Here is a 57,671-nt window from a genome sequence, read left to right on the forward strand (position 1 = left end):
GATATGATAGGGTTCTTGCCACAACTAATGCGAACAATTTTACACGCCGGACCAGGTTTGTCTTTTGTAAAACCACTAGGTACTCTTGGCGATAACAAACAGACTTATTTGAATCTTTTAGGAGGTTTAGAAATTCATTATGCTATAAAGGAACGATTATCAATTTATACCGATATTAGCTATATCTATGGATTAACGTCTTTAGATGATTACAATCCTGCACTAGACGGACTAGGAGCATTTAATGGAGATATTTTGAATATATCTATTGGCCTGTCCGTGTCATTAAGTGGATGCCAATATTGCGATTGAAACTATGGGTAAAGAAAAAATAATATTAGGGATTGATCCAGGAACCACTATTATGGGATTTGGTCTAATAAAGGTGGTTGGTAAATCCATGCAATTTATGCAACTCAATGAGCTTCAACTAAAAAAATATGATGACCACTACCTTAAACTAAAATTGATTTTTGAGCGTACTGTAGAATTAATTGACACCTATCATCCAGATGAGATTGCTATTGAAGCTCCTTTCTTTGGGAAAAATGTACAGAGTATGCTAAAACTAGGCAGGGCTCAAGGTGTTGCAATGGCAGCAGGTTTATCACGCGAAGTTCCGATTACTGAATATTCACCAAAAAAAATTAAAATGGCAATCACTGGCAATGGAAATGCGAGTAAAGAACAGGTTGCTAAAATGCTACAGAGTTTATTGAAATTAAAGGAATTGCCAAAAAACTTAGATTCAACAGATGGGTTGGCAGCTGCGGTGTGTCATTTCTATAATCAAGGAAGAGTTAGTGTTGGTAAGAGCTATTCAGGATGGTCTGCTTTTGTAAAGCAAAATGGTGATAGAATAAAATAATTTCTTTGGAACTACAAATAATACCTAAAATAATTTTCATTCTTAGAATTGGGTTTATATATTTTGTCGCGAGAGAGTTTTACCTATCCAGATTTAAGGGGAAAAAGAACAAATATGTTTGGTTTATTATTATCGCTTTTTTTGGTTGTTTTGATTACTTATTTCATCTGGCGTTCAAAAGAAGACTTGTTTTAAAAAAAGGTTTAAACCGCAATTCAATCCTCGATAAAGTTTAATTTAACTTAATGGCTGGTATCTATATCCATATTCCCTTTTGTAAGCAGGCATGTTATTATTGCGATTTTCATTTTTCTACGTCATTAAAAAAGAAAAATACACTTATTAGTGCACTTATAAAAGAACTAAAACTGCGCAAGGATGAATTAAAGGAAACACCTATTGAGACCATTTATTTTGGTGGAGGTACACCGTCAATTCTTTCTAATGAGGAGTTACAATTATTAATTGATTCGGTTTATGAAAATTATAAGGTTATTTCATGCCCAGAAATTACATTAGAAGCCAATCCTGATGATTTACATGAAGATCGAATAATTGAATTATCAAAAAGCCCAATCAATAGGTTGTCCATTGGAATCCAATCTTTCTTCGAAAAAGACCTTAAACTAATGAATAGAGCACACAATGCCGATGAAGCAAGAAGCTGCATTGAAGTGGCAAAAAAGTATTTTAGTAATATCTCTATAGACTTAATTTACGGTATTCAAGGTGCAACGAACGAGCAATGGATAAAGAACATTGAAATAGCACTAAATTTTGAAATATCTCATATCTCCAGCTATGCACTCACAGTTGAGCCAAAAACTGCATTAGCATCATTTATAGAGAAAGGAATAATTGAAGATGTAGATGATGAACAGGCACACCAACAGTTTTTGATATTAAAAGATAAACTAGAAGAGAGGGGATTTGTTCATTATGAATTGTCAAATTTTGGGAAAGAAGGTTTTTTCAGTAAAAATAACTCTGCCTATTGGCAGGGAAAATCTTATTTAGGTATTGGTCCGTCGGCACACTCTTTTAATGGGACTCAGCGAGGTTGGAATGTAAGAAACAACACCAAATATATTAACGCATTAAATAAGGATGAGCTTCCAATAGAAATTGAAATATTAACCTTAACTGATCGCTATAATGAATATATAATGACCGGTTTACGGACTATTTGGGGCGTTTCATTAAAAAAGGTCGAGGAAGATTTTGGAAAATTATTTAAAGACTATTTAATTGAGCGAGCAGATATTTTTATAAATCAACATTTGTTGTATATTGATGATGGGCATATACGTGTCTCCCGAAAAGGACAATTTCTGAGTGATGGAATTTCATCAGAATTATTTAAATTAAACTTAGCGTGATTGCACAAATACTATTCAACTCTAGAAAACTGAAAATTGATCTAACCCAACCATTAGATATTTCTATACCAATACAATCAAGTGATAAAAATGTAAATGCCTGGTATATTGGACCACCTAAAATAGCACCAGAAATATATAACGGTACCACAATTAGTGTAGAAGAAGGTGCTTCGGTAAATTTTAATACGATCACTTTTAATCCTCATTCTCATGGTACTCATACGGAGACAGTTGGGCATATTACTAAAGAAAAATATTCAATAAATGAACATTTAAAACAATTCTTCTTTTTAGCTGAATTAATTAGCGTAGCACCAGAAAAAAAAGATGAGGACTATGTAATTTCAGCAAAGCAATTGCAATTTGCAATAGGCAATAAGAAGCGTGATGCGATAATTGTTAGAACTTTACCAAATACTAGGGAAAAAACATCTAAACAATATTCACATACAAATTGGACCTATTTTGAAGAAGATGCTATAAAACTTTTGGTGCGTAAAGGAATTAAACATCTACTTTTTGATTTGCCAAGTATAGATAAAGAAGAGAATGGTGGTGAATTGAGAGGTCATAATGTGTTTTGGAACACTAATGGAAGGTTAAGAAAAGACGCCACTATTACTGAGTTTATCTACGTTTCTAATAAGATAGAAGATGGTATTTATATGCTTAATTTACAAATTGCACCTTTTGATAATGACGCTTCTCCAAGCAAACCTATCTTATATAAAATTTTAGAATAACAAATGTGACGATACCTTAAAAGTAAGTGTCCTAATCATTATATATGGAAACATTTTTAATAATAATCATTAGCATATTAGTAACCTTAGGCATTGTTACAATTTATAGGCAATGGCGGTCAAAGCGCATAACAAACGCTCAATCTTTGTTGCTCTTAGATAAAGTAAAACGTGTCTGTAAATTTATTACCGTAGAAGGTGATTTCGCAGAAATTTATCATTACGAGGATGTAAAAGAGAAGTTTCTAAAACTTATTTCTAGTAAGAAGAAAGCACTAGTAGTAATAAATGCAAAAGCACACGTAGGTTTTGATTTTAGCAAGGTTAAAATGGCTACTAATACTAAGACTAAAACAGTTGTGCTTTCACACTTTCCTCAGCCAGAGGTATTGTCTATAGAAAGTGATATAAATTATTATGATAAGAAGGATGGTATGTTCAATAAGTTTAATGCTTCGGATCTAACAGAATTGCATACACAGGCCAAGGAACATATCAGAGAAAAAGTACCTGAAAGTGGTCTTTACAATGTTGCGAGAAAGGAAGCATTAGAAGCCATTCAACTTATAGAAAACTTGGTACAGACCATTGGTTGGACCTTGGACTATTCGGCTATAAAAATAGAAAATAAGGATAGTAAACTCCTAAAATGAATATAGAAGATTATAGAGATTATAGCATCGCAAAAAAGGAGGTGACTGAGCACTTTCCTTTTGATGATGATGTGCTAGTTTTTAAAGTCTGTAATAAAATGTTTGCTTTGGCGTCACTGTTAAAATGGGAAAAGGGAGAGGCCTTTATTAATCTAAAATGCAACCCGGAGTATGCACAAGAATTAAGAGCTGAATTTGAGAGTATTAAACCTGGCTAACATATACATAAACAACAGTGGAATAGTGTATACATTTATACAGGAGAACTACCACAGAAACTCATCTTTGATTTAATTGATCATTCTTATGATATGATTTTACAAAAGCTTTCCAAAAAGGATAGAGATAATTTATTTTACTTACCTAAATTTTTTAAAAGAAGGTTAGTTGACAAATAACGATTTCAATTGTTGATTCAACGAAAATTACAAATATCGGGGTAGTTCAACATTAGATTTGTTTAACGAAAATTAATTAATCTCTTAACTCTAGAAAGCTAAATCTGTTTTTGTTATAATATCGTTTATGAATTAAAATGACTGGCAATAGAGGCTTTTTTATTAGGATGTACAGTTAGGTGATTAAATCAAAAGATTTATAGAAAAATGCGACAAAAACCATCACAGAATATGTTATAGTCAAAATCTTCATTCAAGTACTAAATTAATTAAAATTTTAAGGCATTTAGATTTTATATACCAACTAGAACAGTGCATAAAAACTTCCGAAACAACAATATTGAATAAAAAAGTTTTAATAGAATTTGAACTAAATAAAATGAAAATTCAATTATCTGTTCTCAAGTTAGTAAAGTTGCTTAGTAAATCAGAAACAAAAGCCCCATAAAAATGTCTTTATTTGTAATTACTTATCGGCATCCGGTTACTATACAACGACACTAAAAATCCAATAATCGAATGTTAATGGTAATTTGACTCCTTTAAGTTAAATTAGATGAACCAATTCAACAGTTTATTATGAAAAATTTAAATATCTTGCTAATAGAAGATGATATGATTGAAGTTATGAAACTAGACAGAGCAACAAAATCACTTGGGCTCAATCATAAAATTGAAAAGGCAAATAATGGAGAAGAGGCGTTGCAAAAGTTACAATATAAAGATAATTTACCTGATATTATTTTGTTAGATTTAAATATGCCTAAGATAAATGGCGTTGATTTTTTAAAGATTCTTAAGTCAGATGAGAACCTCAAGTATATACCAATAATTATTGTAACTACATCAAGCAACCAACGTGATTTATTGGAGTGTTATAAAATTGGAATTGCAGGTTACGTGTCGAAACCTTTAAAATATGAAGAATATGTTTCTAAAATTGATAAATTATTGGCATATTGGAGTATAAATGAATTGATTAAAACATAATGAAAGGTATAATATTTACTGAATTTTTAGATCTCGTTGAAAAGAAATTTGGTATTGGTATGGTCGATAAAATTATCGCTCAGTCTGAGTTGAAATCTGCTGGGGCATATACTGCAGTGGGCACGTATGATTTTGGGGAGATGTTACAGTTAATGACTCATCTTAGCCATAATACAAGTCTGTCAATTGATGATTTACTTTTGGTTTATGCTGAGCATTTGTTTCATGCTTTAGTAAAATCTTACCCTGACCTGATAAGTCATTATGCTGACCCAATGACCCTATTGGCCTCTATTGAGAATCATATCCACATAGAGGTGAAAAAAATATACCCTGATGCTGAATTACCTACTTTCGTTGTAGAAGATTATAGTAAGGATAAAATGACTATAGTTTACAGGTCTGATAGAGCTTTATATATGCTTAGTAAAGGCTTAATGCATGAAACCTTTAAGTTGTTTGATGTACCAGTACAGATTGACTTTGAAAAATTGAATGATAAAGGTACAGAAGTACGGTTTTTCATTGAAAAGAAGGCATGGACCAGAATACAATAGACATTCTAAAACGTGCACTTCAGCGTGAGCGGAGGTCAAGGAAACAAGCTGAAGAAATTCTAGAGGCAAAGTCTGCTGAACTTTATTCTGCTAATAAGTTATTAGAGGCTTCATATAAGGAGTTGGAAGGACTATATTCACAAACCTCTTCACAATTACAGGGAGTTTTTGAAAGTATTGCAGATGCTTACGTTATTATGGATCTATGGGGTAACATTATCAAGATGAATCAAAGTGCTGTTAGTCTTTTGGGATTTAGGAGTAAAAAAGATGAGGGTCAATTATTGGAATTAGTCTCTCCTAGTGATGCTCACTTAGTTAAACCAACTTTTAAAACACTACTAAAAAAAGGAATTGTAAAAGATTTGAAGATTAATATAATTACAAATTCAAATGAGCATAAGTTAGTACATATAAATTTAAGTACAATCTATGAAAATGGGAAAGCAGTTGGAGCACAAGGAATTGTGCGAGATATAACATCTGAAAACAAATACCAAAATTTAATTGAATATGAAAGAAAAAAGTATAGCAGTATCATTGCTAATATGAATTTAGGTTTAATAGAGGTTAATAACAATGATGAAATATTGATGGTAAATCAAAGTTTTAAGGATATGTCGGGCTATGAGGAGCATGAATTATTAGGTCGTAAGTGTTCGAATATTTTCTTAGATGAGGAGGCTAAAATTAAGATGGCTAAGAAGATTAAAAAGAGATATTCTGGTAAATCAGATTCTTTTGAGATCGAGATTACAACAAAAAGTGGTGAATTGAAACAATGGTTGGTTAGTGGAGCACCTAATTATAATGATAAAGGTGAGGTTGTAGGATCTATAGGTATTCATTTTGATCTAACTGAAGCGAGGAGTAATTTGGATTTGTTACAACAAAAAACAGAGCAATTGGATATTATTTTTGAAAATGCATCTATGGGTATTGTACTCAGTAGAAATGATACTATTCTGAAATGTAATTCAACATTTGCTCAAATGCTTAATTATGAACAATCAGAATTAGAAGGCAGTCATTATTTATCCATTACTACGGAAGAAGATAGACTTAAAAGTCAGAGTTATGTAGCTCGTATGGAAAAGGGTGAATTGGACAATTTTACTTTAAACAAAAGATATTTAAAAAAGGATGGTTCTAAAATATGGTCAAAAACAATCGTTACTAGTGTTAAAGGTCCAGGAAATTTACCTTACCACATAGCACTTATTGAGGATATTACAGATGAAAGAAATAAGTCTTTAATATTTAAGATGTTAAATAATCTAACCACTTCAATTTTAGGTAAAATTGATATAAATGAAATCGCTTGGGAAATTGTTAATATTTTGGCAAATTATCTAGAATCCAGTGATTGTATTATCTATGTTGTTGATTGGGAAAAGAATTGTTTAGAACAAATTGCGGCATATGGTAATAAAATAGATAAATCTAAAAATATAGTTAATAAATTGACTATACCAATTGGAGAAGGAATAGTTGGACGTGTAGCTGTTACAGGGAAATCAGAATTAATAGGAGATACAACTAAAGACCCAAATTATATAACCGATGATAAACTAAGAATGTCTGAGATTACTGTGCCAATCATAAGAAACAATAAAGTAATCGGTGTTATCGATTCAGAATATGAAGATAAAAACTATTTTAATTCTGAGCATTTAAAAACTTTAGAAAGTGTAGCTAGTATTGTCGGAATACAGTTAGAAACAGCTGTGAATATACGAAAAAGAGAAAAAGCAGAGGCTATAAATAAGGAGTTGCTAAAACAATTAACTAATAGTAATAATGAGCTTCAGGAATATGCACATGTAGTGTCTCATGATCTTAAATCTCCATTAAGAAGTATTGATGCTCTTATTGCTTGGTTAAAAGAAGATAATAATGATAATTTGGATGAAACTAGTCTTAAAAATTTATCCTTAATTGAAATCACTCTCGAAAAAATGGAGCAATTGATAACAGATGTTCTTAATTATTCAAGTGTATCAGAGATTAACAGGCAAAACGAAATTTTTAGTTCTCAAGAATTAGTTGATGATGTACTAAAGATATTATTTATTCCAAAACATATCAAAATCCATATTAGTAAAGATCTTCCAATTATTAATGGAGATAAAACCAAAATTCAACAAGTTTTTATAAACTTAATAAGTAATGCAATAAAATATAATGATAAGGAGGAAGGTATAATAAAAATTAATACTGACGAAACATCAAGTCACTACCTGTTCTCTGTATCAGATAATGGTATTGGAATTGATGAAAAATATCATGATAAAGTTTTTAAATTATTTCACTCGCTTGAAACAAGACATGATTCAACAGGTATAGGCTTATCTGTGGTCAAGAAAATAGTTGGTTTACACAACGGGCAGATTTGGCTGGAAAGTGAATTAGGTATTGGCTCAACTTTTCATTTTTCAATAAAAAAATAGAAATGGAAAAACCTAATTTATCATATATCTGCAGTATGTCTGGTGGAAATAAAGAATTTGAGCAAAAACTCATACAGATAATCAAAAATGAATTTCCAACTGAAAAGAAAAAATATTTAAATTATCTAAAGGTCGGAGATTATAAACGGGCTGCCGAAAAAGTGCATAAGATTAAACATAAAATTAGTATTTTGGGACTTGCAAAAAGTTATAGGCTTACAGTCAATTACGAAAATAATTTAATTGACAATAAAACAGTGGGACAAAAGGATTTTGAGGATGTTTTACAAATTATAACTGATTTTTTAGAGACGCTTTAATTTAACTTTATGAATTCTATTATTATTGATGATGAGGCTACAGCAAGAGCTATCATATCGCAACTTTGCACTAACATTACAGAATTAACTGTTCTAGAAGAATTTCCTAATGCAATTCAAGCTATAAAGTATTTAAACCAAAACGATGTAGATCTTATTTTTTTAGATATTCATATGCCAGATTTTACAGGTTTTGATTTCATTGATTCTTTAAAAAATCCTCCAAAAATTATTCTAACAACGTCTGATTCTAATTTTGCAATCCAAGCTTTTGAGTATGATTGTATTGTAGATTATCTCATAAAACCAGTTGGCTTGGACCGGTTCATGAAGGCTATTGAAAAAGCAAAATCAATTAAATCCGCAATTAAAGTCAAAACTGCATCAGGAAAGGTAGAAACCAGTTCTGGAAATGACCTTTATGTAAATATTGATAGGCGTCTAATAAAAATAGACGTAACAAGTATTTATCTTGTGGAGGCAAAAGGAGATTATATTCATGTTAAAACGGAAAACAAAAACTATACTGTTCATTCTTCTTTGAAAAAAATAGAGGAGAAGTTACCGGGTAATCTATTTCTCAAAGTACATCGTTCTTACATAATTAATGTAGATAAAATTATTGATATTGAGGATAACAGTGTATTGATTAAAAAAGACGTAATTCCTGTTAGTCGTTCTAAGCGACCAGAGTTAATGAAGCGATTAAATTTACTGTAGAATTACCATTAGTCGACACTTAAAGGTAAACCATCGATATGTAAAGGTCAAACATCTAATACCAGAAAATAATTATAAGACTTCATTTAAATTTAAACTTATTTTCCTGAGAATGGTATTAATAGCAAAAAAGAGGCTTTAGAGAAATCTATAGCCTTTTTGGTTTAATTTGTTATATAAAGAGTATTTAACTTTCAGACCAGATTTGGTTTTTACTACCCTCAGATTTTCCAAGCTTTTTAATATTACTAACTTTCTTTACTGAGGTAATATTTTTCTTTATTGTTTTAAAACTGGATTTTTATTCAATACACGCTATCGGCATTGATTTGTGAAATGAACATTAATTTATTCTCACAAAACAAAATATAAATGCTCATTCGTCTATACTAATTGTTTGTCTGTCGAAATTTGACAAACAAAAAGTTTCATCGAATCTAAGTTTGTCTAAAAATTAATCATAAAATAATTTAATTATGAAAATTGCAATAGTAGGTAGTGGATACGTTGGATGAGTTACAGATGGGACAATATTTCCGTGCTCTTTTTAAGGTTTATATAGGCTATAATTAAACGAGAATAATGAATATGATAGTGTTCGGATTTGTGGGGATAATTTACCTTTTTATCCCACTTCTATGACATTTGATTCTAATCAAGATTTATGGTTGGCTAATAATGGTTCGAGTTCAGATTTAATCATAATGGATGCAGTAACAGGTGGCTGGGAATATGTATATGGCATTAACGCAAACAACAAAAATGATTTTGGAAGAACAATTAATGATTTAACCACTTTTAGAATTTTTTCAAATGACCCCAATTAAACTGATATTGATGGTGATGGTATTGTTGATAATGATGATACTTATCCAAAGGATCCTGATGCAGCTTATGAAGTTTTTACTCCTAGAAAATATGGTAAGGGTAGTTTTGTATTTGAAGACTTGTGGCCGTCTGGTGGTGATTATGACTTTAATCATGTGGCTTTAAATCATAAAGAAATAGCATTATTGAACTCAGATAATTTATTGGAACATACAAGCACGGCGAAGCTCGGTGAGTCTCCATTCAAACCATTTTTAATGGCTAATAAAGTAAGAGAGTATGAAATTCACCGTCCTTATAATACAACAACTCATCTGGGTCAAAATTTAGTAGAAATTAGTGGAATGCATGTAGATGCTGATGGTAATTATATATCCGATATTGGTTATCCTTAGGCATTAAGTATAATTCATGATTTCGAAGAACCTAAGGAATCAGTAAGAATTTATGATGCCAATAACTTTTTTAATGATTGGGCTACTTCTAGAGGTAATAATCATAAAGATTGGTACGAGGATAATCCAGGAAATAGAAATGTTAATTTACTAAAAGATTAATTGTTTGTTTTTGAAAAATATTTTTACTGAAATATAGAATTTATAAGATTAATCTTTATCCTTGGTCTTTTTATTAAACAAAAATCCTAAAGGAAAAATGAATACTAAAAACAAATACTTGCCAGTTGCGATACCATAAATTGTAATTAAGGCAAGGATAGTAAAAAGTGTTATTTTGTAATTATATTTCATAAAATATCAATTGCTTGTATGTGCAGTTTATCGACAAAAACGGTATGCTTACTCAACTAATCAAATCAATATTACAGTTTGTCGATTTTATCCTACTCCCTTTTTAAATTATTACGATATTTAAGTATTCCCTCGAAAGATTATTAGCACCGAATTTACTGATTAATAGCCCTAAATTAATATTAATGAATTAACAATTATGTATTATGGATTTACAAATTACTAGTTACAATAACCGCTATAGAATCAAAGGGACTTTAAACAAATTAAGTTTGAAGACGTTCAATACTCACTTCTCAAATATATTTCATAAGCTTGATGATGTTATCATTAATATCGAGCAAATTGAAAGTATTGATAGAGCAGGTGTCATGGCTCTCGCAAAACTTCATAATGAATCCATTAATAGATCAAAAAAATTATCAATTATCGGTTTAGGTTGTAAAGAATTATACGATCATTTTAAATCTGAAGAACAAACAAATACAGCTTCATTACCTACGGGTTCTATTGTTGCTGCCTAATTAATTTATAGCTTTTTAAATGTAAAGTGCAGTACAGTCCGCTTTTGGTGACAGATAAGTGGCTTTATTGCACTTTATTTTTTAGCAAGACATATCGGCAACTATTTTCCATTCTCTATTTATTTGTTTAAAAATTATTATGAATATGCCTTCTGCATCACCTATTTCACGCTTTAAATGGTACTCTCCCATTACCCAATAGTTATTGCCTTCAATTATAGAAATATCATTAATAACAAAGTTTAGAGTTCCTGTTTCACGCTTTGTTGGATATCTCTTTTTATAGTTTGCTAAAGTTTGATCCCAGCCTAATGTTAAGCCACTTGCACCATAAAACTTTAATTGGTCGCTTTTCCAATAACCATCCATAAAACCTTCGAGATCATGTTTATTCCATGCAGTTACTTGCTTCTCTAATACAAGTCTAATACCGGCTTCGGCTAGTTCATAGTCTGTAGATTCTTCAGCAGTAGAGTTGATATCAGCTTTTACACTAATACAGCTTGTAAATAATAATGTAATAAGAAGACTGTAGAGTAATTTCATAAGATTGAAGTTTTATTTCAATCCTAAAAATAACAACTAATTACTTAAAGTGCAGATTTTTGATTTTTAAAAAATGAATCGGCTTGCAGTTGCATAAGTTCTCGCGCTTTTTTGCGCTTATAGTTCGTTACCTCTTCCTCGTCTGCGATTTCTGTATATACCTTGTTGTTAATATCATTATCGGTTTTAAGAAGCAATTTACGTTCTGCAACCTTTCGAATGGTCCAAGTTTTTACGGTAGTCTCTACATCTTCTAGCCTAAAGTCATATTCACCTTTTGATGAAATTAGTTTGGCGAAAATGGGAGAGGTTTCAATAGCTAAAAACAGCAAGAAAATAAAAAATGAGGGTAACCATGGTAATTCGCCTAAAGCATTGACACGTGCCATTAAACCATCAAAATTATCTATAATTGGTTGCGAATCGCTAACATTTGCCTTGTATTCGCCTTGTAAACTAAGTATTTCACTTTCTAAAGCCGTTATCTTGGCCTTATTATCAGTTTTTAATTGCTGTAATTCTACTCGTGCAGCATCATGCTTTTCACGTTTTTCTTTGTAAACAGGACCTTTACCCAATAACATTGTGCCAGCAGTACCTTCTGCCTCAGAAATGAATGTGTCATATAAAGCATTGACTTCTGTTTCTTTAGTATCTACTTCTGATTGTAGCATACTAATCTGACTCTGTAAATCTGTAATTTTTGGATTGTATTGTTCAGCTATTTGATTTTGATTAGACAGTGTCAATTCGTTTTTTTGTTCTAACAAAACCTGATTGATTTCTTTTTCGAAAATTTTCAATTCTAAAGGCTTGGAGATAACAACGGCTATAATAATAGCTAAGAGAAACCTAGGGGTGGCCTGAAGAAATTCATCTATGGCACTATCACGATTTTTAATCGTCGATATGATATACCGATCTAGATTAAAAATTAAAAGGCCCCAAATGAAACCAAAGAAAATGGATGTGAATAAATTATCAAATACGGTATAAAGGGCATAACTCGCAGCGATTGCAGCCATTAAAGCTGTAAAGAATACTGTAGCTCCAATACCTGCATATTTATTTTGTTCGCCACTAGAGCATTCCTCTAAAATTTGGGTATCCGCTCCTGAACAAAGGATAAAGAAATTTTTGAGCATGATGATTTTGATTGATGTATAGGATATTAGAACGCTAAAAATGCGATAATGTTACACTTTTGGAAGAAATTTAGTTTTTAAGGTCAATAAGTTCATTTGATCAAATGCTTATATTTGAATGATGCCAATAAAAATAATATAAGTTATGCACAGAACAATACTTTTAATCATAGTATTAACATTAAGCGTAAGTTCAGCTCAGTCGCAGTCTATTCAAGACTTAATGAATCAGGTGAATACCTCGAACCTAGATGCTATGATTAAGGAATTGAGCGGTGAAGAGGCTGCCATAATTAATGGAACTAATCAGACGATAACGAATCGCGTACATAGTAATAATGACTTGGCAACAACATATATTCAGGAACGTCTTGAGGCATTACCCAACCTTAGCGTTGAGATTCAAAATTTTAATTCTACAGGAAAAAATGTTATAGCAACACAATTGGGTACAACAAACCCTGAAAACATTTATATGATATGTGCACATTATGATTCTGTAACGACCTATTGTGCAGATGATAATGCCACAGGTGTTGCGGCAGTTATTGAAATTGCAAGAATTTTATCAAGCCAATGTACTGATAACACAATCATTTATGCATTATGGGATGAAGAAGAAATAGGCTTGTTAGGTGCTAACTTTTATGCACAACAAGCAGCAGATGAATCTGGTGGAAATACTAGAGATAATATCTTAGCCGTAGTTAATATGGATATGATTGGTTACGACGGTGATGCACCAGGAACGCTTGGTGATAATGATTTTGATATTGATGTAAGAAACGTGGCAAATTCTATTATTATTAAAGACGATCTCCTTGATATTTTGAACAGTTATACCTTTGACCTAAACCCAATTGTTGTAGATCCAGGGACTACGGCGAGTGATCATTCTCGATTTTGGAACCAAGGCTATTCGGCAGTTTTAGTGGGTGAATCTTGGGAAACAAACGATCAAACTCCAGACTACCATACATCAAATGACAGGTCTGAAGATATTGATTTACCGTATATGACCGAACTTACAAAGTTGGTATTGGCCTATACTGCTACTAAAGCAAATCTAATAGCAATTGATAATACGGTAACTGAAAATCCAACCAGTCTAGTTTCTAATGAATCCTCTGGATCATATCAGTGGTATAACTGTGATACTGATTCACCAATCAACGGAGCGACATCTCAAACATTTTCACCAACTGTAGATGGAAATTATTCAGTTGAGGTTAGTAATGGTGATTGCTCAGAAGTTAGCCCGTGTGTTTCATTTACGGCATTGTCAACAGATGAATTTGCGAGTAATGAATTAAGAGTTTATCCAAATCCTGTAACTTCACTACTAAAGATTGAAAATTATTTTGAAGCAGATTTAAGAATTACAATTAATGATATCTCTGGTAAGGAGATAAACGTCATCAATTCTAGTCTTCCCAATATCACAGTTGATTTCTCATCCTTGCCAAAAGGGGTTTACTTTATAAATTTTAATACGGAATCAAAATCTTCCTCTTATAAAATAGTTAAGGAGTAAAATCAGCTTTTTAATTCAGTGTAATATTTGTAGAACCATGGAATGGTTTCAATTCCTTTGAGGTAATTTCCAATACCAAAATGTTCATTTGGCGAATGTATGGCATCACTGTCTAAACCAAATCCCATTAATATGGTTTTGCTACCAAGTTCTTGTTCAAACAAGGCTACAATTGGAATACTCCCTCCACTTCGCTCAGGGATTGGTGTCATACTAAATGTTTTTTCATATGCCATGGAAGCGGCTTTGTAACCATCAAAATTCGTTGGAGTGACATAACCTTGGCCACCATGATGTGGCGTCACCTTAACCTTAACACCAGCTGGAGCAATATTTTCAAAATGCGATTTAAAAAGTTCTGTGATTTCTTCCCAATCTTGATGTGGTACCAGACGCATTGAGATTTTTGCATAGGCTTTACTTGCAATAACAGTTTTAGCACCTTCACCAATATAACCTCCCCAAATACCATTTACATCTAACGTAGGACGTATCGAGTTTCGTTCGTTTGTTGTGTATCCTTTCTCACCATAAACAGCATCAATATCTATAGCCTTTTTATAAGCATCTAGTGAAAAAGGAGCCTTAGCCATTTCAGCGCGTTCTTCATCAGATAGATTTTCTACCTTATCATAAAAACCTGGTATTGTTATATGATTATTTTCATCATGAAGTGAAGCAATCATTTTGGTTAAAATATTGATAGGGTTTGCCACAGCACCACCATACAAGCCTGAATGTAAATCTCTATTAGGACCTGTCACTTCAACTTCAACATAACTTAAACCTCTAAGACCTGTTGTAATAGATGGAATGTTTTTAGCGATCATTCCGGTATCAGAAATTAAAATGACATCATTTTTTAGTTTTTCTCTGTTTGAAGCCACAAACTTCCCAAGATTGGCACTACCAACTTCTTCTTCACCTTCTATCATAAACTTAACATTACATGGCAATTCATTTTGCGATGTCATATATTCCATGGCTTTCACATGCATATATACTTGTCCCTTATCATCACTGGCACCGCGTGCAAAAATAGCACCTTCAGGATGAAGTTCTGTTTTTTGAATTACAGGTTCAAATGGTGGTGAATTCCAAAGGTCAAGAGGGTCAGGTGGTTGTACATCATAATGACCATAAACAAGTACTGTTGGTAAATTCTTATCAATTATTTTTTCGCCATATACGATAGGATAACCGTCGGTTTCACAAATTTCTACATGGTCACAACCAGCTTTTTCTAAACTGGTTTTTATAACTCTAGCAGTTTTCAAAACATCATCTTTATATGCAGAATCTGCACTAATTGAAGGTATTTTCAATAAATCGATAAGTTCATTTAAAAAACGGTCTTTGTTGTCCGAAATATATGATTGAATAGATTGCATAATTGTTGTTATGGTTTATAACAAAAATAAGAAATCCAGCACCAATATTTTCTTAATTGAAAGCTATTTGAATATTGAAAGTATTGTTTATATTTGCAATCCTAATTTGCGGGCGTGGTGGAATTGGTAGACACGCTAGACTTAGGATCTAGTGCCGCGAGGTGTGCGAGTTCGAGTCTCGCCGCCCGCACCAAGTTAGAAAAAGCTTCTCATTTTTGAGAGGCTTTTTTATTTTTTAATTCAACGCGTCGCATAGGCATGCCATCAATTAAGGCAAACAAATCTCCTTTTGGTGTATAACTCAGTATTTGTTTCCCATTTATTAGAATTCAGTTGATATTTTGAAGGCGTAATTTTAAATAAAATTAATTTGCGTTCTACTAATTCTTGTAGGTCCTTTTCTAAAGTATTTATTTGTTTATTGAAAATTTCTGAATCCTCATTTTTAGAAATTATAAGTATAATTCGATTCTTCCATTTATAGTCATCTACATTTTGACCGAAAACTTCCACAGAAGAAATTAGTGAAATAATAATCACCAATATAAAAGTAGTTCTATCAATATTGCAAGACCCTTTATTCATCAAATGCGTTAGTATAAAAATTGATACCTTCTGTAGCCTTTCCCGAATGGTCGAATAGTGTAGCATTATCCCAATGAGAACCTTGAGCCCATTGTGTAAAACAGTTAGTTGAAACCCATGCTGGCTCCCAATAAACCAATCCTTGACCACCAGCAGTCTTAACAATGTTATAAAGCTGATTTAAATAATCTAGTTGTCCTTGTCCTGAAGCAGGAAAGTTATTTGTTAGCGCATCTTCTCCCAAAATATTGTTCGCACTATCTGCATTGTCTAAGGTAAAGGGGTAGGCCGTCTCCACAATCATTAATTTTTTATGATATGTATTAATTAAAGTGCTTAAAGGAATATGTACTTCATTTAGTTCATATTGAGACCAGATAGGATAGTACGATAGGCCAATCCAGTCAAAATCTGACACACCATTTGACGTAGCTTCCTCAAACCACCATAGTCCATTTTCAGGCTGTGCAATGTGCAACATCACTTCGATGTTCTTATTTCTTACGCCAGAAATATCACGTACGGCCTGTATTCCTTTATTAATTAAGTGTGAATTTCTTTGCCAATCTAAAGGGTCATTTTCTTCATCCTCCTGCAAAATCATCGTATTAATTTCATTGCCAACTTGTACAATATCTGGCAACAAGTCCTCCTGGGATAATTCATTTAAGGTGTTGTATGTATAATTATACAGGAGTTCACCTAAAGCCTGAGTATTATTAACCTCACTTTGCCAAGCTCGCGGGATTAATTGCCTAGAAGGATCTGCCCAAGTATCACTATAATGAAAATCTAGTAAAACTTTCATATTTGCGTTTTTAGCACGTTGAATGGCTTTTTTTACATCACTATAATTAGAATAATATGTCCAATCAGGATTGTGCCATAATCTTAATCTAACTAGATTAGCACCCATTTGCTCAAATATAGAATAGACTTCTTTTTCATCGCCATCTTGGTCTTTATAGATTGCACCACAATCCTCCAATTCATTTACATATGAGAGGTCTGCGCCAAAATAAAATTCTATTGAATCATTCTCAGAGTTATTATTCTCTTCTTGATTTTCACTTTCACACGATGCACAAGAAATAACAAGAAATGATACTACAAATAATTGAATTATACAGAAAGTAGCGTGACGCATTAAATGATGAATTATAAAATTATTTGATTAGTACTTTCGCTAATTTAAACAAAAAAGACCTCTAAAATAGAAGCCTTTTAAAATCAATAAAATTAAGGAGATTAGAGTTTTACTAATTTAGTTGTCATTAATTGATTGTTGCTATTTTCAACTTTAAGTATATACATTCCACTGTTTAAATTAGAAATATCGAATATATCAGTACGTGTAAATGAACCATTAAATTTCTTTACCATTTTACCTGATAAGTCATAAATTTCAATCGTGGATACATTCATATTTACACTAAAAGCTGATGCTGTAGGATTAGGGTAAATACTAAATTTTGTAAATGACTCATCGTCAATACTTAATGAAGCTACAGGTTGATTACCAAGAATTCTAAATTGACCTGCAGGAATTGAAATTGACGTTGTTGAATTGTCTACTGTTGTACTTCCTGTGTTATCCATTAAATCATACCATGTTGAAGTAACACCTCCAGGGAAACTTGTGCTAATGTTTTGAGATGTTAAATCAAAGTTTGCCAAAATGATAACGTTACGTAATTCTGAAGTTGGGATACTCGTATCAAAAATATCAATACGAGGAGTGAAGCTTCCTGAATTAATTGTGTAATTGCCTTCAAAAACAGGCATATTAATTTTTAAAGCATGCAGTCTGGACCAATCATCATAAATCTGACCTCTAATGGCATCTGAAAGCCAGTTATTTGTCCATTGAGGTTGTGGCTTAGTATCTAATTTACAATCACCAATACCATCACCATCATCACCTGGGAAGTTGGTAGTGCCATTATTACAAGTGAAAATTGAATTTTCCATACCGCGTTCTCCAAAATGCCAAATCATCTTTGGTCCTGGTACCATTACTGATACAGCACCTAGTGCAGACATCCGTGACAAGGCGGTATTTAAATCTTGCACATTATGACTTCCATTACTAGTATTTCCAAAAGCCAAATTTTTATACATTAGACGTTCTTCATCATGACTCTCTGGGTAGCCAACAACACGTGGGCCATTGAATGTTGATCTCGATTCATGACCAATACCATCAATATTTTTATTTCCATTTTGACCCATAGTTAATTCATTATAAGGATCTGTCATTTTCCCCCACATCATTACACCTTTTCCTTCAGCCAAACGGTAGTTTGCCCACTCTTTTTCTTCATTTTCACTTCCCAGGTGCTCAAAAATAGAATAGTGGTCAGGATCAATAGCCCATATATGATCAATGTATTCTTTGAGCACGTCAATTCTGTCCTGCTGGTAATTTTGAGTACAATCAAAATCACCATCATAAGTACCGTCACCACAGTTTTGGGTAAATCCTTTAGTTAGGTCCCAACGGAATCCATCTATTTTATATTCTTCAACCCAATATGCTATGACTTGTTTGACATAGTCTCTAGTAAAGGTAGAACTGTGATCAAAATCATTACCTACACTAAAAGCATGTTGTGGAAAAATATTAAAGTATGGATTTTCAGTTGAAGGACCACCCCAACCATCACCATCTGGATCGTCCATCCACATACGTACTAATGAATTTCTACCAAAGGCATGGTTAAAAGCAATATCTAAAATAATCGCTATACCATTTTGATGGCATACATCTACAAGCTCCTTGAATTTATTTGGTGTACCGTAATATTTGTCTAATGCCATATGGAATGCTGTGTTATAACCCCAACTTTCGTTACCTTCAAATTCCATAACTGGCATTAATTCAATAGCATTAATATTTAAATTTTTAAAGTAATCTATCCGATCTATAATATCTTGATAGTTGCGGTTAGTATCAAAATCTCTTACTAAAACTTCATAAATAATCAAGTCCTCTTCATTAGGCTTAACAAAGTTAGGTACCTGCCAATTGTATGGTGTTTGTCCAGTCTGTAAAACAGTGACTTCTCGCTCTTGTCCTTCTGGATAAGTTGGAATATTCGGGTAAGAACTATTAAGAATAAATGGATCATCAAAAGGCGATAGAACTAATGTTGAATAAGGATCTGCAACCTTAACTAAACTAGGGGAGTTTGCTATAGGACTTGTGTCAAAAACCCAATATTGATAAGTTTCTATTTGTCCATCTGTTAACCCATTTAGTTCCAACCAAAATTTATCAGAGGAAGGATCTTTTTTCATCACATCACTATTACCTGGTGTATAGTTGTTCCAGCTTCCAGCTACTTGAATAAAATCTTTATCTGGAGCTGTTAAAACTAAAGTGGCTTTAGTATGATCAGCGTCATAATTTATTCCATCTAATAGTTCTGAAGGAAGTGCTTCTTCCGTTACTGTAGGTATCACAAAAACCTCTAATGTGGCTTCTCCAGATTCCGAATTATTAGGAGAAGGAGGCCTACCTACAACTCTGACAATTCCGTATTCTGTAATATTAGTGATTTGGCCATTGCAACTCGGGAATCCACAATTACCTGTATCAACTAAAATATCATTAAAGTAAATTTCAAATGAGCCTTGCACCGTAGTTGCACCTTGAAAATTGATATATGATAATATGGATAAATTATCTCCTGAATTAATGAAAACTTGATCAGTTGAAGGATTGATAATTTCAATAACTACACGTCCTACATCTTGAAAATTATCACTGCTTTGATTACTTCCATCTTGGGATTTTATTAGGAAACCAATTGTCGCTATATCAGTATTATTGAAAAAATCAGTTGGTAGACCAAAATCATAAGTATATGTACCGTCACCATTATTGGTGAATTTTGCAGTTTCTGGAGAATTACCAAAGTCATTTCCTGTTGCTGTTGGGTTATTAAATTGAGTACCGTTTTTATCTATATGCCAAGCCCATAAGTAAATTTCTGAAACGCCCCATTCTGCGGAAGGATCAAAATTCGAAACTGTGAGGGTAACGCTCTCATCTTCATTAAAAAATTGAGGATTCCATGTAAAAGTTTGTGCACTTATTAAGTAGATACTAAAAAAGAAAACAAAGGTTATTTGATATTGGAGATTTTTATTCATAGTATAAAAGTTAAAAAGGCTATGTCATAAAAACATAGCCTTTATCAATTTAAATTAATTGTATTTAGATTGTTAGGCTACTACTCTAAAGTAATTGTTTTATTCAAGGTATCTATTGTAGTGTAGTATTGCCCTGTTGTACCAATAAATCTAAAGTTAGAGTCTCCATCTTGTGCATTTTCAAAGTTTACATCGATTGTATAACCTTCACCTTCAAAATGAGGGTAATTTAATCCTGAACCCCAATCTGTAGCAGTTGTAAAGAATCTAAAGTTAGCATCACCTTCAGCCAGATAATTAACCCAACCAGAATATATACCATCTCCTTCACACATTAATTGTACTGGAGTGTCCCAAGACCACCCTGCATCGGTTAAACCAGCGCCAACAGCCCACATTTGATCTAGGTCACAGTTACCCTGTGGTGTTGGGTCATCAAGTGTGATAGTCTTATTTAAGGCATCCACAGTTAAGAAATACTTACCAGATGGCCCAGTGAATAAGAAATTGTTGTCACCATCCATAGCATCTTCAAACATTGGGTCTATTGTGTATCCTTGATCTATAAATCCTGGGTAGTTAATACCAGATCCCCAATCCGTTTCGGTTGTGAAGAATCTGAAATTACCATCTCCATCAACGTTATTTCTTAAGTCAACATTTACAGTATATATATTTGTTCCTGTACAGACAGCTTTTTGAGGTGTTGCCCAATCCCAACCTGTAAATTTAACTGCTGCTCCAACCATGAAGTATTGATCTAAATCACAAACAGCTTGTTCTTCACCAGTTACTTCTAACATTACTAAATTTAGTACTTGTGATGCACCAAAATTTTCTAATCCACCATCTCCAACAAAAGATCTCAGTCTAAAGTGAACCTCACCTGTGCTTGGTGCAGGTGTATTCGGGTCTGAATCCAATCCAAGCTGTGCAGCATAAGAAAGCATGTCTCCTATGGTAATTGAAATTTCATTACCTGTTGTTGCACCAATGGTTTCAGAATCCGTAAAATCCCCTGAATTAGACTTCTGTAATTGATAGGTAATATTTGTTGGGACATCTACATCAGCATTATCCCAAGTGAAACGCTCCGCTAAATTAGCTGCTGTTTGGGGTGTCAATAGATATTCAGCAGAAAAGTTATTTGTAAAAGACAAATCTCCATTATTATCTGTTGTAAAAACTACATCATCTTCCGTTTCACAACTATTAAAGCTTATTAAGGCAAAGATGAAAAGGCCTAAAATTGAAATTTTTTTCATTTTTATTTATCGTGTTAATTAGTATCCTGGGTTTTGAGTTAAATTGGTATTAATACCTAAGTCTGTTGCAGGTATTGGCATAAGATCTCTAAAAGAGTCAGTAGTAGTTCCTTGAGGCACATTACCTTTCCATTGCCAAATACCTTGGTCTGAAAACTCACCAAATCTGATTAAATCAGTTCTTCGATGTGCTTCAAAGAATAGTTCTCTTGAGCGTTCATCAATAATGAAATCTAGAGTTAAATCAGATTCAGAAATATTACCACCTGCATTTCCATAAGCACGTTGTCTTATTTCGTTGATATAATCAACTGCAGTACTGGTAGAACCACCACCACCTCTTAAGACGGCTTCTGCATACATTAAATAGGCATCAGCTAATCTAAACATTGGGAAATCAATATCTGTATGATCACCAGAGGCGTCCGAACCAGGATTACCGTCTACATCTACATTTCTGTATTTTGCAACTGCATATCCTTGATTAAATGGACCTACTTCTTCGATATCTTTATTCTGACCATCAGTATATAATAACTCACGTCCATCTACAGAATCAATGGAATATATCAATGTATTTACATCAAGAGTTACTTTATAAGTACCTGCCATAACGGGAATATTAGGCCCATCTTGAGAAAGCGCATTAGGATTTGTGCTACTTGGGTCAAGACCATAGTTTAAAGACCAATCATTGTTAAATCTAAACTTCATTTCTCCATCAATGAAAGTAATGTACCCTTGGTATACGTTAGTATCAATCTCTGCCATCGGAATGTCTGGGCCATCCCATCCATTAGGAGTGCCACTACCAATAAGCCCCCAATCAGACAAAGGTCCGATGGCACTTGTAGCGACAGCTGGATCAAAATCATCTAAACTAAATTGATCCACAAAGGTTGGAGTTGTTCTTACACCAAACCAACCACCATTAATACCAAAGTCAGCAGGATCCATTGTTCCTCCAACAGGTGCATGTACTAAGAACGTCATACCACCAAAAGCTTGGGTTCTTAAACCATCAAAAGGAATGGTGAAAATAACCTCGTCTTGTGCACCATTAGAATCATTATCTGCTAAGAATGAATGATAATATGGAATTTGAGGAATAGTATATCCTTCACCAATTATATTGTTTACTTGAGTAATAACGTCAGCATAACGAGATGCACCAGTGTAAACCTCGGCGTTCAAGTATATTTTTGCTAAAACCATCTGAGCCGCAGCTCTATCTGCTCTACCATATTCGTTTTGACGTGGCGCAACCATATCATCCAGAATATCTAATAATTCTGTTTCGATAAAATCAAATAAATCAGCACGTTGAATCTGCTCAGGTAAAAATGCTCCTGTTGGATCATCTTCTGTTACAAATGGTGGATTTGCAAATAAATCCATAGCGTGCCAGTAAGTCAATGCCCTCATAAATCGAGCTTCGGCTCTATAGGTTTGAATTTCTGTTCTTAAACTAGCTTCAACCCCTCGGCTATCTAATTTATCATCCGTAGTTTGTCTTAAGAACTCATTACACAATGTTACTTGATACATTAATCTTGTATACATTGTTCTAATAAATTCATTACCTGACGTCCATACTTGACCATGTAAGTCTTGAATTGTACCGTCATTCCAACCAATAATCGCCTCATCAGTTGTAAGTTCTTGCATTTTCCAATATAATCTTAAATAGTTGGAAAATCCTTCATCTAAACCAGCGAGATCAGGCGCACCTGCAGGTCCTTGCTGTCCACTTAAAGATATACCCGCATAAATTTTTGCTAGAAACTGCTCATATGCAGCAGGATCTTCAAACGCAGAATCGGCAGTAAGACGCTCATCTTCTGGCTGTAAGTCTAATCTATCTTCACACGATTGCATAAAGAATGCAAGTGTGATGATAAATAATAAACTTTTAATTGTTCTTAACATCATAGCTCTGTTGTTTATATAATTATTCATCATTTTTTAAAAGGTAAAATTTAATCCTAATACAACATCTCTAGTACGTGGATAGAAATTGTTTTCTATACCGTTTCCTATTTCTGGATCTAAACCATCATATTCAGTAATAACAAATAGGTTAGTAGCTGTTAATGATGCTCTTAACTTAACTTTTTCAAATGGAAGCGTATATCCAAGAGAAATATTATCTAATCTCACAAAATCGGCACGTTGTATGTATGCATCTGAGAATAAATTCTGTCCTGTGAAATTTGTGTCTAATACACTATTGTGTGCATTGGCATTATAACCTGGTTGCCCAACAATAGCATTTAAGTTACCTCGGTCTGAAGCGACGTTATTATAAACGTAGTTTCCAAAACTTCCTCTAAATGTGAAATTTAAATCTAAACTTTTATAACGGAAGTTATTAGTAAATCCAATAAATGCATCAGGTGTAGCTTTTTTGTAAGCTTGTCTGTCTGCTTCAGTAATTTGGTTGTCACCATTTACATCAACATATGCACCCTCAATTGGGTTTCCATCATTGTCATAAACTTGTCTAAATACAAAGAATGTAGAAGGGTCGTATCCTGGTTTCCAGATTTGAATATTGTTACCAACACCACCTGAAATTCCTCCTGTTTGTATAAAGAAATTAGGATCATCACTTAAGCTTAACTTAGTGATTTCTTGCTCCTGGAATGTAACATTAAAGTTGGTATCCCAACCAAAGTCATCCTTTTGAGCAATAATTCCATTTAAACTAAACTCAATACCCTTACTTGTTATAGCACCAACATTTGTTGTGATTAAATCTGTAAGGTTAGAACCTGCAGGAACAGGTACAGTAGCTAAAAGGTCTTCAGTTTCTCTATAATAAGCATCAACTGTACCAGTTAATCTATTATTGAAAAGTCCAAAATCTAAAGCGACATTATACTGAGTTGTTTCTTCCCATTTTAAATTTTCATCAAATCCTTCCGGTCTTAATGTTTGAATAAAAATAGGTTCGCCATTTACATCAGTACCAAACTGAATAAATGCTGAATTATTTCTAGAAGGTGTGTAAAGTCCTAAGTAACCGTAATTCTGTCCAATTTCTTGCTGACCAGTTACACCCCAACCAGCTCTTACTTTTAAGTTAGAGAAGAATGAATCTTGCATAAAATCTTCATTCATAACTTTCCAACCTAAAGAAACACCTGGGAAAGAACCCCAACGATTATCGTCACTGAATCTTGATGAGCCATCACGTCTAAAACTAGCTGAGATTAAATACTTGTCAGCTATATCGAAACTTGCTCTGGCAAAATAAGATTCTAAAGCATTTCTATTAATGTCAGTATCAATTGTTATATTAGGACCAGAGGTGTTATCTATATTAGACTGAATATAAAATTCTTGGAAAGCATGACCAGCAGTAATATCTAACGTTGTGTTTATAGATTCAACATTTTTCTTGTAGTTAAAGAAAAAGTCTAATGCTGTGTTTCTGTTTAGTCCGTCTGAAAAACCTCTAAAAGCAAATGCATCTGGATTATTTGGATTTGCAGGTCCAAATCTATATCCATCATTTTCAGCATAATCTATACCTGCGTTAAGATTGAATTTTAAATCCTTTAAGAACCAGAATCTATAATCAACATTAAAGTTAGAAATAACTCTTTTTATAGTTTGTCTGTCATTAGTGTTTTCTAATGTGAAAATTGGGTTTGCAGGTGCCAAAGGTGCTCCTAATTGAGTGTAATCACCATTTTCATCGAACACAGATTGAGTCGGATCAAAAGCTACTGCCTGTCCAATTGCGCCACCATCTGCATAGTTGTATTCATCTTGAATTCCTTTTGCAACAAGGGTCAGCTTTAAATCATTATCCAGGAATCTATGTACAAAGGATGTATTGAATCCGTTTCTTTCATATAGATCTCCTAATAACGGACCTTCTTGAGAAACATGGTTAAAATTAACTCTAAAGTTAAAATTTTCGTAACCTTTTGAAGCTGTTATATTATGAATTGCTCCAATACCTGTAGTATATATTTTATCCTGCCAATCCGTATCAGAATTACCAAAAGTGGCTGGATCTACACCATTGTCTTCTGCCAGTTGTTTGTATTGGCTTGCATTTAAAACATCAACCTTGTTTGTTATTCTTCTGGTTGAAGCTTGTAAACTATATTCAAATTGTAATGGCTGGTTGGTCGTCCCCTTTTTAGTTGTAATTAGGATTACACCGTTAGAAGCGCGAGAACCATAAATTGCTGTAGCAGATGCATCTTTTAAAACAATAAAGTCTTCAATGTCTGCTGGGTTAATTGCATTTAAAGCATTTCTACTTCCTTGTGATCCACCACGTTGATCAATTGGAAGGCCGTCGATGACAATTAATGGATTGTTAGTAGCGGATAAAGATGCGCCACCACGAATTCTAATTTCTCCACCTTCACCTGCAGCACCTCCACCACTTGTTATACGAACACCAGCAGCTTTACCAGCAATAAGTTGTTGCGGCGCTACGATTGCACCACGGTTAAACTCTTCATCGCCTACTTTTTCGACTGCACCAGTGGCATCTTGTTTAGTAGTAGAACCATAACCGATAAGTACAACTTCGTCCAATTGAGCAGCATCTTCTACGAGAGCAACATCAACTCTAGATTGTCCGTTGTAAACAATTTCTTGTGTTGTATAACCTAAATAAGAAACCACGATGGTTTCTCCTTGATTAATCTCTAAAGTGTAGTTTCCATCAAAATCTGTGGAAGTACCCCTAGATGTGCCTTTAATAATGACATTTACACCAGGTAAAGGCATTGCGTTTGCTTCATCTGTTACTGTACCTGAAACGGTTGATTGTGCCATAAAAATTGTGGGCACCATTAAAAGGCAAAACAGTAAAGCATTAAAGATTGTTTTCATACAGTATTTTTAAATTAATTGCTTTAGTTAATTGATTTATATTTTCACTTCTCGTGCTAAATCTATGTAAAATTACCGTTGTAGCGATGTTAAAAAACATGACATGTATTACGAAAACGTTATAGTGTTAAAAACTTTTTAATTCTGTTTAACTCTATTAGAAATTTATTGAAAAAATGATAATATCTCAATTATTCAATGTTAAATTTAAAATCTGTCAACTGCTTTAAGATTTAATTTTAGATTATATTCGCCTTTGAGTACGATAATGTTACATAATTATGAGGAGGAAAATTACCTTGAAACAAATTGCAAGAGAACTAGATGTTTCTATTTCTACAGTGTCAAAAGCACTTAAGGATAGCCCGGAAATCAGTGAAGATACTAAGCAAAAAATCCAGGCTTTTGCTAAGCTCTATAATTACAGACCAAATAATATTGCATTAAGCCTTAAAAATAGAAAGACAAATACTATTGGTATTATAATTCCTGAGATTGTACATCATTTCTTTTCAAAGGTAATTCGAGGTGTAGAACTCGTGGCCAACCAAAGAGGTTATAACGTGATTATTGGACTTTCTAATGAATCATTCTCAAAGGAAGTTATTAATATGGAGATGTTGGCGAATGGGAGTATTGATGGTTTTATCATTTCAATTTCTAAAGAAACTCAACAACTTCAGGATTACCATCATTTCAATGAAACAATGAATCAGGGAATGCCTATAGTAATGTTTGATCGTGTGGTATCTGATATAAATTGTGATAAAGTTGTGGTCAATGACTTTAATGGTGCTAAAAGAGCGGTAGAAAAGTTAATTGAGAATAAATGCGAAAACATTGCCTTAATAACAACCAAAGACTATGTTAGTGTTGGTAAGTTACGAACACAAGGTTATTTAGATGCCCTTCAAGATCACAATATTACTCCCGAAGCGGATCTTATCCTAAAAATGGGTGATACACCTGACTATGAAGAAAATCTTGAAATTTTAGAATCGGAAATTGAACAACTTTTCAAAACTAACCCTAAGATTGACGGTGTATTTGCCGTTAATGAATTGTATGCTTTATATGCTATGAAAGTTGCGCGTAAACTTGGTTTAGATGTGCCAAACAATGTTCAGGTAATTGGTTTTACGGATGGTGTTTTGTCAAAACACGCAACACCAAGTCTAACAACTGTTAGCCAACATGCACAGCAAATGGGCGAGAAGGCTGCTCACCTTTTAATTGATAAATTAGAATCTGAAAATACAGATATTGAAGAACAGTTTCAAACAGTTATAATTACTACGGATCTTGTTGAAAGAGAATCAACGAAATAAAATATTGGTATTGTCAATTTAAAAAAATAACTATATTTACCAACTGAATCAAAACTTATATTTTCACTTCTCTTTTAAGTTTTGATGAGTTATAGCTTGTCAGAATAGTATTAAGTTAAACATACTATTAATGAAAAAGCGTAGATTAAGCTTTTGGGAAATTTGGAATTTAAGTTTCGGTTTTCTAGGAGTACAGATGGGTTTCGCCCTTCAAAATGCTAATGCGAGTAGAATACTTCAAATTTTCGGAGCCGATGTTCACGAACTTTCATGGTTTTGGATTGTCGCACCTTTAACAGGATTAATTGTTCAACCCATAATCGGTCACTATAGTGATAGAACATGGACAAAACTAGGTAGAAGAAGACCATATTTCGTAGTCGGTGCTATTCTAGCATCACTTGGCCTCATCTTAATGCCAAATTCAGATATGTTTACTGCATTTATGCCAGCTTTATGGGTTGGAGCAGGTATGTTAATGATAATGGATGCCTCATTTAACATTGCTATGGAGCCATTTAGAGCTCTTGTTGCAGATGTGTTACCTTCAGACCAAAGAACACTTGGTTATAGCGTTCAAACAATTTTAATTGGTATTGGAGCTGTAATAGGTTCTTGGCTACCATATGTTTTGACCAACTGGTTTAGGGTTACAAATGAAGCATCGGTTGGTGAAGTGCCTCTTAATTTATTATTATCATTTTTTATTGGTGCAGTTGTACTTATTGGCAGTATTTTGGTAACAGTTATTACTACTAAAGAATATTCACCCGAAGAAATGGCATTAATTCATGCCTCAGAAAGAGAAGAGGAGGTTGAAGAAGAATCGTCTAGTCTTTTAAATATTTTCTCAGATTTTGCCAAAATGCCAGAAACCATGAAACAATTGGCTTGGGTTCAATTCTTTTCTTGGTTTGGATTATTTGGTATGTGGGTTTTTGCCACACCTGCAATTGCATCACATATTTATGGACTAGATATTACCGACACCCATAGTAAAGGATTTCAGGATGCTGGTGATTGGGTTGGGATATTATTTGGTGTTTATAATCTGGTATCTGCCATATATGCATTCTTTCTGCCAGCAATTGCTAAAAAAATTAGCCGTAAAAAAACACATTCCTATTCACTAATCATAGGTGCTTTAGGGTTGTTGTCATTATATATATTACCAGATAAAAATTGGTTAATATTATCTATGGTAGGAGTTGGTATAGCTTGGGCAAGTATTCTTGCAATGCCATATGCTATATTAGCTGGCTCCATACCAGCAAGAAAAATGGGAGTTTACATGGGAATATTTAATTTCTTCATTGTTCTTCCACAAATACTGAATGCCCTTATTGGCGGACCCATGGTTAAATATCTATACAACGACAGACCAATTTTTGCATTGGTTTTAAGTGGTGTGTCATTTATTATTGCTGCACTTCTAGTTTCTAGAGTGAAGGATGTTGATGATACTGTTGTTGAAAATTAAAAGTTTATAAATGAATAAAAAAGGATTCATATTCGATCTTGATGGTGTCATAGTAGACACAGCAAAATACCATTATTTGGCCTGGAAAGAATTGGCCAATAGTTTGGGTATTGATTTTACAGAAAAAGAAAACGAACAACTTAAAGGCGTAAGCAGAGTTAGGTCTCTAGAAAAGATTTTATCTTGGGGAAATAAAACCTTGCCTCAGGATGAGTTTACTCGACTTATGGCAACAAAAAATGATGAATATTTATCTTATATCAATAAAATGAATGAGTCTGAGTTATTACCAGAAGTGAAAGATAGGCTTACATTTATTAAGAATAAAAAACAAGGAATAGCATTAGGGTCTGCAAGTAAAAATGCACGTTATATAATAGAGAAAGTTGATGTAAAAGATATGTTTGATGCCGTTGTAGATGGTACTGATGTAAGTAAGGCCAAACCAGATCCAGAGGTCTTTTTAATCGCTGCTAAACTTTTAAATATAGAGCCAGAAAACTGTATTGTTTTTGAAGATTCAGTCGCAGGAGTCCAAGCTGCAAATACCGCGAAAATGATTTCAATAGGTATTGGAAGCGAAGAGGTTTTAGGAGAAGCAGATTATGTCTTTAAAGACTTTACTGAGATTTCAGAAAAATTTATAAATACACTAATTAATAATTAAAATCGAATGCATTTTATAGCATTCAAAGAAATATAAATGAATTTAGATTATATCATACCTAACGAATGGTCAATCATAGAAGAAGGATTCAATCCAGATAATGTAAAAGCATCAGAAAGTATATTCAGTATTGGTAATGGAGCCATGGGGCAACGTGCCAATTTTGAAGAACACTATTCTGGGCCAACATTTCAAGGAAGTTATATTGCCGGCGTTTACTATCCAGACAAAACACGTGTAGGCTGGTGGAAAAATGGTTATCCAGAATATTTTGCAAAGGTTTTAAATGCGCCTAGTTGGATTGGAATTGATGTTAATGTCAATGGTGAGCAAATCGATTTGTATTCCTGTAAAAAAGTGGAAAATTTCAGAAGGGAATTGAATATGAAGGAAGGTTTGCTCTTAAGAAGCTTTAAGTACACCCTGCATAATGGTGGTGAGATTCAGGTCAATACAAAACGCTTTTTAAGTTTAGAATTGGATGAAATTGGAGCTATAGAATATTCAATAACACCACTAAATATTGATGCAGATCTTGTAATTACACCATATATAGATGGGGCAATTACTAATGAAGACTCAAACTGGGATGATAAATTTTGGAATATTTCAAATTTAGTGGTTGAAAACGACCAGGCATTTATAGAAGCACAGACTATGAAAACCAACTTTCATACCTGTACATTTATGCAATCAGAATGTCTTGTCAACGATCAAAACGCAGGTTTGCAACCACAAGTGATTGAGACTGATAATAAGATCAGTTTCATTTATAATATTTCAGTTAAGCAACAAGAAGTGTTTTCAATCCATAAATTTGGCGGTTATACTTCGGGTAGAAACCATGATAAAGATGCTTTAATTGCAGAGACAAAAGTTGCTTTGGCCAAAGCAACTCAAGCTGGGTTTTCACAATTACTAAGTAATCAAAAGAAATCATGGGCTAAAATTTGGGACATGGCTGATATTACTATTAATGGTGATGTTAAGGCACAGCAAGGTATTCGATTTAATATTTTTCATTTAAATCAAACATATTTAGGGACTGACCCAAAACTTAACATTGGACCTAAAGGATTTACTGGTGAGAAATATGGAGGAAGCACCTATTGGGATACAGAAGCCTATTGCATTCCTTTTTATATGTCTACCAAAGATCAGAGCGTTGCAAGAAACTTACTAACGTATAGATATAAACATTTAGAAAAGGCCATTAAAAATGCAGAAAAACTAGGTTTTAGTAATGGTGCTGCATTATACCCAATGGTAACCATGAATGGAGAGGAGTGCCACAACGAATGGGAAATTACTTTTGAGGAAATTCATAGAAATGGAGCAATAGCCTTTGCAATTTATAACTACCATAGATATACAGGAGATTACAGTTATATTCCAGAAATGGGACTAGAGGTTCTTATTGGCATTGCAAGGTTCTGGCATCAAAGAGCCACTTATTCTGCAGAAAAAAACAAGTATGTCATTCTTGGCGTTACCGGTCCTAATGAGTATGAGAATAACGTTAATAATAACTGGTATACAAATTATATTGCCCAATGGTGTATAAATTATACAGTTGAAAACATAGAAAAGATAGAATCAGAATTCACCACTGATTTCACAAGGATTTTGAATAAAGTAAAATTATCTAAAGCTGAAATTTCAGAATGGAAATCTGTAGCTGATAATATGTATTTCCCTTATTCAGAAGATCATAATGTATTTCTTCAACAAGATGGTTTTTTAGATAAAGAATTGATAACTGTAGCTGATTTAGATAAGTCGCAACGACCGATAAATCAAAAATGGTCCTGGGACAGAATATTGCGTTCACCATATATCAAACAAGCAGATACCTTGCAAGGATTTTATTTTTTTGAAGATCATTTTTCTAAAGAGGAATTAGGGCGTCATTTTGATTTTTATGAACCATTTACTGTGCACGAGAGTTCCTTGTCACCATGTGTACATAGTATCCAAGCGGCCAAATTAGATAGAATGGAACAGGCATATACCTTTTATTTAAGAACATCAAGATTAGATTTAGATGATTATAATCATGAAGTGCATGAAGGACTACATATTACATCAATGGCTGGTACATGGATGAGTATAGTTGAAGGTTTTGGAGGTATGCGAGTTAGAAATAATCAGCTGACATTTGAACCAAAAATCCCTGAGCAATGGGATGGCTATTCATTCAATGTAAATTTTAGAAATCAAATAATAAAGGTAATTGTGAATCAAAACGAAACACATTTTGAATTAGAAGGAGATGAAGATTTACAAATTATAGTGGATGAAAAGGAAGTAACAATAACACCGAATAATTTGGTGACTGTTTAATTGTAATTATTACGCCTCAAAAATTTATTTAAAAAATTAGACGTATGAAAAACGCATTTAGAATACTAACGGTATTTATATTAATGGTTCTGATGTCTTGTCAAGAGAGCGTTTCAAATTCTGATGAAGTTAATTCATTAAAGACAACAATTGTTGAATCAAATGAAATTGATAAAGTAGAACCGCCTCATTGGTGGATTGGTTTAAAAAATCAAAAATTACAGCTATTAGTTAAACATCCAAATATTGGTTCTTCGCATGTAGATATTTCGCATCAAGGAGTAAACTTAGTAAAGGTTAATAAAGCTGATAGTCCTAATTATTTGTTTTTAGATTTAGAGCTATCAAAGAGTGCAAAGTCTGGTAAGTTTAATATTGTTTTTAAACAAGATGACGGTTCAGAATTAAAACAAACTTATGAATTGAAAGAACGACAAAGGTCCGCCGAAGACTACTTAGGTTTTGACAGTTCTGATGTAATTTTTCTTATTACTCCAGACCGTTTTGTAAATGGGGACCCATCAAATGATATTATTGAGGGTCTAAAACAAACTAATATTGACAGATCTGAAGGTTATGAAAGACATGGTGGAGATTTAAGAGGTATGATTAACAGTATAGATTATATCCATGAACTGGGATACACTGCGGTTTGGCCAACACCAGTTTTAATTAATGATATGCCGCAAGGTTCATATCATGGTTATGCGATTACAGATTATCATAAAGTAGATCCTCGAATAGGTACATTAGATGAATACAAAGAATTTTCTTCTAAATTAAAGGAGAGAGGTATGAAGTTAATCATGGACCAGGTGGCAAATCACTGTGGTTTAGAACATTGGTGGATGAAAGATTTACCTTTTAAGGATTGGGTTAATTTCCAAGAAAATTATGAAGAGCATATAGATAATTGGAATTGGGAGGTTACTACGTATTCTAATCATAGGCGTACTACAAATCAAGATTTATATGCTTCAAATGTTGACCATAAAGGGAATACAGATGGCTGGTTTGTAGAAGGTATGCCAGATTTAAATCAGCGTAATCCATTTATGGCAAATTATATTATTCAGAATAGTATTTGGTGGATTGAAACTTTAGGATTAGGTGGTATTCGTCAAGATACTTATCCTTATCCAGATAAAGATTTTATGAGTGATTGGGCAGGAGCGATTATGAAAGAGTATCCAAATTTCTCAATAGTAGGAGAAGAATGGAGTTATAACCCTCTTTTAGTTGCCTATTGGCAAGATGGTAAAGATAATGCAGATGGTTATAAGTCTAACTTAAAATCTTCAATGGATTTCCCAATGCAAAAGGCAATTATTGATGGCTTAAAAGAAGAAGAATCATGGGATAAAGGGTTGGTGAAACTATATGAAGGACTGGCCAATGATTTCGTTTATGTTACACCAAAAGATATCATGGTTTTTCTTGATAATCATGACAAGAGTAGAATTTATACAGAGGTTGGTGAGGACGCTACAAAAACTAAAATGGCACTAAGTTACATGTTAATGATGCCGAGGATACCACAAATTTATTATGGAACTGAAATTCTAATGAACGATACTGCCAATCCTGGTGATCATGGTTTAATCCGTACCGATTTTCCTGGAGGATGGAAAGGTGACACGGTAAATGCATTTACAGGAGAGGGATTGACTGCTGAACAAAAGGATATGCAACGCTTCCTTAAAAAAATATTGAATTACAGAAAAAATAGTGAAGCCATGCAGAATGGTGAAACAAAGCATTTTGCCCCTGAGAATAAAACATATGTATTGGCGCGTTATAATGATAGTGAAACTTTGGTTCACATAATTAATAAAAACGACGATTCCTTTGAACTTGATCTAACAAGATTTGAGGAGCTTGGGCTTAATGGCAAAACCCTTAAGAATGTTATTACTGGTGAGACCATCAATTGGTCAGATAAGTTGGTTTTAGATTCTGTAGGAAGTTATTTGTTTACAACAAAAATCTAACATTGCGATATTACACTATCATATGTCTACTATTAATTCTTCCATTTTCATGCAAGAATAAACAAGTTGATAGTGTCTCAACCAAGGAAACTAATAATAAACAATTGGAGACAAAAGAATTTGTAGAGCTGAATGTCAAATTGAGTGCAGGAAAAATACTCCGATTAGAAGCATTTCTTTCAAATTTCATAAAAAGTAGACCAGTAGATGTTTGGTTACCTGAAAACTATTCACCAAATAAAATATACAATGTGCTTTATATGCATGACGGGCAAATGTTATTTGATGGTCCTTCAACTTGGAATAAACAAGAATGGAAAGTAGATGAATGGGCCACAAAATTGATGCAAGAAGAAAAGACGGAGAACTTTATTGTTGTTGCTATACATAACATTGCAGAAATACGCTGGGAAGATTTATTTCCACAAAAAACTTTTGAATTTATCTCAGAAGAGGAAAGAGTTCAAGTAAAAAGTTTATCGGGTTCAAAAGAGTTTAAGCTTAATGGAGACAATTACTTGAGATTTATTGTTAAGGAATTAAAACCAATAATCGATTCTTCTTTTTCAGTGCATAAAGGCAGAGATAATACTTTTATTATGGGTTCAAGTATGGGAGGCTTAATGACTATGTATGCAATTTCTGAATATCCAGAAATATTTGGTGGTGGTGCTTGTTTGTCAACGCATTGGGTAGGTGCACTACCAGTTGATAAAAACCCATTTCCTGAGGGTATCTTTAGTTATATGGAGCAAAATTTTCCATTGGCAGGTAAGCATAAAATTTACTTTGATTATGGCAATGAAACTTTAGATGCACATTATCCTCAGTATGCACCAGAAGTGGATAGAATATTAAAACTAAAGGGATATACAGACGTTGATTCTCGTAATCTGTTTTTTGAAGGTACCAACCACTCAGAAAACTCGTGGAATCAGAGGTTAGATATTCCATTGACTTTCCTATTAGGAAAAAGGACAGATTAATAGCAACCTTAAATCCTCACAAGTCAGTTTTGGACTTGTGAGGATTTATAAACGAAAAGTGAAATAGGATTCAATTCGAAGTTTCACAATTAAAATTAAAAACAAATGAGAAAGCTTTTTCTTAGTCTTTTATTCATTATAACTGACATAACGTGTTTATTTTCTCAGAATTCTGAGAGAGTTTACCAGTCACATTCTGAAGAGAACGGGATATTTTCAGTTACCACAAATGATGGAAAATATCTCTTTACATATTATTCAACAGAGATATTAGAAACCACTTTTATACCTAGTGGTGAAGAGACCAATGTAAACTCTCACGCTGTAATTTTGCAACCTAATAAAGTTGAGACAAACTACAAATATGTTGGGAATGATATAACTTATGGGACTGAAGGCTTATCAGTAATTGTTACTACTGAACCCTTCAAAATAAGCTATACCTATAACGATAATCCTTTGATTTCAGAGAGAAGAGGGTATTATAAAAGTCCTCATGAATCTATGGAGTTAGTTAAAGATCATATAATTGCCGAAACATCTGAAAAAATTGAATTTAATCTTACCGAAGAAGAGGTCTTGTATGGTGGAGGTTCTAGAGCACTTGACATGAACCGAAGAGGGCATAGGTTACCACTTTACAATAGAGCACAATATGGTTATCAGTCCTATAGTGAATTACTTAATTTCACCCTACCTATTGTGTTGTCATCTAAGAAATATATGCTCCATTTTGATAATTCCACAATTGGATATTTAGATCTAGATAGTAAAAAAGAAAACACTCTCACTTATGAAACGTTATCAGGAAGAAAGACATATCAAATCGTGGCAGGTAAAACCTGGTATGATGTAGTAGAAAATTATACAAATTTAACTGGGAAACAGCCAATGCTACCACGTTGGGTACTTGGTAATTTTTCAAGCCGTTTTGGCTACCACTCTCAAAAAGAAACTTTAGAAACTATTGATAAGTTTAAGGAAGATGAAATTCCAGTAGACGCCATAATTATAGATTTATATTGGTTTGGTAAGGAAATTCAAGGTACCCTAGGAAACTTTGAATTTGATAGAGATTCTTTTCCAGAACCAACAAAAATGGTAGATGTTTTAAAATCTCAAAATGTAGAAACCACGTTAATAACTGAGCCTTATGTTCTTAAGACTTCAAAGCGCTGGGAGGAGGCAGTAAATGAAGATATACTAGCTAAAGATTCCATTGGCAATCCTGCGGTTTTTGAATTTTATTTTGGTAAAGGTGGTATAATAGACATCTTCAAACCTAAAGGAGAACGTTGGTTTAAAGATATTTATAATAAATTATCAGACTATGGCGTCAATGGCTTTTGGGGTGACCTTGGAGAACCAGAGGAATTACCCAATTGGGTAAATTTTGAGACAGGTTCGGCAGATGAACTTCATAATATTTATGGTCATAATTGGGCAAAGCTGGTCTATGAGGCAAGTTTAGAATCAAATCCTAATCGAAGACCATTTGTATTAATGCGAGCCGGTTATTCTGGGTCGCAACGTTATGGAATGATACCATGGACAGGAGATGTGAGTAGAAGTTGGGGAGGGCTTATGCCACAACCAGAAATTGCATTGCAAATGGGAATGCAAGGAATTGCATACATGCATAGTGATTTAGGTGGATTTGCAGGCGCAAACCTTGATGATGAGCTTTATGCGCGTTGGTTGCAGTATGGTGTGTTTCAACCAATATTTAGACCTCATGCGGATGAAACCCTAGCCAGTGAACCTGTTTATAGAAGTGAAAAAGCTAAAAAACTTGCAAATTTCGCAATTCAGATGCGATATAGGATGTTGCCATACAATTACCATTTGATGGTTGAGAATCATTTTAAGGGTAGGCCATTAATGCGTCCTTTGTTTTTTGAGGAACCTAATAATGCCGATTTATTAGAGTATTCTGATGCGTATTTATGGGGAAATGATATTCTTGTTTCTCCAGTTTTAGAGGCAGGTAAGAAGACTCAAGAGGTTTATTTTCCAAAAGGTTCTATGTGGTTTGATATTGAGACTGATGAAGTTATTGAAGGCGGTCAAAAAAAGAGCGTAACGTTAAGTGAAAGTTTTATTCCTGTTTATGTACGAGGAGGATCTTTTATACCACTGGCAAAACTAATACAGTCTACAAAATCCTATGATGACGGTTATTTGCAATTGCAGTATTATCATGATGTTACAGTTTCAGAATCCCAACGTCACCTTTATATGGATGATGGTATTACAACAAATACTTTCGAAAATGGAGCGTATCAAACTTTACATTTTGAAGCAAAGATTAGGGAATCATGGTTAGAAATTGAATTCAATGCTAATAATGGCAAGAATTTTAAACCTAGGACAAAAACCATTGATTTTACAATTCATAATATAGAAAAGAAACCAAAACGTATTAAGATTAATAATGAGAAAGTTAATGAAACATACAATTCTCAATATAAGACCTTAACATTAAGTATTGATTGGGATACAAATACTGAGAAGAAAGTACGCATTAAACTAAGAAAATAATCCATAAATGAAACACTATCAACTTGTCATATTTGCAATTAGTATCTTTAGTGTCATGGGATGTAAAAGTGACATAAAACAAGAAAAATCAGAAACGATTAAAACAGAACATCTTAAAAATAGCATGAAGAAAAAAGTAGTTATTTATCAAGTTTTTACAAGACTTTTTGGGAATACAAATACCACAAATAGACCATGGGGAACAATTGAGGAAAATGGTGTTGGTAAGTTCAGTGATTTAACCGAAAAAGCACTAAAGGAAATTAAAGAACTTGGTATTACTCATATATGGTACACAGGTGTACCCCATCACGATATAATTACAGATTACACTCAATATGGAATTTCAAATGATGATCCCGATGTTGTGAAAGGTAGGGCAGGATCACCATATGCAGTTAAGGACTATTATAATGTTAACCCAGATTTGGCTGATAATGTTGAAAATCGTTTGGAAGAATTCCAGGCTTTGATAGAACGAACACATAAAGTTGGTCTTAAACTCATTATTGATATTGTACCAAACCATGTTGCTCGTAATTATAAAAGTTTAACCCTTCCTGAAGGTATTAAAGACTTTGGTGAAGATGATGATACGTCCGTAACCTATTCTGTAAACAACAATTTTTATTATAATCCTGGTGAATCTTTTCAGGTTCCAGATTGGCAAAATGGATATCAGCCATTAGGAGGTGAAAGCCACCCTTTGATTGATGGTAAATTTGACGAAAATCCAGCCAAATGGACAGGTAATGGTTCTAGAGCATCAAAACCTAATGTCAATGATTGGTACGAAACTGTTAAGATTAATTATGGTATAAGTCCAGATGGTTCAAAAGATTTCGATGAGCTTCCTACTGGTTTTGAAAATGAAGATTATGAAGCACATTTCAAATTCTGGCAAGATAAAACAGTTCCAGATTCATGGATAAAATTTAAGGATATTGCATTGTATTGGTTGGCTAAAGGTGTGGACGGATTCCGTTTTGATATGGCAGAAATGGTGCCAGTTGAGTTTTGGAGTTATATGAACTCGCATATAAAAATGAAGAATCCAGAAGCCTTCTTATTGGCTGAAGTATATCAACCGCATTTGTACAGAGATTACATTAAAAAAGGAAAAATGGACTATCTCTATGATAAAGTTCAACTCTATGATACACTAAAGCATGTCATGCAAGGATATGGTAAAACAGATAATATCCCTCCAATTTTAGATGAATTATCCGATATAGAGCATCATATGCTTCATTTTTTAGAAAATCATGATGAACAACGTATAGCGAGCCCAGATTTTGCCGGAGACCCAAATAAAGGGAAGCCGGCAATGGTAGTCTCAGCCACATCTTCGACTTCACCAACAATGATTTATTTTGCTCAAGAGTTTGGAGAACCTGGTGCAGAAGATTTAGGCTTTGGCGATCCTACGCGCACGTCAATATTCGATTATGGGTCTGTTCCAAGTTTGGTTCGCTGGGTAAATGACAAGAAATTTGATGGCGGTCAATCTACAGAATCAGAGTTAGAATTACGGGATTTTTACAAGAGACTACTCAATTTCACAATTAATAGTTCTGCCTTGATGGGTAATTATCAAGATATTCATTTATACAATCAGCAAAATACAGAATGGTACAATGATAAAGTATTGTCTTTTGTAAGATGGAATGAAGATGAACAATTGATAGTCATTTCTAATTTCAATGTAGATAATACGTATGGGTTTGAACTTCAGTTACCTGAAGGACTTATTGAAAAACTAGGTTTAGACAATGGAGAATATAAGGTAGAAGATCAACTTTATGATCAATATAATTCAACCTTAAAAGTTATAAATGGTAAAGCAGAAGTTAGAATTGACATTGAACCATTACAATCATTTATTTTAAAAATCAACCATTAAAAATGAAATATATAATTTTAACAGTAGCTATTTGTCTATCGGTGATGACATGCAAAAACACATCTAATCAAGAACAAACTCAAGATAAAGTTGAAGAGACAACAACTTCTAGCACTCCTTTTGTTTGGGAAGGGGCAAATCTCTATTTCTTGCTAACAGATCGCTTTAATAATGGTGATATATCGAATGACATAAATTTTGACAGAACTAAAGAGCCTGGTAAACTTAGAGGTTTTGAGGGTGGTGATATTAAAGGTGTTACTCAAAAAGTTAAGGAAGGATATTTCACGGATTTAGGTATTAACGCCATCTGGATGACACCAATAGTTGAGCAGATTCATGGAGCAACAGATGAAGGAACTGGGTTGTCATATGGTTTTCATGGTTATTGGACTAAGGACTGGACCAGCATAGACCCTAATTATGGTACAAAGGAAGATTTACATGAGTTGGTTAAAGAAGCACATGCAAAGGATATAAGAATTGTCTTAGATGCAGTTATAAACCATATAGGTCCTGTCACCCATAAAGATCCGGTTTGGCCAAGTGATTGGGTAAGGACAGAACCGCAATGTAAATATGATAATTACGAAAATACTATTACATGTACTTTGGTTAAGAACCTACCAGACATTAAGACTGAAAGTAATGAGGAAGTTGAATTACCACCTCAATTGGTTGAAAAATGGAAAGCAGAAGGACGCTATGACCAAGAAGTAGCGGAATTAGATTCTTTTTTTGAACGAACAGGACATCCTAGAGCACCTCGTTTTTACATTATGAAATGGTTGACTGATTACATAACGGAATTTGGAATCGACGGATATCGTTGTGATACGGTAAAGCATACTGAAGAATACGTATGGTCAGAATTCAAGAAAGAGTGTGATTACGCTTTCACCGAATTCAAGAAAAATAACCCAAATAAAGTAATAGATAACAACGACTTTTATCTGGTTGGAGAAGTTTACAATTATGGAATTTCAGGAGGAAAATACTTTGATTTTGGAGATAAAAAAGTAAACTATTATGATGATATGTTTACGCAACAAATCAACTTTGAATTTAAGTGGAACGCGAAAGAATTACAAGCTGAAACACTTTTCAGAAAGTATGACCAAAAGCTTAAAAATGACTTGAAAGGTTATGGTGTTTTAAATTATTTAAGCTCCCATGATGATGGTCAACCATTCGATTCAGACCGGAAAAAACCATTCGAAACAGCAAACAAGCTATTGCTTTCACCTGGTGCCTCACAAGTGTATTATGGTGATGAATCAGCACGCTCCTTGGTTATTGAAGGAACTGTTGGAGATGCAACATTAAGATCTAAAATGAATTGGGATGAAATTGCCACAGATGACGCTAGAAAGAGCATTTTAAAGCATTGGCAAAAATTAGGTCAATTTAGAGCCAACCATCCTGCTGTTGGAGCTGGAAAGCATCAGATGATTACTGCACAACCTTATTATTTTTATAGAACTTATCAGAAAGGTGGTTTTAGAGATTTAGTGGTTATTGGGTTAGATGTTCATAAGGGTGCAAAATCTATTGACGTCTCTAAAATGTTTAAAGATGAGGACAACATAAGAGATGCGTACTCAGGTAAAAAAACCAAAGTGGTTGATGGTCGCGTTGTGATTGATTCAGAATTTGATATTGTGTTACTAGAAAAAATATAACTATGAAAATTAAATTATTTACACTTGTTTTAATTGTGTCATTATTAGGATGTTCGGAAAATAATAATGAAATGATAGAAGTTTCTTCTCCAGAATCAAAGGTTAAAGTTGAGTTTAATATTAATGATAAAGGGCAACCATATTATTCGGTAAAGTACAATAATGGAGTGGTAATCGATACCTCGTATTTGGGATTTGAATTCACAAATGCAGAAGCTATTGATTCTAATTTAAAAATAATGACTGCTGAGATAAGTTCATTTGATGAAACTTGGCAGATGCCTTGGGGAGAACAAATTGATGTAAAAAATAAATACAATCAACTTGATATTAAACTTCAAGAAACAACTGATTTAAAAAGACAACTTAACGTTGTTTTTAGAGTATATGATGATGGAATTGGATTTAGATATGAATTCCCAGAGCAAGAAGGTTGGGCGGAAGCCTTAATTAAGGAGGAGCAAACGGAGTTTAATCTAACCGAAGATTATAAAACATTTTGGATTCCTGGAGATTGGGATATTTATGAGCATTTGTATTCAGAGACTATGTTTTCTGAAATTGATGCAATTAGTAAGCGCGATCATCCAAATCTTGCCCAAACCTATATTCCTAATAATGCTGTAAATACACCCACTACGTTGATTGGAGATAAAGGCTTACATCTAAGTTTTCATGAGGCATCCTTGATCGATTATTCAGATATGACACTTGGTGTAGATAAGGAGAACCTAAAGTTTAAAAGTATTCTAGTTGGTAGTGAAAATAAAGATTATAAGGTAAGAAGAAGTTTACCATTTAATACACCTTGGAGAACAGTGCAAATATCTGAAGATGCAGCTGGATTAATAGAATCAAATCTCATAGTAAATCTTAATGAACCAAATAAAATTGGTGATGTATCCTGGTTTAAACCAATGAAGTATACAGGTGTTTGGTGGGAAATGCACTTAAATAAATCATCATGGGATTATGGTATGGAACAAGTTGATGGTAAATGGGTTGATACTGGTAAGGCTCATGGAAGGCATGGTGCAACAACAGAAAATGTAAAACGCTTTATAGATTTTTCTGCAAAAAATAATATCGGTGGCGTTTTAGTTGAAGGTTGGAATACTGGTTGGGAGCGTTGGATCGGTTTTCCTGATCGTGAAGGTGTTTTTGATTTTGTGACCCCTTATCCTGATTATGATTTTGAAGAAGTAACAAATTATGCGAGAGAAAAAGGTGTTGAAATTATTATGCATCATGAAACATCCGCTGCAACAGAGACATATACAAAGCAAATGGATACTGCATATGCATTAATGCAGAAATACGGTATGCATGCTGTCAAGTCCGGGTACGTTGGAAAAATTTTACCAGATGGTGAGTATCACCATGGTCAGTATATGGTGAATCATTATAATAATGCTGTTGAAAAAGCAGCAAAATATCAAGTTGCGGTTAATGCACATGAGCCAATTAAGGCAACAGGGTTAAGAAGAACCTATCCTAATGCCATTTCTAGAGAAGGTCTGCGTGGACAAGAATTTAATGCCTGGTCAATTGAAAAAGGTAACCCTCCTAGTCATTTGCCTACTGTGGCCTTCACAAGAATGTTGGCAGGACCTATTGATTTTACACCTGGAATATTCAATATTAAATTTGATGAGTACAAGGAAGAAAGTCAAGTAAATACTACGCTTGCACAACAATTAGCATTATATATTGTGATATATAGTCCGGTACAAATGGCGGCAGATTTAATTGAGCATTATGAGGCAAATCCCGAGCCATTACAATTTATAAAAGACGTTGGTGTAGATTGGGAAAAATCTACGGTTTTGAATGGTGAAGTTGGTGATTATGTGACTATTGCAAGAAAAGAAAAAGGCACTGGCAACTGGTTTGTCGGAGGAATAACAGATGAAAATTCAGTATCTTTTAAGTTGGATTTTGATTTTTTAGATGAAAATCAAGATTATGAGGCAATCCTATATAAAGACGGTCCTAAAGCCCATTGGGATAATAATCCTCTTGACATATTGATTGAAAAACTAGATTTAAATAATCAGTCTAGTTTAGATGTTCAATTGGCTGAAGGCGGTGGTTTTGCTTTAAGTTTAAAAAAAATGACTAAGTCATAAGTCAATAGACAATAAATTTGTTTTCATAGTAATTTCATAGTCGGGTGTAGGAATTAGGGGTTAAAAAATTGACTAATTAAAATTAATTATAAGAACTTTATTTTTTCTAGTTCTTTCTTAAAATGCAACGCTATAATCTCTGGACTCAGTTGATGCTTAATCTTTTTATAGTCTATACTTGTATTTTGCTGATTGATATTGTTTAGATATTCAAATATTTCTTCTGTGTTTTCAAAAAGATACCCTATCTCTTGGTATTTTGAAAACAAATAATTAAAATATTCATTTCTAATGGCTAGTATAGGCTTTTCATTGTCAATGGCATCAAATATTGCTCCGCTTGCCCTTAAGATATATCCATCTTTTGGATATAAAAATATGACATAATCTAGCATTGACATATAATTATTCATTTCAGAACGACTTAATCTTCTTACATGAGAGTCAGGAATTGTTTTAATCCCATTTTTTTCCAATAAATCTTTGTTGTAGAATATTCGTCCGATAGAATAGAACTTAATTTTTTTTATGGATTCTAGTAATTTTGAAAATTTAATTAAATTATCAATGAACAGCTTTTCACTTCTTATTTCTCCAAGATTTCCAATTCTAAGAAATCCATCATTAATTTTTTTTGATTTTACCTTTTCTCTAAAAATATATGAATGTTCAAAAAATATAGTTTTTTGATAAAAGTTATTAGAGACGTACTTCTTTAAATTTCTTTGAATACTTTCTCCTAATACGCAGAAATATACGTTTTTAGGAGGTGTGAAATTTTTCTCTTTTATTTTGCGTAAGGCTTTTGATGAAAGCGAATTCAAAGGACTTTTAGAGTCGTATAAATACTCAAGTTCACCGTGAAACATAAAAATTACTTTCTGGTTTAATATTTTGCTTAAAAATAATTGTATTGAAAGCCCCCATAAAACTGTATAGTTGAAAAAAATTACATCATTTCTATTTGTTTTAATTAAAATATAGCAACTTGTGAGTAATGCTGTTACAGCAAATAAATAACCGCTAATTCTTCTTTTAGCATTAATTACGGGTAAATACTTGAAAGATATGTTGTCAGGTATCTTTTTTAAGATGTTAAAGATGTTTATTTTGACTGTTTTAGAAGAGTAAAAGGTCACTTCATCATATATTTCCGAGAACATTTTCAATGATGAAGTATTGAACATTTCATGTTTTGAACCTATTGAAGTGTTGTCTACGTAAATTAGTTTATTACCCATCTAACAATAATACATAAAATCCTGTTGGAATTAAGTATAGATTATCTTTATATGCTTTGTCACTTAGAATAAAGTTTAAAACGAACTTTTATTAAATTTAAAATTCATTATTTTGTTTACAAGTTTCATGAGAAATTGTGGTTTTCATTATTAAAATATACGTAATGTAACAAAATGGATGTAAGATAGTCCTATTCAAAACGACTATTGTTTAACTAGTTAAATACAACCAACAAGAATTAGTACTATGGATGTTAATGAAGGTTTAGAATCGCCATTAGTTATTAAAGTTAGCTTCAACAAATATTTAACTCAGTATGAGAATTTAATTGAAGCAGATAATGATTTTATTGCATTAAATGCTAGTAGAGTATTAAAAATAGCTGAGGATTATCCAATATTGCGAGATGGTTTTAGTGATTTAACAATTTTGCAGCAACATGAAAAGGAAATTGAAGGAATATTGCAAGATGCTTTTAGTCCGGTCCTTTCTTATAATGAAATTAAAACAGCATCAGTCCCTTTTTTAGATGTAATATTTAATTCTTCTACTCGATTTAAAAATATACTTAAAACTGCTGGTGAAGATTTTGATTTGCAGATCAAAAATATGCCAAAGGACCAAAGATATATTATTGCCTGTTCAGTAATTTTAAACTTTTGTTACGGTTATAATCTCAATTTTAAACGCCCATTTTTTTATGAAATACCAGATGCAAATGGAGTAATGCGCTATTATAAGATACTATATAATGCGGATTTTATAGAAATTATTCCAAAAAAGAATGCACCAAAAATTACAGACGAGGATTATGCACAACTTTTGGATAATTTTGAGAATATTGATTTATGGAAAGAAAAGTTCCCACCAAACAGTTATGATTTCAAAGGATTTGTTATATCGAATATTTTTGATGTAACGGACGATCAATCTATTTCAAATATAAAATCATCATTAATAGGAGAAGACAAGCGTAAAAATGATGGGTTTATGGAGGATTTTCATGAAATCTTTCGTTCACTTTTGGGTTTAAAAGAAATTAAGGTTGGATTCTCCATTTATAATAAGGAGGATGATACTTTTGAACGCGTATATGGAGCAGGTATGGATAGTTTTTTGCTTAATAATCTTGAAGTTTCAAATTGTTCTGATGCCTTATGTCGCTGGTCTTATGATAGATTGTTGCAAGAGAAAAAGTACTTTTCAATTTCAGATATAGTTAAAGCATTTTCCAAATCAAAAGGTCGTGCTCCGCATGTTAGGGTATTGCATGAGCAAGGGATAAAAAGTGCCATATTTTCACCTATTGCAAATGAAGATGGCTTAATGGGAATTTTGGAAATTGTCTCTGAAAAACCTCAGGTTTTAAACAGTATAAATGCTAATAAACTAGTAGACGTAATGCCATTTATAGTTTCTGCTGTTGAGCGTTCAAAAAATGAAGAGGAAAACCTAGTTGACGCTATTATACAGCAAGAGTGTACATCGATACACCAAAGTGTACAATGGAGATTTAAGCAGGAGGCGAGAAAATATATTAAGGATGATCTTAATGGAAAAGAACCAAATTTTAATCAAATAGCCTTTAATGATATTTACCCTTTGTTTGGTCAAATTGATATTAAGGGATCTTCTGAAGCCAGAAATAGCGCCACTAAACTCGATCTTAAAATTCAATTAAGCGCGCTGAAATCAATTATTAAAAATGCTTTAGATCAGGAAGCTCTACCTATTTACGAGCAGTATTTATATCAGATAAATGAATGGTTAGAATCGCTAGACAATAATTTCCAAGTGGATAGTGAGCAACAGATCAATGGTTTTATAAAACAGGATTTAAATCCTGTCTTAAATCACCTTAAGACAAATAAGAACCTTGAAGAAGAAATACGGGTCTATTTAAATTCAATTGATAGTAAAGTTGGTACGGTATATCAAAACCGTAAAAATTACGATGAGACTATTGCTACGATCAACAAGAATATGGCTTCCCTTTTAGACGAAAAGCAAATTAGTGCGCAGGCAATGTACCCACATTATTTTGAACGTTTTAAAACAGATGGAGTTGAGCATAACATGTATATAGGTGAATCCTTAACTAAAGAAGACAGTTTTAGTCCAATTTACTTATATAACCTAAGATTATGGCAATTACAGATTATGTGTGAAATGGAAAATTCATACTATCAGATGCAAACAGATTTTCCAATTAAACTAGATGTTGCTTCAATGATTTTGGTATTTAACCAACCATTGTCTATTAGTTTTAGAATGGATGAAAAGCAATTTGATGTAGATGGTACATATAATGCAAGATATGAAATAGTAAAAAAACGTGTAGATAAAGCATTTATAAAAGGAACCAATGAGCGTATTACGCAAAAAGGAAAAATAAGTATTGTTTATTCTCAAAAACAAGATGAAGAAGAATACCTTAGGTATGTTAAGTTTTTGCAATCTAAAAATTACTTAGATAATGATATTGAAATTTTAGAGCTTCAGGATTTACAGGCTGTTACAGGTTTAAAGGCAATCCGTGTAAGTGTACTTTATCATAAGGATAATAATGACAAAGAGTATTATACTTATGATGATTTAATGAAGGAGATCAGTAACTAAGAAGTTAAGTTAACGCCTGTCTCTGATAACATAAATGAAACACCAAAGGCTATTACACTAATCACAATTCCAATAACAAAGACGTTGTAAGTAACTCGTAATAAATTGTATTTTCTGTTAAGAACTAAACCTAAAAAATATAAATCTTTAGTCAAAGAACCGTATAAGTAATCTTTGTCTTTCATCATTTCTTCCATTGCCCACTCAAATTCATTGAGCTTCATTTGATGAAAATTTCCAAAAAACAATAAATTAACTTTTTTATTGGCAACATCTTCCTTTGTAAATTGACCCTTAGTTACATTAGGGCGCGTAGCTAATACAGAAAGTACAATACAAATTACTGTAAAGCCCATAAATACCAAAGTAGGATATATTAGATAATCATTAGATGGATTATCTAATTTAGGAAGCAAGTTAGAAAGCGCAACGGAAATTATAATTGCATTTACGGATAATAATATATTAGCTTTTGTATCTGCTATATCGCTTAATGTAATATGATTTCTTAATGCTACTCTAAACATGGTTTCAACGCCACGATCCGGTAAATCTAACTTCTCTTTTTTAAACTGTAATTCAGCTTTTTTGTGTTTGATTTTGTCGGTGTCAATTTTAATTTTATTGTAGCTCTGTAAAAGATTTGCTAAATTTTTACCTTTTCGTTTTTCCCATTTACTAGCAGCGATATCTGAGTTAAAGGTATGATTGGTCAAAAATTCGATATTTGATATTAGCCATTCATCTTTTGTTAGGTTTTTATTTAAGGTTAGCTCCCATTCTTTCCTTAATAGTGAAGCATAATCCTCATAATTCTTACTAGAAATATGAGCGGAATCCGCATCTCTTATAATACCCTCTAATTTTGTTTTTGGTTCATAGGTCATTTCTGTAGCACAAATAATTTCTGCAATTCTATCTATTTCAGTATCTGCTACATTATTTTGTTTTAGGAAATCTCTAGCGATTTTTGCACTTTCTTTTTCATGTCCATCTATAGTTTCTGTAAAACCAGTATCATGAAACCAAGCTGCAACAAGTAATTGACGTTTTTCATCATCCGTGATACCACTTTCCTCTTGCGTTAGCTCATTAATCTTTTCAACCACTCTTTGAGTATGGGCTAAATTATGATAAACAAATTTCGAATCTAGTTTTTCATTAAGATAGTGTACTACATATTTTTCAACTTCAGTTAAGATATTTTCCATAGTGTTATCGCTAAAATGCTAATTTAAGAATTATTTGCTATCCATATAATGGCTAATTAGTAACTTAGCCATGAAAGCTATTTTATAGAACAAGATTCGTTTTGCTAGGTTTAAACTGGCCATTTTAAAATTATGCATTTAAATATTTTAGATACATATAACAAAGAATTACCACCGGATGATAATTCAGAGAATACGAGAAGACAAGTATTTGAAGCTGGTTATTCTTATGTAAGGCCTTTAATACCGTCTAACCCAGTTTTAATTCATTTATCTAAGCAATTAGCCAAAGATATTGGGCTTGAAGTTAAAGATTTAACCTCGAAGGAATTTTTAGAAATCTTTTCAGGAACCACAGTGTATCCAAATACCAAACCATATGCCATGGCATACGCAGGCCATCAATTTGGAAATTGGGCAGGACAACTAGGAGATGGCAGAGCTATTAATCTTTTTGAAGCAAATCATAATAATAATCAATGGGCATTTCAGTTAAAAGGGGCAGGTAAAACACCTTATTCTAGACAAGGTGACGGTTTGGCTGTTTTAAGATCCTCTATACGTGAATATCTATGCAGTGAGGCAATGTATCATCTAGGTGTGCCTACAACCCGTGCATTGAGTCTAATGCTCTCTGGTGATGATGTGCTAAGGGATATGCTTTATGATGGAAATTCTGCATACGAAAAGGGTGCAATAGTTTGCAGAGTTGCACCAACTTTTATTCGATTTGGCAATTTTGAACTTTTTGCCTCTAGACAAGATTTTAAGAATTTAAAAAAACTTACTGATTATACAATAAGACATTTTTTTCCGCACTTGGGTAATCCTTGTAAAGCTGTTTATGTAGAATTATTTAGAGAAGTGACACTGCGTACATTAGACATGATAATTCATTGGCAACGCGTAGGCTTCGTGCACGGTGTTATGAATACGGACAATATGTCCATTTTAGGACTTACAATAGATTATGGACCCTACGGATGGCTTGAGGGTTTTGATTTTGGCTGGACACCTAATACTACCGATAGACAAAATAAACGCTATAGATTTGGTAATCAACCAAACATTGGTTTATGGAATCTTTTGCAGTTGGCAAATGCCTTGTATCCTCTAGTTGAAGAAGAAGAACCCTTTGAATCTATTTTAAAAAGTTACCAGACGGATTTTGAAAGGAAGTCATTAGAAATGATGTGTTCTAAACTCGGTTTACAGACCATTAAAGAGTCTGATTTAAAACTTATAACCTTGCTAGAAGATTGTTTGCTAGCTGAAGAAACCGATATGACAATTTTCTTTAGATTATTGTCTAATTATAAAATGGGAGAACCAATGAATGGTATTTCAATTATTAAAGATGCTTTTTACAATTTAGATCAATTGAATGATGATGCTATAGGCCATTGGAACAATTGGTTCTTAGAATACGATAAACGATTGCAATTAGAATCTTTAACAAAAATTGATCGAAAAAAAGTCATGAATCTTGTAAACCCAAAGTATGTTCTCAGAAATTATATGGCACAGTTGGCTATTGATAATGCAGACAAGGGTGATTATGGCTTAATTCATGAACTTTTTGACCTATTAAAACATCCATATGATGAACAGTCTAGCAAGGAAAAATGGTTTGCAAAACGACCTGAATGGGCTAGGCATAAAGTAGGTTGTTCTATGTTGTCTTGCAGTTCGTAATTAATCAAAATACTTTGGCTAATATTATATTATCTGTTAAAATCCAAAATTTATAGATACTCTGTCGCTTATCATTCAAATTTTGTAAGAAAAGTTAATACTTAATATATTTGGATTATTAACTAATCAATACTCCCACATGAATTTTTTACGTAAAACTGTTCTTTTATTAATAATTAGTCTTATTGTAAATGCATGTGCAACTCATAAATTGCAGGTGGAAAAAAATACAATTGTTGATTTTCCTGAAGATAAAATGATAAGACATTCTTTCTATTTATTGGGTGATGCTGGTAATTCTAAAATGAATCAAGTAGATTCCGCAATTATTAATTTTGGTGCTGCTTTAAGTGAGGCCTCTTCTAATAGTACCGCGATTTTTTTAGGTGATAATATTTATCCAAATGGGCTTACCAATAAAAAAGATAAAAAAAAGTTAGCGGAACATAGACTTAAGGTTCAAACGGATATCGCTAAAAATTTTAAGGGAAGAACAGTTTTTATTCCAGGAAATCATGATTGGTATAGTGGAATTAAGGGGTTAAAACGCCAAGAAAAATTTGTGGAAGACGAATTAGGTAAAAATACATTCTTGCCTGAAAATGGTTGCCCTATCGAAAAGGTTAATATCACAGATGATATAGTACTTATAATTGTAGATTCTCATTGGTATGTGGCAGATTGGGATAATTATCCAACAATCAATGATGAGTGTGATATAAAAACAAGAGTTGATTTTTTAGATGAATTAAGAAGCGAAATAAAGAAAGCACGCGGAAAAACGACAATAATAGCAATTCATCACCCTATGTTTACTTATGGTCCTCATGGAGGCCAATATAGTTTTGCAAGCCATATGAAACCATTACCTGTTTTTGGTACGATTAAAAATATTGCTAGAAAAACAGGAGGTGTAATTAATGTGGATCTTCAGAATAAGATGTATAATGAATTAAAGAACCGCGTAGTTAGTTTGGCTCAAGATAACGACAAGGTGGTTTTTGTTTCAGGTCACGAACATAACTTACAATATATTATTGAAGGTGGAATACCACAAATAGTGAGCGGTTCAGGTTCTAAAACTTCAGCAACACGTTTAATAGGTAACGGAAAGTTTAGCTACGGAGTGAATGGTTATGCCAGATTAGATGTGTTTACAGATGGCTCTTCTTTTGTAAGGTTTTATGAAACAGATATTAATGTTCCAGTTTATAAGACTTCAGTTTATGATTCAATAAAATATGATATAAGTAATTATCCTTCAAAGTTTCCAGAAACGGTTACTTCATCTATATATAAAATAGAAGACGCTGAAAAATCAGGCTTTTATAAGTTTTTATGGGGAGAAAGATTCAGAAAGCAATTTACAACACCTGTAAAAGCTCCAGCCGTAAATTTAGACACCTTATTTGGAGGGCTGAAACCAGTAAGAAAAGGAGGTGGAAACCAATCAAAATCATTAAGGTTAGAAGATAAAAATGGCGCTCAGTATGTTATGCGTGCATTAGAAAAGCAAGCGGCTCAATATCTGCAAGCACTTGTGTTTAAGGATAAGTATATCGGTGATAAATTAGACGAGGATTTTACAACTAAATTAGTTATGGATGTGTTCACTGGGTCACATCCTTATGCGCCTTTTGTCGTTGGAGATTTATCGGATGCTGTTGGTATCTACCACACAAATCCAGTATTATATTATGTGCCTAAACAAAATGCACTTGGAAAGTATAATGGTGATTTTGGTAATGAGTTGTATATGATTGAGGAGCACACTTCAGAAGGGCATGATGACATAGCTAGTTTTGGATATCAGAACAAACTCTTAAGTACTGTTGATATGCTAGATAAGATCAGAAAAGACGAAGATTTTGTTGTTGATGAGGCATCCTATATAAAAGCACGATTATTTGATATGTTAATTGGTGATTGGGATAGGCATCAAGATCAATGGCGATGGATTGAATTTAAAGAAGATGAAAAAAAAATCTTTAGGCCAATGCCAAGAGATAGAGATCAGGCCTTTTCTAAAATGAGTGACGGTTTTTTATTGGGTCTCGCTGTAAGACTTTTACCTTCTGCAGGACTTCTAAGAAAATATGATGAAGTCTTAGTAGATGAAAAAGAAATTAATGTAGAACCATATCCTCTTGATATGGCATTAATTGAGGTATCTGACAAACCTATTTGGGATGCACAAGTAAAATATATCCAAGAGAACATTACTGATGAAATTATTGAAGAAGCATTTTTAAATATTCCTGAAGAGGTTAGAGATGAAGATGTAGAGGAAATTAAAAGATTATTGAAGGCCAGACGAGGTAACTTACAAGATATATCGGACAGGTATTATAAACTGATAAATAAATTTGCAGTTGTAAAAGGCACAAATAAGGATGATTGGTTTGATATAGAACGTTTGCCAAACGGTAAGACAAAAGTATCTGTGTTCCGTATTAAGGGTGGTGAAAAAGCGGATGTGGTACTTGAGCGAACCTATACCAATGAGGATACTAAGGAAATTTGGGTTTATGCTTTAGACGACGATGATGTTTTTAATGTTTATGGTGAAGGTGACCAGTTAATTAAAGTACGTTTAGTAGGTGGGCAAAATAATGATACTTATGATATTAAAAATGGTAAAAGACTAAAGTATTATGAACATAAAACAAAAAAGAATACTTATCTAACTAATAAAGGAAACAGAAAACTTACTGATGATTATGAAACCAATGTCTATAACTATAAGAAATTAAAAAATGGTACAAACAAAATACTTCCAACTATTGGTGCAAACCCTGATGATGGTTTTAGTTTAGGTGTAACAAATGAATTGACAAACTATAATTTTGAAAGAAATCCGTTCTCATCACAACACACCATCGCAGCTAGTTACTTTTTCGCAACTCAAGGGCTTGTGTTAAATTATAAAGGAGAGTTGGCAAACGTATTCGGCACAACCAATCTGGTTTTTAATGTACATTATAATAGTCCAAATTTTGCCGTTAATTATTTTGGTTATGGAAATTCTACTGCAAACCCAGAGGTTGACAATGATAATATTGATTTTGATTTTAACCGAGTCAAAATCCGCACAATCAGTGCAACTCCTTCATTGATTTGGAGAGGGCAATATGGATCGACCTTTGAAGCAGGAATTGCATATGAGTCAAATGAGATTGAACGAACTCCTGGGCGCTATTTAGAAACTGAGTTCCCTGCTAACGATGAATTATTTGATCAGCAAGCATTTTTTGGTGCACAGGCAAAATATACTTATGATGTAAAGGATGACAAGACATTTCCAACATTAGGAATGATGTTTAGTGTTGAAGCTGGTTATAGAAATAATACAAATACAACAAAAGGTTTTGGTTATGTGATCCCTGAATTAGCATTTGATTACAAACTAGTACCTGAAGGTCAAGTTGTGCTGGCAACTAAACTAAGAAGCCATATTAACCTTGGAGACGATTTTGAATTTTATCAGGCTGCTGTATTGGGAGATCAAACGGGATTAAGAGGTTATAGAAGAGAGAGATTCTCAGGTAAAAGTGCTTTCGTACAAAGTACTGACTTGCGTTTCAATTTAAGACGTAAGTCATCTAATTTCTTACCATTTAACGTAGGTTTTTTTGGAGGGTTTGATTATGGTAGAGTGTGGATAGATGATAGTAGGGTAGCTGATCCTAGTTTTAATGAAGATCAATGGAATACATCAATTGGAGGTGGCATATTTGTAACTGCTTATAGTATGATAAATGCTAATTTGTCTGCTTTCAACAGCGATGATGGTTTACGGATTGCATTTAAATTAGGGTTTGGGTTTTAATTTAAAATTTATACCAATCAGGTCAGTAAGCCCTAAAAATTATTTCAATAGTACTTTCTTCGTTTTGTGTGCGTAACTATTTTCAATAATTAGTAGATAAATACCTCCGGTTAATCCATTTACATTTATCTTTTGATTTAATAGGCCTAATTCTAAATTATGTGTTTGAACTAATCTACCTTGTAAATCATAAAGTTTAGCAATTGACCGGTGTTCCAATTTCCCACTTATATTTATTGTATTATTGATATAATCTGTAAAAATATTTAATGAATCAAATGATGGGTATTCACTTGAGAGTGAATTATCAAAAAATCTTAAATATAGCCGCCCGTAAGCACTTAAGTCATCTGAAGGAGTTAAAATAAAATCACTATCATTCAATAATATACTTGATTGTGTGAGATGATCTTCCATATAAATAGAAATATTTTCTGGTAAGGTGTTTTCATCAAGACTAATAATCATTTCTTCACCTAAAGATGCATTAACGCCAATAGGAATTACGACATCAGAATAATCAAATTCGTTTAAAGACTGAATGGCAAATGGTAATCCTGAATTACTATTTACTAGAAATGAATAAATTGCAAAATTTGGAACTATTCCACCCCAAAGTTCAGCGTCATACCCTTTGTCAAGTCCTCTATTTGCATTTGGATTAAAGTAAAAGTCTGTATAGTATGAGTTTTCATTTTGATCAATTTTTAATTTTAAATGATTGAAAGTTGAACTTGAATTATTTCTTCCAACTATGAAGTCATTAGAATTACCAATCGCTCGCATACTTGGATTAAAACTGATTTGTCCTCCTCCCACATTAGCAGAGACAAAAAAGCCTTGCCCAGGAGCAATTAACGTTCCTGGATTTGAATCAGAAAATGCCTGGTTCCAAATGGTCCAACCATCACTGGCATCGCCATCATAACCGTAAACCGCAGCGCCTGAATTATTTAATTGACCAGTATTAGTACTCAAAAATTCACTTAAAGAGATATAGGACGGATATGGGTTACCTATGAGATTCCATTCCTCATATGCTGGTCCACTATTATAAATTGGAACATTAACCGAGGCTAAATTCACTATACCATTGAATAAAAAAGTTCCGGTGTCAGAAGATGCTGCTCTGTATCCTAACCCTGGATCCAAGGTTGCTGATTCAGTATTTGAAAAAATTTGGTAACTTCCTGTTGATTTGTTAAAAGGTCCAAATAAATAAAGGCTATTATCTGTATTGCTGAAGATATTTGGGTTGTCAATAATGAATTCACTAAATGTTTGTCCTGTTAAAGGAGCTGATATTAAATCATTAGATCCAATACCACCTTGGGAAGAACTATTACTATTGACATGTCTTTTGTAGATTATATTCCCGTCGATTGAGCCATGAGGAATTAAACTAGAAAACATTGACTCTGTGGAACGAAGTTCAATATAACCATTTCCATTTATGTGAATATTATCATGAGAAATAACTGAATAACCAGCTTCTATGATTAAAGAAGCATTGTTTTCTATATTTATAAAATTTAATTCAATATCAGATGATACCGTATATTGACCACTCAATATAAGCGCATTTTCTGTAGATGTAGAATCATCAGGTGCATAGGGGCTCCAAGAAGAACCATCGTAAATTATATCATAAGTGGGTACAGTTAAATTTATTACCAAAGTCTCTGAATTATTATAGGTTATGGTTAAGACTGCACTTTTACCATAACTATTACCTGTGTAATTAATTATTATATCATGAGACGAATTATACTTTATTAGTTTAAAAGGAATATTACCTGAATAAATGCTGAATTCACTTGCATCACTACCGGACAGCACAACATCTTTTAAGATATTTCCAATATTTCCGTTGATGTTAGACAATGTTATAATTTTTGACTCTCCAATTCCAAAAATCACATTTTCTGTGCTTGTAAGTTCACTATTAATACTAGGCGAACCAACAGGATTGTCTTGTCCATAGAATTCCATATTTTTTTGGTTTCCTCCTCCCTGATTTGGAGATCCTCCTGCAACAAAAATTCCATTACCAGATACAATTCCTTGTGTACCATGCCTCTTATGATTTAAAGGGTCACCGTTAATCCATGATTCAGTTAAAGGGTCATATATTTCTGTTATATTTAATGCCTCGGAATTCCCAGGAACTTCACCACCGGATATGATTAGTCTATTCTCAAAGTTTGCAACAATGCCAGCAGCCCTAGGAGTGGGGATATTTTGAGAAGGAGGTAATGTACTCCAAGTCTGGGTAGTAAAATCATAGACATCAACTTCCGATAATACAGGACCAAACACACCACCATCACCCCCTGATAGTCTACCAGAGGCAGCGTAAAGCTTACTGTTAATCACTGCTATGTGAAAATGATCACGTGGTCTGGGAGCATCAGCTAGTTGGGACCATATTCCAGTGTTTGGATCATATTCATCAAACCAATTAACATATCCACCAGAGTGTCCATTTGTGTTCCCAGCTAAAATGTAGAATTTATCGTTATATACTGCCAAACCTGTTGATCCACGTTTTCTTCCCGAAGGAATTTCAGGACCTTGAATCCATTCTTGAGTTGCGGGGTTAAATGACCAAATAAAATCTGCTGGTGTTTCATTTGGATAGTTATTGGTCTTAAATGCACCAATTACCCAGATTAATCCTTGGTATTCAATGGCTTGGAAATGGTTAAACTCAAAGGGTGCTGAATTTACAAGTGAATTCCATGAATTATTTGCGTAATCATAAATATCTAATGTACGTGCACTTTCCCTTCCACCAAACATGAAGAACTTATCACCAGCTTGAACAAATGAGCATTCATGCCGAGCAGTGTAATTTTCATTTTCATCCTTATCGCTCCAAACATTGCCAATAACCGTCCAAGTGAACTGCAGATTAGTATCCTCTGAATAAGGTTTAGTAGCTATTACATTTACAAAATGTGTACCATCATTGTTTGGGCCTCCATTAAGTGCTGATACATCTACTGTTCCAATAATTTGTCCATTCGTTGGCTCAATACTTAGGCCTAAAGGTTGACCACTAATGGTATAAGTTACATTCCCATCTGGATCACCACCACTTGCAGATATGGTTAAGTTAATGGATTCACCAACTTCATTAGACTGATCTGAAATAGGATCTATCTCCAATATCGGAAACTGATCTTCTATAGAAATCCATCTTGTTGAGCTTACAGGTTCACTAATACCATCTAATCCTCCATTAACTACGATTAAACGGTCTCCAAATACTTTTGCACCTGGTGCTAATAAATTTTCTGGGAGTTCACACAATTCTGACCATATATCGGTTATTGGGTCATATTCAGTAATAG

The 57,671-nt window shown here is 33.2% G+C and carries 42 protein-coding genes and 1 tRNA gene (2 of these 43 running past the window's edge); 30 read left to right on the plus strand and 13 right to left on the minus strand.

Translation table 11 applies throughout. The features are described 5' to 3' along the window. The 14 genes from DUZ96_RS11915 to DUZ96_RS13250 form a co-directional block, all read left to right on the plus strand. Nucleotides 1–312, plus strand: the end of a protein-coding gene (locus DUZ96_RS11915) for a cell envelope biogenesis protein OmpA (RefSeq protein ID WP_114302160.1). The gene continues 327 nt to the left of window position 1, outside the view; 312 of the gene's 639 nt are visible here — the last part of the coding sequence; the start codon falls outside the window, past its left edge; the stop codon is at nucleotides 310–312. Nucleotides 313–316: 4 nt separating this feature from the next. Beyond that, nucleotides 317–868: a crossover junction endodeoxyribonuclease RuvC gene (ruvC, locus tag DUZ96_RS11920; RefSeq protein WP_114302354.1), complete on the plus strand. Its 552-nt coding sequence runs from the start codon at nucleotides 317–319 to the stop codon at nucleotides 866–868. A gap of 245 nt (nucleotides 869–1,113) precedes the next feature. Further along, nucleotides 1,114–2,247, plus strand: coding sequence for a radical SAM family heme chaperone HemW (hemW, locus tag DUZ96_RS11930; protein ID WP_114302162.1), 1,134 nt, complete (start codon nucleotides 1,114–1,116; stop codon nucleotides 2,245–2,247). Then, a complete protein-coding gene (locus DUZ96_RS11935) occupies nucleotides 2,244–2,993 on the plus strand; it encodes a cyclase family protein (protein WP_114302163.1) in 750 nt (249 codons plus the stop codon). Before hemW ends, DUZ96_RS11935 begins: the two co-directional genes overlap by 4 nt. A 44-nt stretch (nucleotides 2,994–3,037) precedes the next feature. Continuing rightward, the gene (locus tag DUZ96_RS11940) at nucleotides 3,038–3,646 is read left to right on the plus strand and encodes a DUF4230 domain-containing protein (protein ID WP_114302164.1); all 609 of its coding nucleotides are present in this window, start codon (nucleotides 3,038–3,040) and stop codon (nucleotides 3,644–3,646) included. Continuing rightward, on the plus strand, nucleotides 3,643–3,864 hold the full coding sequence (locus DUZ96_RS13205; protein WP_309484655.1) for an MmcQ/YjbR family DNA-binding protein: 222 nt from the start codon (nucleotides 3,643–3,645) through the stop codon (nucleotides 3,862–3,864). The genes DUZ96_RS11940 and DUZ96_RS13205 overlap by 4 nt, the downstream gene beginning before the upstream one ends. 759 nt (nucleotides 3,865–4,623) lie before the next feature. Further along, complete coding sequence (locus tag DUZ96_RS11950; protein ID WP_114302165.1) at nucleotides 4,624–5,034, plus strand: response regulator; 411 nt, start codon at nucleotides 4,624–4,626, stop codon at nucleotides 5,032–5,034. Beyond that, the gene (locus DUZ96_RS11955; RefSeq protein ID WP_114302166.1) at nucleotides 5,034–5,591 is read left to right on the plus strand and encodes a heme NO-binding domain-containing protein; all 558 of its coding nucleotides are present in this window, start codon (nucleotides 5,034–5,036) and stop codon (nucleotides 5,589–5,591) included. Before DUZ96_RS11950 ends, DUZ96_RS11955 begins: the two co-directional genes overlap by 1 nt. After that, nucleotides 5,573–8,041 (plus strand): PAS domain S-box protein, encoded by a 2,469-nt coding sequence (locus tag DUZ96_RS11960; RefSeq protein ID WP_114302167.1) that lies wholly within the window; start codon nucleotides 5,573–5,575, stop codon nucleotides 8,039–8,041. The genes DUZ96_RS11955 and DUZ96_RS11960 overlap by 19 nt, the downstream gene beginning before the upstream one ends. 2 nt (nucleotides 8,042–8,043) lie before the next feature. Beyond that, complete coding sequence (locus tag DUZ96_RS11965; protein WP_114302168.1) at nucleotides 8,044–8,361, plus strand: Hpt domain-containing protein; 318 nt, start codon at nucleotides 8,044–8,046, stop codon at nucleotides 8,359–8,361. A gap of 9 nt (nucleotides 8,362–8,370) precedes the next feature. After that, complete coding sequence (locus DUZ96_RS11970) at nucleotides 8,371–9,081, plus strand: LytTR family DNA-binding domain-containing protein (RefSeq protein WP_114302169.1); 711 nt, start codon at nucleotides 8,371–8,373, stop codon at nucleotides 9,079–9,081. A gap of 638 nt (nucleotides 9,082–9,719) precedes the next feature. Next, complete coding sequence (locus DUZ96_RS11975) at nucleotides 9,720–9,908, plus strand: hypothetical protein (RefSeq protein ID WP_114302170.1); 189 nt, start codon at nucleotides 9,720–9,722, stop codon at nucleotides 9,906–9,908. A 120-nt stretch (nucleotides 9,909–10,028) separates the two neighbouring features. Next, on the plus strand, nucleotides 10,029–10,304 hold the full coding sequence (locus tag DUZ96_RS11980) for a hypothetical protein (RefSeq protein WP_114302171.1): 276 nt from the start codon (nucleotides 10,029–10,031) through the stop codon (nucleotides 10,302–10,304). 12 nt (nucleotides 10,305–10,316) lie between these two features. Then, nucleotides 10,317–10,466 carry a DUF4842 domain-containing protein gene (locus DUZ96_RS13250; RefSeq protein ID WP_409010773.1) on the plus strand — a complete coding sequence of 50 codons (150 nt, stop codon included), beginning with the start codon at nucleotides 10,317–10,319 and terminating at the stop codon, nucleotides 10,464–10,466. A 48-nt stretch (nucleotides 10,467–10,514) separates the two neighbouring features. Here DUZ96_RS13250 and DUZ96_RS12960 read toward each other — a convergent pair whose 3' ends face one another. Further along, entirely contained in the window at nucleotides 10,515–10,658 is a 144-nt protein-coding gene (locus DUZ96_RS12960) for a hypothetical protein (protein WP_181855278.1), read from the minus strand. A 206-nt stretch (nucleotides 10,659–10,864) separates the two neighbouring features. Here DUZ96_RS12960 and DUZ96_RS11990 point away from each other — a divergent pair, with 206 nt between their 5' ends. Continuing rightward, nucleotides 10,865–11,182 carry a hypothetical protein gene (locus DUZ96_RS11990; protein ID WP_181855279.1) on the plus strand — a complete coding sequence of 106 codons (318 nt, stop codon included), beginning with the start codon at nucleotides 10,865–10,867 and terminating at the stop codon, nucleotides 11,180–11,182. An 81-nt stretch (nucleotides 11,183–11,263) separates the two neighbouring features. Here the strand turns inward: DUZ96_RS11990 and DUZ96_RS11995 are convergent, their stop codons facing one another. Both DUZ96_RS11995 and DUZ96_RS12000 read right to left on the minus strand, forming a co-directional pair. After that, the gene (locus DUZ96_RS11995) at nucleotides 11,264–11,728 is read right to left on the minus strand and encodes a DUF4440 domain-containing protein (RefSeq protein WP_114302172.1); all 465 of its coding nucleotides are present in this window, start codon (nucleotides 11,726–11,728) and stop codon (nucleotides 11,264–11,266) included. 44 nt (nucleotides 11,729–11,772) lie between these two features. Next, complete coding sequence (locus DUZ96_RS12000; protein WP_114302173.1) at nucleotides 11,773–12,873, minus strand: DUF4407 domain-containing protein; 1,101 nt, start codon at nucleotides 12,871–12,873, stop codon at nucleotides 11,773–11,775. 145 nt (nucleotides 12,874–13,018) lie between these two features. On the opposite strand from DUZ96_RS12000, the gene DUZ96_RS12005 reads away from it, so the two are divergent. After that, on the plus strand, nucleotides 13,019–14,407 hold the full coding sequence (locus tag DUZ96_RS12005; RefSeq protein WP_114302174.1) for a M28 family peptidase: 1,389 nt from the start codon (nucleotides 13,019–13,021) through the stop codon (nucleotides 14,405–14,407). Between the two features lie 2 nt (nucleotides 14,408–14,409). On the opposite strand, the gene DUZ96_RS12010 is transcribed toward DUZ96_RS12005, so the two are convergent. After that, entirely contained in the window at nucleotides 14,410–15,798 is a 1,389-nt protein-coding gene (locus tag DUZ96_RS12010) for a dipeptidase (protein WP_114302175.1), read from the minus strand. A gap of 108 nt (nucleotides 15,799–15,906) precedes the next feature. Between DUZ96_RS12010 and DUZ96_RS12015 the strand changes: the two genes are divergently transcribed. Further along, a tRNA-Leu gene (locus tag DUZ96_RS12015) sits at nucleotides 15,907–15,991 on the plus strand. Nucleotides 15,992–16,062: 71 nt separating this feature from the next. Here the strand turns inward: DUZ96_RS12015 and DUZ96_RS12020 are convergent. From DUZ96_RS12020 to DUZ96_RS12045, 6 genes are all read right to left on the minus strand, one after another. Beyond that, on the minus strand, nucleotides 16,063–16,383 hold the full coding sequence (locus DUZ96_RS12020; RefSeq protein WP_181855280.1) for a DUF4174 domain-containing protein: 321 nt from the start codon (nucleotides 16,381–16,383) through the stop codon (nucleotides 16,063–16,065). Next, nucleotides 16,376–17,530, minus strand: a complete 1,155-nt coding sequence (locus tag DUZ96_RS12025; RefSeq protein WP_114302177.1) for a glycosyl hydrolase 53 family protein — start codon at nucleotides 17,528–17,530, stop codon at nucleotides 16,376–16,378. The genes DUZ96_RS12020 and DUZ96_RS12025 overlap by 8 nt, the downstream gene beginning before the upstream one ends. A 101-nt stretch (nucleotides 17,531–17,631) precedes the next feature. Further along, nucleotides 17,632–20,541, minus strand: a complete 2,910-nt coding sequence (locus tag DUZ96_RS12030; RefSeq protein WP_114302178.1) for an alpha-amylase family glycosyl hydrolase — start codon at nucleotides 20,539–20,541, stop codon at nucleotides 17,632–17,634. Between the two features lie 80 nt (nucleotides 20,542–20,621). Beyond that, on the minus strand, nucleotides 20,622–21,806 hold the full coding sequence (locus DUZ96_RS12035) for a SusE domain-containing protein (protein WP_114302179.1): 1,185 nt from the start codon (nucleotides 21,804–21,806) through the stop codon (nucleotides 20,622–20,624). An 18-nt stretch (nucleotides 21,807–21,824) separates the two neighbouring features. After that, entirely contained in the window at nucleotides 21,825–23,765 is a 1,941-nt protein-coding gene (locus tag DUZ96_RS12040) for a RagB/SusD family nutrient uptake outer membrane protein (RefSeq protein WP_114302180.1), read from the minus strand. 6 nt (nucleotides 23,766–23,771) lie between these two features. After that, the gene (locus tag DUZ96_RS12045) at nucleotides 23,772–26,669 is read right to left on the minus strand and encodes a SusC/RagA family TonB-linked outer membrane protein (protein WP_114302181.1); all 2,898 of its coding nucleotides are present in this window, start codon (nucleotides 26,667–26,669) and stop codon (nucleotides 23,772–23,774) included. Between the two features lie 281 nt (nucleotides 26,670–26,950). On the opposite strand from DUZ96_RS12045, the gene DUZ96_RS12050 reads away from it, so the two are divergent. The 10 genes from DUZ96_RS12050 to DUZ96_RS12095 all read left to right on the plus strand — a co-directional run bounded on the left by DUZ96_RS12050 (nucleotide 26,951) and on the right by DUZ96_RS12095 (nucleotide 43,719). Then, on the plus strand, nucleotides 26,951–27,997 hold the full coding sequence (locus DUZ96_RS12050; RefSeq protein ID WP_114302182.1) for a LacI family DNA-binding transcriptional regulator: 1,047 nt from the start codon (nucleotides 26,951–26,953) through the stop codon (nucleotides 27,995–27,997). Nucleotides 27,998–28,127: 130 nt separating this feature from the next. After that, complete coding sequence (locus tag DUZ96_RS12055; RefSeq protein WP_114302183.1) at nucleotides 28,128–29,477, plus strand: MFS transporter; 1,350 nt, start codon at nucleotides 28,128–28,130, stop codon at nucleotides 29,475–29,477. Between the two features lie 10 nt (nucleotides 29,478–29,487). Next, entirely contained in the window at nucleotides 29,488–30,144 is a 657-nt protein-coding gene (gene pgmB / locus DUZ96_RS12060) for a beta-phosphoglucomutase (RefSeq protein WP_114302184.1), read from the plus strand. Between the two features lie 36 nt (nucleotides 30,145–30,180). Next, nucleotides 30,181–32,487 (plus strand): glycoside hydrolase family 65 protein, encoded by a 2,307-nt coding sequence (locus DUZ96_RS12065; protein ID WP_114302185.1) that lies wholly within the window; start codon nucleotides 30,181–30,183, stop codon nucleotides 32,485–32,487. A 44-nt stretch (nucleotides 32,488–32,531) separates the two neighbouring features. Further along, complete coding sequence (locus DUZ96_RS12070; protein ID WP_114302186.1) at nucleotides 32,532–34,478, plus strand: glycoside hydrolase family 13 protein; 1,947 nt, start codon at nucleotides 32,532–32,534, stop codon at nucleotides 34,476–34,478. A gap of 104 nt (nucleotides 34,479–34,582) precedes the next feature. Continuing rightward, nucleotides 34,583–35,464, plus strand: coding sequence for an alpha/beta hydrolase (locus tag DUZ96_RS12075; protein WP_258774384.1), 882 nt, complete (start codon nucleotides 34,583–34,585; stop codon nucleotides 35,462–35,464). 105 nt (nucleotides 35,465–35,569) lie between these two features. Beyond that, a complete protein-coding gene (locus tag DUZ96_RS12080; RefSeq protein ID WP_114302188.1) occupies nucleotides 35,570–38,005 on the plus strand; it encodes a TIM-barrel domain-containing protein in 2,436 nt (811 codons plus the stop codon). Nucleotides 38,006–38,012: 7 nt separating this feature from the next. Continuing rightward, a complete protein-coding gene (locus tag DUZ96_RS12085; RefSeq protein ID WP_114302189.1) occupies nucleotides 38,013–39,908 on the plus strand; it encodes an alpha-amylase family glycosyl hydrolase in 1,896 nt (631 codons plus the stop codon). A 2-nt stretch (nucleotides 39,909–39,910) separates the two neighbouring features. Then, on the plus strand, nucleotides 39,911–41,590 hold the full coding sequence (locus tag DUZ96_RS12090) for an alpha-amylase family glycosyl hydrolase (RefSeq protein WP_114302190.1): 1,680 nt from the start codon (nucleotides 39,911–39,913) through the stop codon (nucleotides 41,588–41,590). 2 nt (nucleotides 41,591–41,592) lie between these two features. Beyond that, the gene (locus tag DUZ96_RS12095) at nucleotides 41,593–43,719 is read left to right on the plus strand and encodes a glycoside hydrolase family 97 protein (RefSeq protein ID WP_114302191.1); all 2,127 of its coding nucleotides are present in this window, start codon (nucleotides 41,593–41,595) and stop codon (nucleotides 43,717–43,719) included. An 86-nt stretch (nucleotides 43,720–43,805) separates the two neighbouring features. Here DUZ96_RS12095 and DUZ96_RS12100 read toward each other — a convergent pair whose 3' ends face one another. Beyond that, nucleotides 43,806–44,960, minus strand: coding sequence for a glycosyltransferase (locus tag DUZ96_RS12100; protein ID WP_114302192.1), 1,155 nt, complete (start codon nucleotides 44,958–44,960; stop codon nucleotides 43,806–43,808). A 247-nt stretch (nucleotides 44,961–45,207) separates the two neighbouring features. Between DUZ96_RS12100 and DUZ96_RS12105 the strand changes: the two genes are divergently transcribed. Further along, a complete protein-coding gene (locus DUZ96_RS12105) occupies nucleotides 45,208–47,580 on the plus strand; it encodes a GAF domain-containing protein (protein WP_114302193.1) in 2,373 nt (790 codons plus the stop codon). Here DUZ96_RS12105 and DUZ96_RS12110 read toward each other — a convergent pair. After that, entirely contained in the window at nucleotides 47,577–48,791 is a 1,215-nt protein-coding gene (locus DUZ96_RS12110) for a Pycsar system effector family protein (RefSeq protein WP_114302194.1), read from the minus strand. The two genes, DUZ96_RS12105 and DUZ96_RS12110, sit on opposite strands and share 4 nt — an antisense overlap. Nucleotides 48,792–48,923: 132 nt before the next feature. Here DUZ96_RS12110 and DUZ96_RS12115 point away from each other — a divergent pair, with 132 nt between their 5' ends. Both DUZ96_RS12115 and DUZ96_RS12120 read left to right on the plus strand, forming a co-directional pair. Then, nucleotides 48,924–50,486 carry a YdiU family protein gene (locus DUZ96_RS12115; protein WP_114302195.1) on the plus strand — a complete coding sequence of 521 codons (1,563 nt, stop codon included), beginning with the start codon at nucleotides 48,924–48,926 and terminating at the stop codon, nucleotides 50,484–50,486. Between the two features lie 139 nt (nucleotides 50,487–50,625). Continuing rightward, nucleotides 50,626–54,315, plus strand: a complete 3,690-nt coding sequence (locus DUZ96_RS12120) for a metallophosphoesterase (protein ID WP_114302196.1) — start codon at nucleotides 50,626–50,628, stop codon at nucleotides 54,313–54,315. Between the two features lie 39 nt (nucleotides 54,316–54,354). Here the strand turns inward: DUZ96_RS12120 and DUZ96_RS12125 are convergent, their stop codons facing one another. Next, on the minus strand, nucleotides 54,355–57,671 hold the end of the coding sequence (locus tag DUZ96_RS12125; protein ID WP_114302197.1) for a malectin domain-containing carbohydrate-binding protein. The gene runs 4,543 nt beyond the window's last position; the window shows 3,317 of its 7,860 coding nt (coding positions 4,544–7,860); the start codon falls outside the window, past its right edge — the gene reads right to left on this strand; its stop codon occupies nucleotides 54,355–54,357.

Source organism: Winogradskyella sp. KYW1333 (assembly GCF_003335675.1).
In the GTDB taxonomy this organism is placed as follows: Bacteria; Bacteroidota; Bacteroidia; order Flavobacteriales; family Flavobacteriaceae; genus Winogradskyella.

Coding starts and splice junctions, on each gene's coding strand:
- ruvC (WP_114302354.1), top strand. CDS start 317: ATGGGTAAAGAAAAAATAATATTAGGGATTGATCCAGGAACCACTATT.
- hemW (WP_114302162.1), top strand. CDS start 1,114: ATGGCTGGTATCTATATCCATATTCCCTTTTGTAAGCAGGCATGTTAT.
- DUZ96_RS11940 (WP_114302164.1), top strand. CDS start 3,038: ATGGAAACATTTTTAATAATAATCATTAGCATATTAGTAACCTTAGGC.
- DUZ96_RS13205 (WP_309484655.1), top strand. CDS start 3,643: ATGAATATAGAAGATTATAGAGATTATAGCATCGCAAAAAAGGAGGTG.
- DUZ96_RS11950 (WP_114302165.1), top strand. CDS start 4,624: ATGAAAAATTTAAATATCTTGCTAATAGAAGATGATATGATTGAAGTT.
- DUZ96_RS11955 (WP_114302166.1), top strand. CDS start 5,034: ATGAAAGGTATAATATTTACTGAATTTTTAGATCTCGTTGAAAAGAAA.
- DUZ96_RS11960 (WP_114302167.1), top strand. CDS start 5,573: ATGGACCAGAATACAATAGACATTCTAAAACGTGCACTTCAGCGTGAG.
- DUZ96_RS11965 (WP_114302168.1), top strand. CDS start 8,044: ATGGAAAAACCTAATTTATCATATATCTGCAGTATGTCTGGTGGAAAT.
- DUZ96_RS11970 (WP_114302169.1), top strand. CDS start 8,371: ATGAATTCTATTATTATTGATGATGAGGCTACAGCAAGAGCTATCATA.
- DUZ96_RS11975 (WP_114302170.1), top strand. CDS start 9,720: ATGACATTTGATTCTAATCAAGATTTATGGTTGGCTAATAATGGTTCG.
- DUZ96_RS12960 (WP_181855278.1), bottom strand. CDS start 10,658: ATGAAATATAATTACAAAATAACACTTTTTACTATCCTTGCCTTAATT.
- DUZ96_RS11990 (WP_181855279.1), top strand. CDS start 10,865: ATGGATTTACAAATTACTAGTTACAATAACCGCTATAGAATCAAAGGG.
- DUZ96_RS11995 (WP_114302172.1), bottom strand. CDS start 11,728: ATGAAATTACTCTACAGTCTTCTTATTACATTATTATTTACAAGCTGT.
- DUZ96_RS12000 (WP_114302173.1), bottom strand. CDS start 12,873: ATGCTCAAAAATTTCTTTATCCTTTGTTCAGGAGCGGATACCCAAATT.
- DUZ96_RS12005 (WP_114302174.1), top strand. CDS start 13,019: ATGCACAGAACAATACTTTTAATCATAGTATTAACATTAAGCGTAAGT.
- DUZ96_RS12010 (WP_114302175.1), bottom strand. CDS start 15,798: ATGCAATCTATTCAATCATATATTTCGGACAACAAAGACCGTTTTTTA.
- DUZ96_RS12020 (WP_181855280.1), bottom strand. CDS start 16,383: ATGAATAAAGGGTCTTGCAATATTGATAGAACTACTTTTATATTGGTG.
- DUZ96_RS12025 (WP_114302177.1), bottom strand. CDS start 17,530: ATGCGTCACGCTACTTTCTGTATAATTCAATTATTTGTAGTATCATTT.
- DUZ96_RS12030 (WP_114302178.1), bottom strand. CDS start 20,541: ATGAATAAAAATCTCCAATATCAAATAACCTTTGTTTTCTTTTTTAGT.
- DUZ96_RS12035 (WP_114302179.1), bottom strand. CDS start 21,806: ATGAAAAAAATTTCAATTTTAGGCCTTTTCATCTTTGCCTTAATAAGC.
- DUZ96_RS12040 (WP_114302180.1), bottom strand. CDS start 23,765: ATGAATAATTATATAAACAACAGAGCTATGATGTTAAGAACAATTAAA.
- DUZ96_RS12045 (WP_114302181.1), bottom strand. CDS start 26,669: ATGAAAACAATCTTTAATGCTTTACTGTTTTGCCTTTTAATGGTGCCC.
- DUZ96_RS12050 (WP_114302182.1), top strand. CDS start 26,951: ATGAGGAGGAAAATTACCTTGAAACAAATTGCAAGAGAACTAGATGTT.
- DUZ96_RS12055 (WP_114302183.1), top strand. CDS start 28,128: ATGAAAAAGCGTAGATTAAGCTTTTGGGAAATTTGGAATTTAAGTTTC.
- pgmB (WP_114302184.1), top strand. CDS start 29,488: ATGAATAAAAAAGGATTCATATTCGATCTTGATGGTGTCATAGTAGAC.
- DUZ96_RS12065 (WP_114302185.1), top strand. CDS start 30,181: ATGAATTTAGATTATATCATACCTAACGAATGGTCAATCATAGAAGAA.
- DUZ96_RS12070 (WP_114302186.1), top strand. CDS start 32,532: ATGAAAAACGCATTTAGAATACTAACGGTATTTATATTAATGGTTCTG.
- DUZ96_RS12080 (WP_114302188.1), top strand. CDS start 35,570: ATGAGAAAGCTTTTTCTTAGTCTTTTATTCATTATAACTGACATAACG.
- DUZ96_RS12085 (WP_114302189.1), top strand. CDS start 38,013: ATGAAACACTATCAACTTGTCATATTTGCAATTAGTATCTTTAGTGTC.
- DUZ96_RS12090 (WP_114302190.1), top strand. CDS start 39,911: ATGAAATATATAATTTTAACAGTAGCTATTTGTCTATCGGTGATGACA.
- DUZ96_RS12095 (WP_114302191.1), top strand. CDS start 41,593: ATGAAAATTAAATTATTTACACTTGTTTTAATTGTGTCATTATTAGGA.
- DUZ96_RS12100 (WP_114302192.1), bottom strand. CDS start 44,960: ATGGGTAATAAACTAATTTACGTAGACAACACTTCAATAGGTTCAAAA.
- DUZ96_RS12105 (WP_114302193.1), top strand. CDS start 45,208: ATGGATGTTAATGAAGGTTTAGAATCGCCATTAGTTATTAAAGTTAGC.
- DUZ96_RS12110 (WP_114302194.1), bottom strand. CDS start 48,791: ATGGAAAATATCTTAACTGAAGTTGAAAAATATGTAGTACACTATCTT.
- DUZ96_RS12115 (WP_114302195.1), top strand. CDS start 48,924: ATGCATTTAAATATTTTAGATACATATAACAAAGAATTACCACCGGAT.
- DUZ96_RS12120 (WP_114302196.1), top strand. CDS start 50,626: ATGAATTTTTTACGTAAAACTGTTCTTTTATTAATAATTAGTCTTATT.